The organism is Agrobacterium sp. 22117 (assembly GCF_052045735.1).
Taxonomy (GTDB): Bacteria; Pseudomonadota; Alphaproteobacteria; order Rhizobiales; family Rhizobiaceae; genus Agrobacterium; species Agrobacterium cavarae.
In genome coordinates, this window is the sequence record NZ_JBQEPP010000002.1 from 333866 (window position 1) to 390695 (window position 56830).

Genomic DNA, 56830 nt, shown 5'->3' on the forward strand with positions numbered 1-56830 from the left:
TTCCATGGCCGGGTCTAGCGGCTTGTCGTCCTGTTCGTCTTGCTCGATCTGCGTCATCGGGGTCCTTGGAAGTCTCGGATTGATCGGAAAAATAAGAATGAACGACCCCTTTAAACAAGGCGAAGACGCAAGGAAAGTCCTGATTGCTGGCGATGATGCCGAAGGGCGCCTCGATTCCTGGCTGGCAGCCGAAGTTGGGGGCGATCTTTCTCGCAGCCGCCTCAAGGCGCTGATCGAGCAGGGGGCCGTCTTCGTCAATGGTGTGGCCGTCACCGAGCCGAAGAAGAAGATCCGCGTCGGCGACCGCATCGAGATCACCATGCCGGAGCCGGAAGATCCCGAACCCAAGGGTGAGGATATTCCACTCGAGGTGGAATATGAGGATGATGACCTGATCGTGCTGATCAAGCCCGCCGGTCTCGTGGTGCATCCGGGTGCCGGCAACTGGACGGGAACGCTGGTCAACGCGCTGATCCATCATTGCGGCGACAGTCTCTCCGGCATCGGCGGCGTCAAGCGCCCCGGCATCGTTCACCGGCTGGACAAGGAAACCAGCGGTGTGATGGTGGTCGCCAAGAACGACAATGCCCACCGGCATCTGGCCGCACAATTTGCCGACCACGGCCGCACCGGCCCGCTGGAGCGTGCCTATAAGGCGATTGTCTGGGGCCGCCCGAAGAGCCTGCGCGGTACGATCGATGCCGCCTTGGGACGCAGCACCGACCGAACGAAACGCGCCGTCAAGCGCGAGGATGCCGATGATGCGCGGGAAGCCATAACCCATTATGAGGTGGTGGAGCGCTATCACGAAAAGCCGGATGCAACCTCGCTCGCCTCCATGGTGGAATGCCAGCTGGAGACCGGGCGCACCCACCAGATCCGCGTTCACATGGCCCATATCGGCCATCCACTGATCGGCGATCCCGAATATGGCGCGGCCTTCCGCACCAAGGCGAACCTTCTGCCGGAACCGGCGAAGATCGTCGTCAACCGCTTCCCGCGCCAGGCGCTGCATGCCTATCTGCTGGTCTTCGAACATCCGCGTACCGGCGAGGTGATGGAGTTCGAAACGGATATGCCGGACGACATGGCAGAACTGGCCGAAGCGTTGCGGGCTTAAGCGGCAAGCAACGCCTGACGGTGCGCGCCACCCTGCCGTTTTTCAATGATGATTTTTTTGGGAACGATTTCCGCTGAGATCGGTTTTTTCAACGTCCCGTGATGAGGTATTATTGGTCGCTATGGGAGTGTCGCGTTTCCTTGAAACGTGACATCCGCATACATATTTAAGACATGGCTTGAAGCGGGGTCGGAAATGAACCGCGATAAGGTTCGCCTTAGGTTTGGGAACCGTGCCTGAAAAAACATAAAGGGGGTGCTTTATGGCCCGCAATAGTTTGCCATCGATTACGGCTGGTGAAGCCGGTCTGAACCGATATCTAGACGAAATTCGCAAGTTCCCGATGTTGGAACCGCAGGAAGAATATATGCTCGGCAAGCGTTATGCCGAGCACGGCGACAGAGATGCCGCCCATAAGCTCGTGACCAGTCACCTTCGCCTCGTTGCCAAGATCGCCATGGGTTACCGTGGTTACGGTCTGCCGATCGGCGAAGTCGTGTCCGAGGGCAATGTCGGCCTGATGCAGGCGGTGAAGAAGTTCGATCCCGATCGCGGCTTTCGCCTTGCGACCTATGCCATGTGGTGGATCAAGGCGTCGATCCAGGAATATATCCTGCGCTCGTGGTCTCTGGTCAAAATGGGCACGACCGCCAACCAGAAGCGCCTCTTCTTCAACCTGCGTCGTCTCAAAGGGCGTCTGCAGGCGATCGACGACGGCGATCTGAAGGCCGAGCATGTCAAGGAAATCGCGACGAAGCTGCAGGTGTCCGAGGAAGAAGTCATCTCGATGAACCGCCGCCTGTCCGGCGACGCCTCGCTGAATGCGCCGATCAAGGCGTCCGAGGGCGAATCCGGCCAGTGGCAGGATTGGCTGGTGGACGACCAGGAAAGCCAGGAAGCGGTGCTGATCGAGCAGGACGAGCTCGAAACCCGCCGCCGCATGCTTTCCAAGGCACTCGGCGTTCTGAACGATCGCGAACGCCGCATCTTCGAGGCACGCCGTCTGGCGGAAGATCCGGTAACGCTCGAAGAGCTGTCCACCGAATTCGACATCAGCCGCGAACGCGTTCGCCAGATCGAAGTCCGCGCCTTTGAAAAGGTGCAGGACGCGGTGCAGAAGCAAGCCGAAGAGGCTGCCAAGGCACTCCGGCTCGTGGACGCCTGATACGTTTAAAGCGTGTCGCGATCTTTCAGATTCGCTCCCTACGCTTTAAGTCCTTGTTTTGTCGCATGTCGTTATCGCAAAACCGCTGCACACTTTTGCGCGACATGCGTTAGAGCGCCGTGCGTCCTATTGGACGCACAAAGGACGCTCTATCTTCTTTGATCTACGCATCGTGCTTTCCGAAAATCGATTCCGATTTTCGGGCCGATGCTGTAGGCATTCGGCGAATACACTATCCAAGCAAAAGCCCCGGTGAAATCTTCACCGGGGCTTTTCGTTTTGGTTGAGTTATCCGACCTGCTTACTGCGCGGGCGTCGGCGATGCCGCCATCCACTCGCGAAGCGCGGTCTCAAATGCAGACTTGCCGTCAGCGCCCTTCTGAAGCGTCAGAAGCGCCCGGCGACCGTTGCGGTAGGACACCGGGATGTCGATCCAGTCGCGGGTTCTGAGCAATTCCAGATTGGTCTTGCGTGCGTCGGGGAAGTCGTTCAGCGCGATCATGTGGAAATCGTCGGTGATCTTTGCAGGAACGGCGATGAGTGCGTTGCCGCGGTCCTGTTCAGTGGACTTCATGGCGATGCGCTGGACGCTGTCGATGGCGCCGCCTTCGAAGCCGGGCGAGACCGAGAAGACGATCTCGACCAGATGGCTTGCGGGAAGCGACGGGTCGGTGTTGCGCTTGAAGGTGATGAGTGCGCTGAGGCCACGGCCGGGAATGGTGATCTGGCCCTGAACCTCAGGCGATGGCTTTCCAGCCTCGTCCTTCTCGTTCTGCAACGTCCAGGAGACCGTTCCTTCGATCGCTGTCGGAACCGTCTGGCCAAGCACTTCCTCGTAAAGGAACATGCGGTCGCCGGTTGCTGCGGCAGCCGGGGCTGCGGTCTGCTGTGCGGCGGGCTGGTTGCCAGAGGCTGCAGGTGCCGCGGCAGCTGTGTTCTGGGCCGAAGGCGCTTCGTTCTGCTGATAGACCGATTGGCCTTCTGCGGTCACAGGCTGGCCATTGGCGCCTGGGCCTGGGCCTTCGTCCTTCTCCGTACCATCGGCGAGAAGCCGCTGGGTGAACTTCGTGCCGGTGACGGAGCCGTCATCGGCAGGACGCGTCGCTGCCGGCGTCGCTGTCGACGCCTGGCCCTGGGCCGGTGCCTGGCCGTTGGCCGCTGGCTGATTGCCAGCCGGTGTTTGGCCATTGGCCGGTGCCGATGCCGTCTGCGAGGTTCCGTTGGATGGTGTCTCGGTCGATGTGCCCGTCTTGGCCGAATTGACCAGACCGCCGACCATGTCGTTCAGGGCCTCGCGGTTCATCCAAGCGGCGTAACCACCGCCTGCAAGCAGCACCAGGAGGCCAACGCCAAGAACCATGCCGGCATAATTGCGCTTCGGCTTTTTCTTCGTCGCATAGGCGGCGGCCGGAATGCCAGCGCCGGTAAAGCCGTTGTCGAAATTATTGCCGGCCGTCTTGTCGGAGCGCTCGTTTGCGCCGCCATCATAGCCGATCAGTTCTTCGAGATCGTCCCAGGGCGTGCGTTCCTTGTCGTCCTTCTTGGCGCTTGCCGCAAAAGGATCTTCATCTGCACGGGGCAGGGATGGCGAAGACTTCGGCGGCAGATCGAGTGCCGTGTCCTGAAAATACGAAGAGAAATCGTCGACCGGAGCCGCAGCCATGCCAGCGGCAGTTGCTTGCGTGGTTTCCGGCTGATCGCGATGAGCGTCATGCTCGTCGAAGGCGGCATAATGCGTCTCGTCGGAAGCGGGACGGTTCTCCGGCTCTACGCTGACATTGCCATAGTAATTGGAATGGCCGTCGAAGCCTGCCGTGTAGGGAAGCGGTGCGTTCTCATGCAGCACGGTTTCGGTGCTGAAGGGTTCTGCCTGACGCGGTTCTTCGCGCGCGTCGTCATCCTGACGGATCTCCTCATGACGGTAATCGTCATGGGCAACCTCGTCGTGGCGATAAGCGGCATGAAGCTGATCGTCAGCTACATGGTCGCCGACCGTCGTCTCTTCGCGCTCCCACGGGGCGGGCTCGAGATGGCTGTCCTGGCCGACCCAGTCGCGGTGCGCGTGGTCTTCCTCGGCGACGGGCTCATGACGCGCTTCGACACCGTGGTGCTCGTCCTCATGCTCATGAGCATAGGCCGGGGCCTCGTGGCGATAGGTCTCCGGCTCCTGGTGCGTCGCGGGCGTCTCGTCGAATGCCGGGCGCTCGTAACGCTCGGTGTCTTCTGCCGTCTCCCCGGCACGGTAGGCCGGCTCTTCGGCCGGCTCAGCCTGATAGGCGGGCTCGCGCTCTTCGTGCCGTTCCACATCTTGGTGGGCAGCATAGGTATCGTGCTGCTCAGGCTCCGCCTGCTGATCTGGATGGGCGGGTTCCGCCTCATCCCGATGGTCATCGGCGTAGCGCTGCTGCTGTGCGACGCTTTCTTCATAATAGGGCGACGACACGTCTTCGGTCGCAGGCGCCGCGTAAGCGGCGGCCGCGCCTTCGTCTTCGTCCTCCACTGCGGGAAGTGCTTCGGAATACTCGCCCTCGACCTCGGCAATCGCGGTGTCGAGCTTCATGATCTGCCGCTGGAGCATTTCTTCCGGCGGGCGTGGCTTCATGTTTTCAAGCTGGCGCACGACGGCGCTGCGTGCCTTGTCGTACACCTTGGCCCGGTTTTCGGGAGTATTGTTCGCCAAGCCATCCACGGCCTTGCGAATGACTGCTACAAAATCCGCCATCAGCACTTTCTCGTCGGGACCGGCAACACGCTGACCCGAAATGGTTTATGAAGTTTGATCGCCGAGGACATTAGTCCTCAAACGGGTCAGTCACAAGTATGGTGTCGTCACGCTCCGGGCTGGTGGACAGCAGTGCCACGGGCGCGCCGATCAGTTCCTCGACCTGACGCACATATTTGATCGCCTGGGCCGGCAGGTCCGCCCACTTGCGGGCACCGACGGTCGATTCCTTCCAGCCCTCAAGCGTGATGTAGATCGGCTCGACGCGGGCCTGTGCGCCCTGGCTTGCCGGAAGGTGATCGATTTCCTGGCCGTCGAGCTTGTAGCCGACGCAGATTTTCAGTTCGTCCAGGCCATCGAGAACATCGAGCTTGGTGAGCGCAATGCCGGTGATGCCGTTGGTGGCGACCGACTGGCGCACCAAGGCCGCATCGAACCAGCCGCAGCGGCGCTTGCGGCCCGTAACGGTGCCGAATTCATGACCCTTCTCGCCGAGGAACTGGCCGATTTCGTCGTGCAGTTCGGTCGGGAAGGGGCCTTCGCCGACGCGCGTCGTATAGGCCTTGGTGATGCCCAGAATATAGCCGAGCGAGCCGGGGCCCATGCCCGAACCGGCAGCCGCCTGACCCGCCACCGTGTTGGACGACGTCACATAGGGATAGGTGCCGTGGTCGATATCGAGAAGCGAGCCTTGCGCGCCTTCGAACAGGATGCGCGCACCAGCGCGGCGCTTCTTGTCGAGCAGCAGCCAGACGGTTTCGCTGAAGGGAAGAATGCGATCGGCAATCGATGTCAGCTCTTCCATGATGGTTTCATGCGCAACTTCGGCAGCGCCGAAACCGCGACGAAGGGCATTGTGATGGGTCAGAATGCGGTCGACTTTGGCCGACAGCGCCTCACGGTCTTCGAGATCCATGACGCGGATGGCGCGACGGCCGACCTTGTCTTCATAGGCAGGACCAATGCCGCGGCGGGTGGTGCCGATCTTGGTGCCACTGTTGGAAGCCGCGTCTTCGCGCATGCCGTCCAGTTCGCGGTGCAGAGACAGGATGAGCGTGGCATTGTCGGCGATGCGCAGGTTCTCAGCCGTCACCTTGACGCCCTGGGCTTCCAGACGGCCCATTTCCGCAATCAGTGCGTGAGGATCGACCACCACGCCATTGCCGATGACGGCAAGCTTGCCAGGACGAACGACGCCGGAAGGAAGCAGGGACAGCTTGTAGCTGACGCCATCAATGACAAGCGTATGACCGGCATTGTGCCCACCCTGATAGCGCACGACCACGTCGGCGCGCTCGGAGAGCCAGTCAACAATCTTACCCTTGCCTTCGTCGCCCCACTGCGAGCCGACCACGACTACATTCGTCATTTCTTGCTTCCCTGCTCATGGCGCCGGGGCGCCCCTACCTCAAACCCGCAAATCTATACTGCGTTGTTTTGCGGAAAGCGACCCTGTTTATGCAGCGGAATTTTGCTTTTGTAGGATAATTGTGCCCATCCTATGGCTGAAAAGCGTGCAACTGCTCTTGCGAAGCCGTGAGGGCGAGTGCAGAAATCGGGCACGTCTTTGAATGAAAGTTCTGTGCCCGTGCCCTCCAGAGCCTATCTCGTCCTCACCATTGCCGCATTGTGCTGGGGCGGCAATGCCGTCGCGGGCAAACTTGCGGTGGGCCATATCAGCCCGATGGTGCTGACCTTTCTGCGCTGGGTGGTTGCGGTGGTGATCATTGTCGCGATCTCCTTGCCGCAACTGGCCCGCGACTGGCCGGTGGTCAAAAAGCGGCTGCCCTATTTCTTCATCCTCGGTACGGTGGGATACACCTGTTTCAACGCGGCTCTCTACTCGGCGCTGAAATACACAACCGCGATCAATGCCGCGGTCATCCAGGCTGTCATTCCGGCGGTGATCTTCATCTTCAATTTCGCGCTCTTCCGCACCAAGGTGCTGGCCGTCCAGATCATTGGCTTCATGCTGACCATCTTTGGGGTTGCGCTTCTCGCCTCCCGCGGCGATCTGATGTCGCTCGTGCGGCTTGAGTTCAATCCGGGCGATGCGATCATGCTGCTCGCCGTGCTCGCCTATGCGATCTACACCGTGATCCTGCGCTGGAAGCCGGCGGTGGACTGGCGCACGCTGATGGCCATTCCAGCGACGGCCGCTCTTCTGACCTCGATACCGCTCATGGGATGGGAAGTCTTGAGCGATCAGGCGATCTGGCCCGAAGCGAAGGGTTGGGCGATCGTTCTTTATACCGCACTCTTCCCGTCGCTCGTCGCGCAAATCTCTTTCATCAAGGGCGTGGAAGAGATCGGTCCGAACCGCGCCGGGCTCTTCATCAACCTCATTCCGGTTTTCGGCACCTTTCTATCGGTGATGATCATCGGCGAGACGCTGCATCTCTATCAGATCATCGCCCTTCTGCTCGCACTTGGCGGCATTGCGGTGGCGGAACGAAAAAAGCCGCCTGTCGTGTAGGCCACAAGGGCGCAACGACGGGCGGCAGTCGGTCATGAATCTCTTTGATATTCGGTTCAGCGCAGCTTTTCGAACTGGTCGAAGCGCTGGAAGTAGAAGTCGAGCGAGGCGATCGCGGCCTTGCGCTCGATGTCCACTTGCTCGCCCTGTGTGATCGATGGGGCGGATGCAATGAGGTTGCGCTCGATCTTGGCAAAGCTTCTGGCGAGACCGCCGGGGCCTGCCGCGTCTGCGTGGCTTGCGATGGATGCGATAACGATGCCGCACAGTGCGGCTGCGAAAAGCTTCTTCAACATGTCTAACCCCGTTTCGTGGCCGGCTTGCCCGCCGGTTTCTTTTGCGCTTCGGTTACCGGGCCGGTTTTTCTTTTGTTGTCCGGCCTCTGTTGAAGACGACATTACGAGGCAAAATTTTCGGGGCGTTTAAATCGATCGGTACAATTTTATCGGTCTTTATTTTTAATGCCGCTCATCGCATTTTTTTCGGCGATCCTCACCAGGGAACCTCACGTCCTTCCCGGTCAAGATAGCGAAGACCTGGCTTTCCCTGCTGCGCGAGAAGCGTGGTAACGATCTGCGGTATGGTTTCTTCCATGCCGAAGGGCGCGTTGGGGCCGCCAAGTCCGGTGCGGATCCAGCCTGGCGCCATCAGCGCCAGGGCGCGAGAATCGTGGGCATGGCGAGCCGCATAGCTGCGCATATATTGGTTCAGCGCAGCCTTGGAGCCGCGATAGACCTCATGACCGCCATTCGTGTTGTTGGAAATGCTGCCTTGCCCGGACGACATGACGCCGATCAGACCAGCCGGCGTCACGCAATCCTGCAAGCCTTCAACCACCCGCATGGGGCTAAGCGCATTCGTGACCATCACGCGGATGAACTCATCGGTGGATACCTCCGCAATCGTCTCATCCTGATTGGTGTTCGCCGTACCAGCGTTCACGAACAGGATGTCGATCTGTTTCTCCGCCAGCCGATCACGCAACGCGGCGATCTGCTCCGGCTCTGTGACGTCGAGCTGTTCGATTTTGACACGGCCTCGATGTGCGTCGGCAAGGTCGTGCAGCTGGCTTCGATCAAGTCCGCGCACCGTTCCGATCACATTCCAGCCGCGTCCCAAAAATTCTGCCGCCATGGCATGGCCAAGTCCGCGCGATGCGCCGACGATGAGACTGGTTCTGTTGGTTTTGTTTGCATGGTTCGAGGTCAAGATCTCGCCTTTCCTTTTGATGTCGGACGCCATCATCCTCCTCGCAGGTGAAGTGCGCCAGACGCACAGGATGCAAACTATTATTGCATGAGACGCTATGCATCTGTCGGGTATCGGATAGAGTGTTTCGATGGACACCATCGACCTCAATCTTTTGACGGCACTGGATGCGCTTCTGACTGAAGGCGGTGTAACGGCGGCCGCGCGGCGGCTGGGCCTCAGTTCATCCGCCATGAGCCGGACGCTTGCCCGATTGCGTGCCGCGACCGGCGATCCTCTGCTCGTGAGGGCAGGTCGTGGGCTGGTGCCAACGCCACGCGCCATCGCGCTGCGTGAGCGCGTTCATGTGCTGGCGCGCGATGTGCGCGCCGTTCTCAGCCCGCAGGACGGTACCCTCGATCTGGCCGCTCTGGAGCGGACCTTCACGATCCGGGCCAATGAAGGTTTCATCGCCCTGTTTTCCGCTCCCCTGGTCGCCGCGGTGGTTGCGACCGCTCCCCATGCGCGCCTGCGCTTTGCGCCGAAGCCGGTTAAAGAGGCGGGACCGCTCCGGGACGGAACGATCGACCTGGAAATCGGAGTGCTGGGTGACTTTGCGCCCGAGGTTCGAACGCATCTTCTCTTTCGCGACCGCTTTGTCGGCGTTGTCCGACAGGGGCATCCGCTGCTCTCAGCACCGGTGACGCCTGAGCGGTATGCCGCCGCCCGGCATGTCGTCGTGTCCCGGCGCGGGCAATTCACCGGGCCGGTCGATGACGCTCTTGAGACGCTCGGCCTTAGCCGCGAGATCGTGGCCGTGGTGCCGGGCTTCCCCGATGCCTTGCGGATTGCGCGCCAGTCCGATCTCGTCGCGCTGGTCACGCAATCCTGCCTGTCCGACGCACGGTTCGAAGATCAGTTGGTGAGCTTTCCGCTACCGGTGGAAACGCCTGAGATCGCCGTCGTGGCGCTTTGGCATCCCCGCATGGAAGCCGATCCTGCGCATCGCTGGCTGCGCGAGACGGTCATTGCCGTATGCCGGTCCTCCGCGCCGTCGTCGAAACCGGAGGACAATGGCGGCTAGAGTGCCGTGCCTCCTATTGGACGCATAAGGGATGCTCTATCGTCTTTAATCCAGGCATCGCGCATTCCGAAAATCGATTCCGATTTTTGGGCCGATGCTGTCGGCAAAATCTGGGAAGCCACGTCCGCCACAACAAAAGCGACAGGAAGCTCACATGATTGTCCAAGCCTGCATCAACGGAGCCCGTCCCGCCGGTTATCATCCGAATTTGCCCCCTGACGATCGATGGCATGGTCCGCGATGGTGTTGCCTCGATCGAGGCGGGTGCGGCCGAACTGCACATCCACCCTCGCGATGATGCAGGCCGGGAAAGCCTTGCGGCCGTCGATGACACGATCTGCGCCATGCGCCGCGCCTGCCCAGGCACGCTGATCGGCGTTTCCACGGGCGCATGGATCGAAGCAGATGCAGCAACCATGCGGGCGCGCATCGCGGCCTGGCGTGAGCGGCCCGATTATGCGTCGGTCAATCTCTCCGAACCGGATGCTCCCGCGGTGATGGCGCTTCTCGACAGGATCGGGGTCGGCATCGAAGCGGGTCTGGCGACGATCGCCGACGCGAAGCGGCTCATCGCATTGCCGGATTGTCCGCCCCTGTTCCGGGTGCTGATCGAAATTGAAGAACAGGATGTCAACAAAGCCGACGAGATCGCCGATGGCATCGCGCAGGTGCTGGCCGAGGCCGGGCTGTCCCGGCCGATCCTGCTGCACGGCTTCGATGCGACCGTCTGGCATTTCGTGCGACGCGCGCGAGAGCGGCGCTGGTCGACCCGGGTCGGATTGGAAGACGGCCTGTCAAAGCCAGATGGGACTCTGGCCAGCGGGAATGCCGAGCTGGTCGCCGCGGCTGTGGCAATATTCGCGCCGAACGGATGCGTCCGCTGATCCTTCGCCACGTGTATCGTTGCGCGTGGCCGAGGCTACATCACTTCCGAGAGCGCCGATGATGGCGCTCACCCTTGCTACGGCGTGAGCATCCTTCTTAGGATGACCCGGCGCGGCGCGCCATCAGCTCGCGGGCGCGGTTTGCCAGGCTTTGGCGGTTACCTGCGCTTTCGGCATTGGCGATGAGAGCGGGGATGGGAGAAGTCTCACCTTCTTGCGCGGCAGTGAGCGCGATCATGCGTGCAGCAATCTGGCTGATCTCGTTGCGGATCGCGTCATCATGGGTGTCGCCCTTGATGTTCAACAGCCGCTCCGTCAGCGCCGTGCCCTGATTGCGGATATCCTCGATTTCACGCGAAAGTCGTTCTGGCGTTTCCACAGAGGTTTCAGACTGGATGAGCGGACGAGGGGCGGTGCTCAGCGCATCCTTGCTGCCCTCGTTGCCGCTCATGCGCTCTTTCAGGCGGGCGATTTCCTGGGCGCGACGCTCCAGCAGCATTTCGCTATCGGCATTGCGTGCCATTTCCTTGGCAAGCTGATCTTCAAGCCGCGCAATCTTGCGACTTTCGCGGTTCATATGCTGGGCGGTCTCGCGCGCTTTTGCGGCAGCGTCTTCCAGCTGGCGGGTGATGTCCTCACGCTCCTTGCGCCAGGAGGTTGCCTTGCTCTTGCCCTGCTCAACTTCCAGATCGCGGGCCGACAGCGCGATCTTGAGATCGTCCAGCTCACGGGAAATGGCGCTGACGCGCTTGGTGAGATTGGAGATTTCCTGGGTGCGGGCGATCGCCGTTTCTTCGGCGTCGTTGAGCTTGGTCGTGAGCCGAGCGACGGCGTCCTCGTGACGGCGGGCCTTGGCGCGCAGGTCGCCCGCCTCCAGCGTCATCTGCTCGAGCTGCAGTTTCAGCTCGCGGGTTTCGGCGAGAAGCCGTCCGGCATCGCCCTGGGCCGCTTCATTTTTGAACTTCAATGCCAGAGCCTTTTCCCGCTCGGAATCCAGTTCCTGACGGGTACGGGCATTTTCCGCGGCATACAGCGCACGCGCCATGTCCTTTTGCGCACGCACCTCCTGCGGGCTCATCGGCATCGTCGCACGCAGTCGCTTTTCGGTATAGGAAACGATGCGCCGGTGGATCGCAGGGGCAATCAATGAAACCAGCAAAATTGCGCAGAGGAAACCAAGGCCGAAAATAAGGGCGTACTCAATCACGCGTGGTCGTCTCCACAGGAAGCGCCATGGGTCGATGACCCAGAATGGCAGCTCATTTCATCGTCGCGGCGAAGACTGTCATGGCAATCTTGCGCCAGGCGGTCATCGCCTTACACGCTAAAGCGCCGTGTGTCCTATTGGACGCACAAAGGACGCTCTACCTTTTTGAAGCTACGCATCGTGCTTTCCGAAAATCGATTCCGATTTTCGGGCCGATGCTGTAGTCGCGTTAGAGGACTTTACTGCAAAAGTGAGCGGCTGACGAATCAGAAAGGATTCCAGGTCGGCTGCGGGGTGAGCTTCAGATAGCCGACATTGATGCCAAGACGCGCGCCGATGCCGGTACGGATCGGGGCGATGGTGACGTCGCTGTTCTTCAAAACCGTCATGCCAACGCCGGCGACGATGAAGGCCGAGCCGCTGACGCCGCCATAACGACGATAGAGCGCGTTGACGGAAGGAAGGTTGTAGACGAGCATCATGGCGCGTGTGCCCTGGCCGCCGTAATCGAGACCGAGCGATGGGCCCTGCCAGAAGACAGGATGCTGACCGGCATTCTTCGTATAGAGCGTACCTTCGCCATAGGTGAGGCCTGCAACAAAGGCGCCGGAGCCTTCCTGGCCCAGAATGTAGCCATTCGGCAGACCATATTGCTGGAATGCGCGTTCCACGACCTTCGCAAGGCCGCCCGTCGTCTCGCCGAAGAAGCCGTGACCGGCATCGACAATTTCCTGGATTGTGTATTGATCGCTGCTTTGTGCCGATGCCTGCGCAGCCGACAAAGACAGGCTCGCGAGCATCACGAAAATCTTTACCAGTCCGAGGCGTGCGATGGTGCGGAGTTGGTTAAGTCGCATCGTCAGTTCCGTCCGTCTGTTTGTTACCATTGCCGTGTTAAGACATTTGGCATTTTGAGACCATGATATTAACAATCGGTTTACCAAATATGGTGTCATTATGGCTTAGAGCGTTTCCTTGCTAAATGGAATCGGTCCGGCGAAGCACGTTTTCGACAGGACATATTGTATTTAACAAGGAAAAGCTCATGAGAGCGCCTCGCGTCCTTTCGGACGCCCGTGGGGCGCTCCAACAGTTTGAAGTGACGCGTCGTGCTTTTGCGAAAATCGGTTCCGATTTCCGGGCCAATGCTGAAGCAATTTTTATAGGGTCCGCGCTCCATCCGCGCAGGAGAAAATCTATGACATCAAAATTCAATATCTCGCTCTCCGGCCCGGATCTGGCGGCACTTCTGTGCAGCCGCGTCTGCCACGACGTCATTTCGCCGGTCGGAGCCATCAATAATGGTCTTGAACTCCTCGACGAAGGCGGCACCGATGCCGATGCGCTGGACCTGATCCGCACCTCGGCGCTGAATGCCTCCGTAAGGCTGAAGTTTGCACGTCTTGCCTTCGGTGCTTCCGGCTCGGCCGGCGCGTCGATCGACACGGGCGAAGCGGAAAAGGCCGCCAAGGATTTTGCCGCTGCGGAAAAGAAGGTGGAAGTCACCTGGTCCGGTCCGCGCGCCATCGTCGCCAAGAACCGCGTCAAGCTGCTGCTGAACCTCTTCCTCGTTGCCTATGGCGCGATCCCGCGCGGCGGCAATGCGGATATCGTCCTGGAAAACCCCGAAGGCGATGCCCGCTTCGAAATCACCGTCAAGGGCCGCATGATGCGCGTGCCCGCCAAGTTTGCAGCGCTTGCCGAAGGCACGGAAGAAGAGGCGATCGACGCCCATTCCGTTCAGCCTTACTACACGCTGCTGCTGGCGGAAGAAGCCGGCATGAAGATCGAGTACAAGATTCATGAGGACCGTGTGGTCTTCACAGCCTCCATGGCCGAGGCTGCCGAAGCGGCCTGATTCAGATGTGGGCTGCCGTGAGGTGGCCCGTTTTTGTGCCGAGTGAAATGTGGGGGTAGCTTCAAAGCTGTTGCCCCCATCACTGACATTGCGAGCCGCTTTTTCGGGTCGTTAAAGACGCTTCACCATCACCTCGTTGGCATAAAATTGCTCGCCGATCCGGAACGTAGTCTGGCCGTCGCGCGTAAAACCGAGACGTTCATAGAAGGCGATGGCGTCTTGATTCTCGCTATTGACCGCGAGCCACACGCCGTCACATTTCCGTTCGACGCAGAGCCTGAAAACTTCATCGAGAAGCCGTCTGCCGATGCCTTTTCCCTTGTGTCGCGGCTGAACATAGAGCGTTGCGACTTCTGTTTCTGGGCCGTTCTCGATAGGGGCGGGGCTTTCGAGCGTGACGCGCACGAAGCCGTCTATGCCGTCGCTATTGTCGGAGACGAGAACGATCTCGTTTTCATCATCGATGAAGGCTTCGAATATCTGCGTGGTGAAGGTCGAAAGGGCGTAATCGGCAAAGAATTTCGACACGCCGTTCCTGAGATAGGTGCCGATCCAGACTTCGATGGAGAGTGCCGCAAGGCTGGAAGCGTCGTCTATTGAGGCTTTGCGAATCGCCATGGTACGCTCTTTCCCATTGTCTCGCGGTGTCGCAAAAAACAAAACCCGCCGTTTGCGCGGCGGGTTTGTCATGACAATCATGCTTGGGAGGCATGTTCAGGAGATAATCAGGCGGTCTCGAGATATTCGGTGTTGCTGTCCGGCTCGCGTAGCACGTAGCCGCGGCCCCAGACGGTTTCGATGTAGTTCGCGCCGCCTGCTGCGTTTGCGAGCTTCTTGCGCAGCTTGCAGATGAACACGTCGATGATCTTCAGTTCAGGCTCGTCCATGCCGCCGTAAAGGTGGTTGAGGAACATTTCCTTGGTGAGCGTGGTACCCTTGCGGAGCGACAGAAGCTCCAGCATCTGGTATTCCTTGCCCGTCAGGTGAACGCGCTGGCCGCCGACTTCAACAGTCTTGGCATCCAGGTTAACGATCAGTTCGCCGGTGGCGATGACCGACTGGGCGTGACCCTTGGAGCGGCGCACGATGGCGTGAATGCGGGCAACCAGCTCGTCCTTGTGGAATGGCTTGGTCATGTAATCGTCGGCGCCGAAGCCGAGACCGCGCACCTTGTCTTCGATACCAGCCATGCCCGACAGAATGAGAATCGGGGTCTTGACCTTCGAGAGACGGAGCGTTCTCAAGACCTCGTAACCGGACATATCCGGGAGGTTGAGATCGAGAAGGATAATATCGTAATCGTAGAGCTTTCCAAGGTCCACGCCTTCCTCACCGAGGTCGGTCGTATAGACGTTGAAACTTTCTGACTTCAACATCAGCTCAATGCTCTGAGCCGTTGCGCTGTCGTCTTCAATAAGTAGAACCCGCATAATTATCCCCTTTGCCGCCCGCGGTTGGTAAATCAATGCCTTTGCGCGATGCGGATCCAGACGTTGCCTGATTTGCAGGCTGCCACCAAATGGTTAACAAATTCTTCTCTCCTTTGGCAAGGTATGCAGAATTTATTAAATAATTCGGGCACTCTGCTGTTTTTCAACGTGAATCCCTCATCGCCAAACATGAACCAATAGATGAGGAAAACCCCCTAAGTGATTCAATCGACTCTTGCATTGTCGTGCCCAGTGGTTTTTTGGGCTTGGCATTTACCGACCTTTAAATGATCTCCCTTATCATTAACGATGCCCGTAAATGAAAAGTTAACAGCGCAGTTTTTTTATTAATGGCGGGTAACTTTTGAGAATCATTCCGGCACAGCCGGAGTGGCGGGTTGGTTCCTGTTTGAACCGGGGTCTCGCTATCCACGGAGTATTGAGTATGAAGTCGCGTGACAGCCTAGTTCGCCTGAAGGAATTTCAGGTCAACGAAAAACGTCGTCAGTTGCAGCAGCTGCAGTCGATGATGTCCGAATTCGAACGGATGGCCAAGGAGTTGGTCCATCAGATCTCGCTGGAAGAAAGCAAGTCCGGGATCACCGATCCCAGCCACTTCGCCTATCCGACGTTTGCCAAAGCTGCGCGCCAACGTGCCGACAACCTTCAGGTCTCCATTCGCGAGTTGAAGATGCAGCAGGAAGCCGCGGAAGCCTCTCTGGAAGAAGTGCAGGCCGAGTATGACAAGGCCGCAGCACTGGAAAACCGCGATACGGCGGTGCGCGCCCGCGCTTGACGCTTTTGCGTTAACGCAGGTGCTTTGATCCTGACGTCATTGACGGCGGCCAGCTGATCAGGAGGCTGCTTTCAATGACGCTGTGTCATTTTTGTAGATGACAGTCCGCCTGGCGAAAGCCGGGCGGATTTTTTATGGGTTACTGACCGATCAGATCGAGGGGCAGGGGAGAAATCCCAACCACTTGCCATTAAGACAGTGTGAAGTCCGAAAACAAAAAAGCGCCACGCCGTCCCGGATGAGCGGGATGGGGTGACGCCGTATCTGGCAAGGCTGGACGCAACCCATGCGCCCAAGCCTAAACTCTTAGTGGCGGTATTGCTGAATGCGCGTGGTGCGCAGGCCGGCGAGGCCATGATCTGCAATCGACGACTGCCAGGACAGGAATTCTTCCACTGTCAGCGTATAGCGCTCACAGGCTTCCTCCAGGCTGAGAAGACCCCCGCGCACGGCGGCGACGACTTCGGCCTTTCGGCGGATAACCCAGCGACGGGTGTCGGCTGGTGGCAGATCGGCAATCGTCAAGGGGCTGCCATCGGGACCGATGACATATTTAACTCGCGGGCGTATCATTTCGGTCATTGGACACTCTACACAAACTCAAGACCATATGCTGGGCACTTTAGGGGCGTACCTTTAAAAAATACCTAAGCGTGCAGAGATAATTTATTAACAATTTGAATGATTTCGCTGCGTTTGTTCGTGCTTCGCGGCACATAAGCGCAAAATGAGCGCTTTACCGCTCACGGAATTGTCAAAAATTTTTTCGTCAGAAACGGAATCTGGGAGAGGTTGCAAGGGTCGCGCGGATGGGCGGCTGCGGCTTCTACGGGTTACGTTGCAGGCCAGCACCCAGCTCTTCGCATGGCATTGGATTGCATCTTTGGAGCGCCGGGTCGCTCGGTCAGGAGAGATTCCTGCGGCAATAGGGAAGCCGTTATCGCGGGGGAGCGCCCCAGGCGATGAAGTCGGGGTTGGCCAGCATGTCGTCATTGCTCTGGTCGATTTCGTAGCGCAGCGGCAGGCCCGCCATATCGAGCGTGATGCCACCGGCAGCCCTGAGAACCGCGTCGCCTGCGGCGGTGTCCCACATCATGGTGCGGCTGAAGCGCGGGTAGACGTCGGCCGCTCCTTCCGCCAGCATGCAGAATTTCAGCGACGAGCCAATAGAGATACTGTCGATCAGGCCGTTTTCGGCAACGAAGGCTTCGGTCTTGGGCGTGCAATGGGAGCGACTGATCACGGCAACCGGCATGGGCGGTTTGGCACGGCAGCGAATGGAGTGGTTCGACACCCGCTCGAATTCACCTGAGATGAAGAGCTTGCGCGCCGTTTCCTTTTCGCCGGTCCATGCCACGCCAAGGGCTGGCGCATAGACGACGCCGAGCACAGGCGTGCCGTCGCGGATCAGCGCAATGTTGACGGTAAAATCCTGCTTGTCGGAAATGAATTCCTTGGTTCCGTCCAGGGGATCGACGAGGAAAAAGTCGCTTTTGATCTCTGGTATATGGCCGCTGGCGGCGGCTTCTTCGGCGACGACGGGGATGTCGGGATAGTGGCGCGCAAGAGAGGAGAGGATGATGTCTTCGGCGCGTTGATCTGCCTCTGTCACGGGAGAACAGTCATTCTTGTAGGTGACCTGCGGACCTGCGGCATGAACCGCCATGATTTCCCTACCAGCGCTCAAAGCCGCGGCGATCAGACTTTCCAGCATTTCCATTCCTTCAGAACCCGCAAGCCCACAGCCCTTCTGCTGCAAGGCTTTCTGTCATCACGAGAAGCGATCCGGTGAAGGTTGGTTACGCCTGAAGAGAGCGATGGTCAAATATATCTATTTATGAACAAAGTGGTTGTCTTCGGCGCTTAAAATTTCGGGCATTGTTGCCGCTTTCATCATCTTTTTGATGCCGATTGCAGCAATCGGTGGGTCAACATTAAATTTTGTGCATATTTCCACCTTTTTAGCTTCACATTTTTAACGAACGCGATATGGGTTTGGGTCAAGAGGGACCAAAACAGCAATGAGAGCCCTCAGGAAGCAACATAAACGAGGTGCGTTCCAACTTGAGGACGTGCCCGGGGGAAAAATATGGAGTATTTTATCCAGCAGCTCATCAACGGGCTGACTCTTGGATCGATCTACGGCCTCATCGCTATTGGCTACACGATGGTCTACGGTATCATCGGCATGATCAACTTCGCGCACGGCGATATTTTCATGCTTGGCGGCTTTGCCGCGCTGATCGTCTTTCTCATTCTCACATCCTTCATCGCAGGCATTCCGGTCGCCATTCTTCTGTTGGTGATGATGGTCGTTGCCATGCTGGTGACGGGCCTGTGGAACTGGGCAATCGAGCGCGTCGCCTATCGTCCGCTGCGCGGCTCGTTCCGCCTTGCGCCGCTGATCACGGCAATCGGCATGTCGATCGTGCTGTCGAACTTCATTCAGGTGACGCAGGGTCCGCGCAACAAGCCGATCCCGCCCATGGTCACCGAGACGTATCATTTCGGCGCAATCACCATTTCGCTGAAGCAGCTTCTCATCGTGGCCATCACCTCGGTGCTGCTGTTTGCCTTCTGGTACATCGTCAACAAGACGCCGCTTGGCCGTGCGCAGCGCGCCACCGAGCAGGATCGCAAGATGGCGGCGCTGCTTGGCGTCGATGTCGACCGGACGATTTCGGTGACCTTCGTCATGGGTGCAGCGCTCGCCGCCGTCGCCGGTACGATGTATCTGATGTATTACGGCGTGGCCTCGTTCAATGACGGCTTCATCCCAGGCGTCAAGGCTTTCACGGCTGCGGTTCTGGGCGGTATCGGCTCGCTTCCGGGTGCTGTTCTCGGCGGTCTTCTGATCGGGCTTATCGAGTCGCTCTGGTCGGCCTATTTCTCCATCGCCTACAAGGACGTGGCCGCCTTCGGTATCCTGGCTTTCGTGCTGATATTCAAACCGACTGGCATTCTGGGCCGTCCGGAAGTCGAGAAGGTTTAAGCACATGGCAAACATTCCTTCTGACAACACCGCCGAGCAGGACGTCATGGCAAGAGCGGTGAAGGAAGCCATTATTGCTGGCTTCGTTTCGCTCGGCATGTTCCTGCTTTATGTGGGCATCGTCACCTATCAGGATATCAACAACCAGCTGGTCTGGGGCACGCGCTGGGGTCTCCTGGCGATCTTTGTCGCCATTGCCGCCATCGGTCGCTTCGTCGTGGTCGGTGTCATCGAGCCGCATCTCGACCGCCGCAAGCTTGCCAAATCCAAGGCTGGCATTCTGGAAATTTCTGAGGAAAAGAACTTTTTCCACAAGCATTTCCTGAAAATCGCGCTGGTGTTCCTGCTGCTCTATCCGATGGTTGCCGTCTATTTCCGAGGCGCTCAGGGCTCGCTGATCTTCGTCGACAATTTTGGTATCCAGATCCTCATCTATGTGATGCTCGCCTGGGGTCTGAACATCGTCGTCGGTCTGGCGGGTCTGCTCGATCTCGGTTATGTCGCCTTCTATGCCGTCGGCGCCTATTCCTACGCGCTGTTGTCCAGCTATTTCGGCCTGTCCTTCTGGGTGCTTCTGCCGCTTGCCGGGATTCTAGCCGCCTTCTGGGGAATCATTCTCGGCTTCCCGGTGCTGCGTCTGCGCGGCGACTATCTCGCCATCGTGACACTTGCCTTTGGTGAGATCATCCGGCTTGTGCTGTTGAACTGGACGGATGTGACCCGAGGCACATTCGGTATTTCCGGAATTGCCAAGGCTTCGGTCTTTGGTATCTGGTCTTTCGATGTTGGTGCGCCGAACAACTTCGCCAAGGCTTTCGGCCTGCCGATGTCGTCGGGTTACTACAAGATCTTCCTCTTCTACGTGATCCTGCTTCTGTGCATGCTGACGGCCTATGTCACCATCAAGCTGCGCCGCATGCCGATCGGTCGTGCCTGGGAAGCGCTGCGTGAAGATGAGATCGCCTGCCGTTCGCTCGGCATCGATACGGTCAAGACCAAGCTCACCGCCTTTGCAACAGGTGCGATGTTTGGTGGCTTTGCGGGGTCCTTCTTTGCCGCACGTCAGGGCTTCGTCTCTCCGGAAAGCTTTGTCTTCCTTGAATCGGCCGTCATCCTCGCCATCGTCGTTCTCGGTGGCATGGGCTCGCTGACCGGTATTGCGATTGCTGCCGTCGTCATGGTTGGCGGTACGGAACTGCTGCGTGAGATGGAATTCCTCAAGCACGTCTTCGGTCCGGACTTCACGCCAGAGCTTTACCGCATGCTGCTCTTCGGCCTTGCCATGGTTATCGTCATGCTGTTCAAGCCCCGCGGCTTCGTCGGCTCGCGTGAACCCACGGCCTTCCTGAAGAAACGCAAGTCTGTCTCCGGCAGCTTCACCAAGGAAGGTCACGGCTGATGGCTTCCGGAAACACTGCGATGAACAAGAATACCATCCTGAAGGTCGAACATCTGTCGATGCGCTTTGGCGGGTTGATGGCGATCAACGACCTTTCCTTCGATGTGAAGCGCGGCGATATCACCGCGCTGATCGGTCCGAACGGGGCCGGCAAGACCACCGTGTTCAACTGCATCACCGGCTTCTACAAGCCGACGATGGGCATGATCACCATGGTGCGTAGCAATGGCGAGGAGCATCTGCTCGAGCGTCTGCCGGACTTCGAAGTGACCAAGAAGGCCAAGGTTGCCCGTACCTTCCAGAATATCCGCCTGTTTTCAGGCCTCACGGTTCTGGAAAACCTGCTGGTTGCGCAACACAACAGGCTGATGAAGGCCTCCGGCTACACCATCCTCGGCCTGCTCGGGCTTCCGGCCTATACGCATGCGGCCGAAGCATCGGTCGAAAAGGCCAAATACTGGCTGGAGAAGGCCGATCTCATTGATCGTGCCGACGATCCGGCGGGCGATCTGTCCTACGGCGCGCAGCGCCGTCTGGAAATTGCGCGCGCCATGTGCACCGAGCCTGAGCTTCTGTGCCTAGACGAACCGGCCGCCGGTCTCAACCCGAAGGAGTCGCTTGCGCTCAACGCCCTCCTGCGCGGCATTCGCGACGAGGGAACCTCGCTGCTTCTGATCGAACATGACATGTCGGTCGTCATGGAAATCTCCGACCACGTCGTGGTCCTCGAATATGGGCAGAAGATTTCTGACGGTACGCCCGATCATGTGAAGAACGATCCCAAGGTCATTGCCGCCTATCTTGGTGTCGAGGACGATGAAGTGGAAGAAGTGATTGCAGAAGAACTTGACGGGAGAGCAGTCTGATGTCTGACACTCTCCTGAAAATTCAAGGCGTTGAAACCTATTACGGCAATATTCGCGCTCTTGCTGGCGTGGATGTGGAAGTGAAAAAGGGTGAGATCGTCTCCTTGATCGGCGCCAACGGTGCCGGCAAGTCGACCCTGATGATGACGATCTGCGGCGCGCCGCAGGCACGCAGTGGCGAAGTCATTTTCGACGGCGAGGATATCACCCGCCTGCCGACGCATATGATTGCCCGCAAGCGCATCGCCCAGTCGCCTGAAGGCCGCCGAATTTTCCCGCGCATGTCGGTGCTGGAAAATCTGCAGATGGGCGCCAATCTCGACAACCTCAAATACTTCAAGGAAGATGTCGAGAAGGTCTTCACCATGTTCCCGCGCTTGAAGGAGCGCCAGAGCCAGCGTGGCGGCACGCTTTCGGGCGGCGAGCAGCAGATGCTCTCCATCGGTCGCGCGCTGATGTCGCGTCCGAAGCTTCTGCTCCTCGACGAGCCGTCTCTCGGCCTGGCTCCTTTGATCGTCAAAGGCATTTTCGAGGCGATCAAGAAGCTCAACCAGGAAGAGGGGCTGACTGTCTTCCTCGTGGAGCAGAACGCTTTCGCGGCCCTGAAGCTTTCCGACCGCGCCTATGTGATGGTCAATGGCAAGGTGACGATGAGCGGTTCTGGCAAGGAGCTTCTCGCCAATCCGGAAGTGCGTGCAGCCTATCTCGAAGGCGGACGCCACTGACGATGAGAGGGTGCGGGGGTCGTCGATCCCCGTCCTTTGACAAGGCGCAAAAGTTTTTATGATTTTGTGCCGCTGCCCATGAAAAAATGCTTGCTTTCGAAGGCGTTGGGCGCAAATCTGCTGAGAGCCTGTCAGACTGCATAGCCGGTTTGGCGGATCAAAAACAAACAATAAAGCTTGCCGGAAAACGGTCAAGCGAAACAGAAAACAGGATCGTTTGCTTCTCGTGGCGGCGGTGCTGATTGGGGAAAAGATGCAGGGCCTTTTTTTCGAAACCGATAGTGGCGTTCGCTATATCTTGCGTGGCCTCGTCGTTCTTCTCGGCTTCTGGACTGCCTGGCGTACAGGCAAGTCCGTTGCCGATGGCTGGGGTCAATATCCGCAGGTGGTGATTTACGCTCTGCTTCTGGGCTGCGTCATGCGCTTTTTGCATTACGCGCTCTTTGCCGGTCCGTTGTTGAACGGCTTCTACTACCTGATCGATGTCGCGGTTCTCCTGGCCTTCGCAACGGCCGGCTTCCGCATCCGTCGGACCAGCCAGATGGTCGATAACTACTACTGGCTCTACGACCGGACATCGGCATTTTCCTATAAGAAGAAACATTGACAGACGGGTTTTTCTGAAATCAGAATTCCCTCCTGAGAGGAACAGCCTGGACAGTTAATTTGGGTGCTGGACAGGTCGAGAAAACCAACCCAATCAAAGGAACTGGGAGTAATATAATGAAGAAGTCTCTTCTTTCCGCAGTTGCGCTGACCGCAATGGTCGCGTTCAGCGGTTCGGCATGGGCCGATGTCCTGATCGGCGTCGGTGGTCCGTTGACTGGCCCTAACGCTGCTTTCGGCGCTCAGCTCCAGAAGGGTGCAGAGCAGGCCGCAGCGGACATCAATGCTGCTGGCGGTATCAACGGCGAGAAGATCAAGATCGTTCTCGGCGACGACGTGTCCGACCCCAAACAGGGCATCTCGGTTGCCAACAAGTTCGCAGCCGATGGCGTGAAGTTCGTCGTCGGCCACTTCAACTCCGGCGTTTCCATTCCGGCATCTGAGGTTTATGCTGAAAACGGCATTCTCGAGGTCACGCCTGCTGCGACCAACCCGGTCTTCACCGAGCGCGGCCTGTGGAACACCTTCCGTACCTGCGGCCGTGACGACCAGCAGGGCGGCATCGCGGGCAAGTACCTCGCGGACCACTTCAAGGATGCCAAGGTCGCCATCATTCATGACAAGACCCCTTATGGTCAGGGCCTTGCCGATGAGACCAAGAAGGCTGCCAACGCCGCTGGCGTGAAGGAAGTCATCTATGAAGGCGTCAATGTCGGCGACAAGGACTTCTCCGCCCTCATCGCCAAGATGAAGGAAGCTGGCGTTTCCGTTGTTTACTGGGGCGGCCTCCACACCGAAGCCGGCCTGATCATCCGTCAGGCAAAGGACCAGGGCCTCAAGGCCACGCTCGTTTCCGGTGACGGTATCGTTTCGAACGAACTGGCTTCGATTGCTGGCGACGCCGTTGAAGGCACGCTGAACACCTTCGGTCCTGATCCGACCCTGCGTCCGGACAACAAGGACCTGGTTGCGAAGTTCAAGGCTGCAGGCTTCAATCCTGAAGCTTACACGCTCTACTCCTACGCCGCCGTTCAGGTGATTGCCGAAGGTGCAAAGGCTGCCGGTTCTCTCGACGCTGAAGCCGTTGCTGCAGCGCTGAAAAAGGGCACCTTCAAGACCGTTCTCGGCGATATCTCCTTCGACGAAAAGGGCGACCCGAAGCTTCCTGGCTACGTCATGTACGAGTGGAAGAAGGGCCCGGACGGCAAGTACAGCTACTTCCAGCAGGGCATGTAATCTGCTTTCTGGATTTGAGATTGATGGAGCCCGGCAGCGATGCCGGGCTTTTTCCGTTCTTTGGCTCCCGGTAGTATCGGCATCCGGCGGCAAGCTCAGTCTTCTATCAAGCATCCTGCTGTCGTTCCCGGCGAAGAGAGGACTGAGTGAGACTCCCCTTCGAGCATGTTCGATCACAATAAATTAGATAAATGTGATGACGGGCGGAACCGGCTGCGACGCGCCACGTTTCCCGCAGCCTCAATTCAGGAGTTCATGAATGAAAAAGCTTGTTGTTTCCGCAGTGCTCGCCGCCGCGTCGTTCTTCTCGGTCACCGCACCATCCTTCGCTGAAACCGTCACCGTAACGACGTCGCAGCGCGTCATGCGGGAGCCGGTCCGTGAAGAATACCGCCCGCGCCACTACCGCCATGCCCCGCGCGATTGCTTCGTCAAGAAGGAACGCATCCGCCGCCACGGTGAGATCATCGTCCGCAAGACGCGCGTTTGCCGCTAATCTCAGCGCTTGGTCTCCCTTCCGATGGTGTCGGAGGGGAGGACAGGTGCGATGCTGTTCTTTGTTGGGTGGCTGTATGTGGCGGACGGAGTTCCGCCTTTTTTGCATTGTGGGGGATCTGAGTGGTGGCTACCCCCCGTGTCCTGCAGCACATCTCCCCCTCAAGGGGGGGATCGGTAAGGGGCGCCGACGCGGTTTAGCCTCGACGTTTGCGATTTTTGCTTCGTATCGGTTTAAGCGGGCCTGTCTTTTTCATTTGTCTTGAAGCAGGTTCAGCACAAATTCCACGCGGTCATCAACGCCTATCCTCGGCAGGATGACGACGTCATATCCCAGATCATCGTAATCGCGGCAGAGCCGCTGATACTCATCTACGGCGTCCTCGAAGCCGTGGCGGCGCTCGTTGTCCGTTGCGTAGATTTCGGGCCACGGGGGCGTGAGGAAGACCCGATTGTCATAACGAAATTCTCTACGCAGCCCTTCATACCAGCGGTCGTGTCCCAGATGGCGAAGCGCGGAGGCGGCGTCGATCAGGCTGCGGTCAAAGATCGAGATGCCTGATGCGTTGCGGGCGGCTGCGTAGTCCTGTTCCGCCATCGCAAGTGCTTGCTCAAGGAAGGCTTTGAGATCGAGCCAGGGGAGGGCCGTGCCTCCCGTTTTCAGCTGTTGTGCGACGACGCGTCGGCCCGGTTCTTCGACCGTGGCGAACCCGTGTTTTGAAAGGTTTGAGAGGAGCGTGGATTTGCCGCCGCCGGAGCAGCCGGAGAGGATGACGAGTTTGGCCATGGGTTTATCCTTACAGCATCAGCCCGAAAATCGACCTCGATTTTCGGAAATCAGGATGCATCAATTCAAAAAAGTAGAGCGTACTTTGCGCGCCCTATAGGACGCACGGCGCCTTAATGGATGAGATGGTGCAGCCCCGTCGTGATCAAGCGACAATGGCGCAATGGAGCGTGACACTGTGGAGCGCGCGAGGGCTCGCAGATCGGGTGTTACTTATCGGGCAGGCGGCGGAGACAGACGGCTCCTGGGATCTCAGCTATCGTGCAGCACATTTGCCGCTTTCACTGCGGCAGAGGCGCGGTTTTCGACGCCGAGTTTGACGTAGATCTGTTCCAGATGCTTGTTCACCGTGCGGGCCGAGAGGCCGAGAATCTCGCCGATGTCGCGGTTGGATTTGCCCTTGGCGATCCAGACCAGCACTTCCGATTCCCGCGTCGTCAGCGAGAAGCGGTCACGCAGTAAAGCGTCGCCGGATTTGTCGTTGGTGGTGGTAAGGCGGAAGAGATATTCGTCGGCGCCGACGGCACCCAGAAACGTAAATTGCAGCGAAGGCCGGTCCGACTGTGTGATCACCAGCGGCGTGTCACGGGAGGCCTGCTTCTCCATCCATTCGCCAATGGTGCGCGACACGATATCGAGGCCATCATTGCTGCCGGTTGCGGCGTTGATGAGGCGCGTTGCCTGTGGCGTGGACCAGAGGATCGTGCCATCGGCGCGCACCGCCAGAAGGTGACGGCCAGCGGCATCCAGCGCGACGCGCGCGCTTTGGGCGGAGCGCGCATTGGAGAGGTGAACCCGAAGCCTGGCGCGCAGCTCGTCGATATTGATCGGCTTGCTCAGATAATCCACGCCGCCGCATTCCAGCGCGCGCACCACATGTTCGGTTTCGGTCAGCCCGGTCATGAAGATCACTGGCACCTGCGCCACGGCGGCGTTTGCCTTCAGCCGCAGGCAGGTTTCGAAGCCATCCAGGCCCGGCATGACGGCATCAAGCAGCACGAGATCGGGCGTCACGCGCTCGACGATGTTGAGGGCTGCCTGTCCCGAGGTTGCGATCAGCACAGAGAAGCCGGACTGTTCCAGCGCCTCGGTCAAAAAGCCGAGCGCTTCCGGGCTGTCATCGACCAGAAGAACGATATCGCGGGGCTGCAACGATCGGTTCATCCGTGTCCGTCCTTTCTGTCGAAAGCCTGGAGATAATCGGCATAGCCGGCGAGGTCAAAAGCGCGCACAAAGCGGCGGGCTTCTTCGGTAAAGGCGAGGTTCTCAGGTTCAGCCGCAAGGCTATCAAGCTTTGCTTCGATGCCACGAATATAGCCTATTTCGCCAAGTGCAATCAGATCCTGTAAATGAGCCGGTGCCGGTGCCTGTATTGCGCCGGGCTTTGCTTGACTTTGGGCTAATGAGACCGGGGGCAGGTCGGTATCATAAACCCATTGCAGGCCGAGATGAACGGCCAGCCGGTCGCAGAGCTTGCGGATATCCACGGGCTTTGCCAGCGTGTCATTATGGCCATCCTTACCAGCGCCGATGATCGCCGTATCGCCGATATTGGCCGAGAGCATGAGGATGGGCGCCGTTTGGCCTGCGTCGCGCAGCCTGTCCACCAATTGCCAGCCGCTCATGCCAGGCATGGAGATGTCGATCAGGAAGGCGTCCGGCTGCATCGCCTCGATCAGCGCCAGGCAGTCTGGCCCGCTTTGCGCCGTCAGCACGACGAAATCGAGCGGCGACAGCACCTCCATCATCAGGTCGCGGTGATCCTCATTGTCATCGACGACGACGATGGTGCGGCGTGGGCCGGCATAGGAAACGATCTTCTTTTCCGGTGCAAGTGCGGTGCTGGGCCGATCGACGGAGGAGAGCATCAGCCGTACCCGGAAGGTCGAGCCGACATCCTTCTCGCTTTCGACGGAAATCTCGCCGCCGAGCGTATTGGTCAGCAGTTGAGTGATGGTGAGGCCGAGGCCGAGCCCCGGCATGGGCTTGATGATTTCGGCTTCGCCACGCTGGAAAGGCTCGTAGATACGGGCAAGATCCTTTTGCGCAATACCGCGCCCGGTGTCGGTGACGGTGAAGGTGGCGACCTGGCTTCGATAGGTGACGTCGAAGCTGACAGTGCCTTCGTCGGTGAACTTGATGGCGTTGGAGAGCAGGTTGACGAGGATCTGGCGCAGGCGTTTCTCGTCGCTGCGCACATATTGCGGCAGACCTCGTGCCCGTTCATGACGGAAGGTTAGCCCCTTGGCCTGCGCCTGCGGGCGGAACATGTCGATGATCTGGTCGAGGAAATCCTGAATGTTGATTTCGTTGGATTGCACCTGCAGGCGTCCCGCCTCGATCTTGGAGATATCCAAGAGACCGTCGATCAGGCCGGAGAGGTGATCGGCGGAGCGGCGGATGACCTTGATGGCGGACTGGCGAGGCGCGGGGATGGTCTCGTCGCGCTCAAGGATCTGGGCGTAGCCAAGCACGGCGTTGAGCGGCGTGCGCAATTCGTGGCTGAGCCCCACCACATAGCGGCTCTTGGCGCGGTTGGCGGCTTCGGCGGTTTCCTTGGCGTTTTGCAAGGCGGCGTCGGTCTTCTGGTGGGCGGCGATTTCCTTCAAAAGCAGCGTGTTCTGACGCGAAGATTCCTCCTCCGCCACGACGCGGCTGTCATGGGCGAGCACCAGGAACCAGCAGACGATGCCGGCAATGACGGCAAAGACGAAGAAGACGATCAGGATGGTGCGGTTGACGACATCCGCCGTCGCCGGCGTGCCCGTGCCGACCTGATGAGCGATCAACCCCAGAATGCCGCCAATGGCGGCAACGGCGAGTATCGAGAAGATGGCATAGCGGCCTAGCCGGGTCGATAGCTTGGCAACGAGCTGTTCCGGCAGGAAGGTCTTTGCCACCTGGGCCGTCTGATAATTCAACCGTGCCTTCGGCTTGCACATATCGTGGCAGCGGCTGTCCAGCGAGCAGCAGAGCGAACAGATCGGACCGGCATAGGCGGGGCACCAGGCCATGTCTTCCGGCTCGAAAGGATGCTCGCAGATGGAGCAGGTGATGCTGGAAAGCTCCTTCCACTTCTGGCGCGGCTTGCGCGCTAGATAGAATTTTCCCTTCGTGCCCCAGGCGATCAGCGGTGAGGCGATGAAGGCGACGATGAGGGTGATATAGGGCGCCAGCGATGCGGCAAGTGTGCCGAACAGACCGAAATGGGCGCTGAGTGCGATCGTTGCGGAGAGCGCCATGGCACCGACGCCGACGGGATTGATATCGTAAAGATGGGCGCGCTTGAACTCGATGCCGGGTGGGGCAAGGCCGAGCGGCTTGTTGATGAAGAGATCGGCGGAGATGGTGCAAAGCCACGCCATGGCGACGATGGAGAAGATGCCCAGCGTTTCTTCCAGCAGCCGATAGATACCAAGCTCCATCAGAAGGAGTGCAATCGCAACGTTGAAGACCAGCCAGACGACGCGGCCCGGGTGGCTGTGGGTGAGCCGCGAGAAGAAGTTCGACCAGGCGAGCGAGCCCGCATAGGCATTCATCACGTTGATCTTCAACTGCGACACGACGACGAAGGCCACCATCAGGATCAGCGCGGCATTGTGGTTCGGGATCATGTAGCCGAAGGCGGTCAGATACATTTGCGACGGGTCGGCGGCACGATCCACCGGCACGCCGGAGGATAGCGTCAGCACCACCAGGAAGGAGCCCGCCAGAAGCTTGGGAACGCCCACCAGAACCCAACCGGCACCGGCGAGGAAAACGCCGAACTTGTGGCGCCACTTGCTCTGACCTTCGGCCGGCAGGAAGCGCAGAAAGTCCACCTGTTCGCCGATCTGCGACATCAGCGCCAGGATGACGGCGGAGGCCGCACCGAATTCGATGAGGTTGAAGGAGGCGATTTCACCGGGGGAGGCAGAGGCATGGTGAATGCCAGAAAAGGCGAGCCAGAGATCGAACTTCTGCCAATCCATCAGGGCGATGAAGATGAAGGGCAGGACGTTGAGAACGATCCAGAAGGGCTGCGTCAGGATCTGGAACTTGCTGATGAGCCGCACGCCATGGGTGACGAGCGGAATGACCATGACCGCCGAGATGATATAGCCGATCCACAGCGGAATGCCGAGCGCCAGTTCCAGCGCGCCGGACATGATCGACGCCTCGATGGCAAAGAGCATGAAGGTGAAGGCGGCGTAGATCAGCGATGTGATGGTGGAGCCGATATAGCCGAAGCTTGCACCGCGCGTCAGAAGGTCGATATCGACGCCGTGGCGGATGGCGTAGCGGCTGATCGGCAAGCCGACGAGCAGCATGGCGATCGCGGCAGCAATGATGGCGAAAAAGGCGTTGGTCGTGCCGTAGGAGAGGGTGATGGCGCCGCCGATGGCTTCCAGCGCCAGAAAGGAGATCGCGCCGATGGCGGTGTGAGAAATGCGGCTTGAGGAGAATTGTCGGGCGCTCTTGGCGGTAAATCGCAGCGCGTAATCTTCCAGCGTCTGGTTCGCGACCCAGCGGTTATATTCGCGTCTGACGGGGATGATGCGTTGCCGTGCGGCCATGCCAGTGTTTCACAGCCTCCACTAAAGCTTGGTGTCCGTATCTCTCTCCGGCGTCATGGTCGGGCTTGACCCGACCATCCACCAGCGGATGGAAACCTGGATCCTCGGCTCAAGCCCGAGGATGACGAGCGCGCCGCGGTCGTTGAGTCCACGTTGCCCGCTACCGGCGGACAGAAAAATGGCGTCGCCCGGATCGAGCGACGCCATTCATTTTACCTTAGGCAGCAGCCGACTTTGCGGTCGGGACTTCTGCGATCGTCTTCAGCACGACGGAAGCGATCTGGTAAGGGCAGCCCTGGGAGTTCGGACGACGGTCTTCGAGGTAACCACGATAGCCGTTGTTGACGAAGGAGTGCGGAACGCGGATCGATGCGCCACGGTCTGCAACGCCGTAGGAGAACTTGTTCCACGGAGCGGTTTCGTGCTTGCCGGTCAGGCGCAGGTGGTTGTCCGGACCGTAAACGTCGATGTGCTCTTTCCAGTTCTTTTCGAAGGCAGCCATGAGGGCTTCGAAATACTCCTTGCCGCCAACTTCACGCATGAACTTGGTGGAGAAGTTGCAGTGCATGCCAGAGCCGTTCCAGTCGGTGTCGCCGAGCGGCTTGCAATGGAATTCGACGTCGATGCCGTACTTTTCGCAAAGGCGAAGAAGCAGGTAGCGAGCGATCCAGATCTGGTCGGCGGCACTCTTGGAGCCCTTGCCGAAAACCTGGAATTCCCACTGACCCTTGGCCACTTCGGCGTTGATGCCTTCGTGGTTGATGCCAGCTTCGAGGCAGAGGTCGAGATGCTCTTCGACGATTTCGCGAGCGATCGAACCGACGTTCTTGTAGCCGACGCCGGTGTAATATGGGCCCTGCGGAGCTGGGTAGCCCTGCTCTGGGAAGCCGAGCGGACGACCGTCTTCGTAGAAGAAGTATTCCTGCTCGAAGCCGAACCAGGCGCCTTCATCGTCAAGGATGGTTGCGCGGCTGTTGGACGGATGCGGCGTTACGCCATCCGGCATCATGACTTCGCACATGACCAGCGCGCCGTTGGTGCGGGCAGGGTCAGGGTAGATTGCGACTGGTTTCAGAACGCAGTCAGAGCTGTGGCCTTCGGCCTGCATGGTGGAGGAGCCGTCAAAGCCCCAAAGCGGAAGCTGCTCGAGTGTCGGGAATTCGTCGAATTCCTTGATCTGCGTCTTGCCGCGCAGGTTTGCTACCGGCTTGTAACCATCCAGCCAGATGTACTCGAGTTTGAACTTAGTCATTACGAACCTCTCATGGGTTAAGATGCGAAGCCTTGATTGTTTTCGTCCGGTTACCGGTGGAAAACGCTCTCGCTTTCAAGGGCTGCCGATAGATATGCATGCCGCGTGCCAATTCGCGTGTGTCTCGAATCGGCGCCTCATTTTTTTCTGCCAACCTTGCTGCCGAACCGGTTGGTACGGCAAAATTCCGTCCTGACATGCGATGAGGGTTTTTCTCAAATTTTTAGAATTATGAAGGCTTTATGAAGCGAAATCGGCCGATTTTCTGCTGAAACTGTAAGCGAAGGGGTCGTTCTGAATGTTTTTTGACCTGAAAGTGCGAAATTTGAGTGATTAGCTGCATAAAGACTATTCGATTAACCGACGCGCAATCGATGTGATTAAAAATTAGGCTTTGTGATATTTTTTTAAGCGAATGGGGTGAATTTCGGCTTTCAATCAGCTATAGTCCGGAACGAAGCATGGTGCTGAGGTGTTTGACTGGAAGAAAAGAGGCCGTCATGAGAACCGAACCCAATTTTGAAAGTGCCAAGATCTATCAGTTCCCCGTCGGAGGCCGTGCAGGCTACCGAGGCTTTCGCAAGGATGCGTCGGTTCAGTCCATCCAGGCAGAGGCTCCGCGCGTGGACTTCGACAGCTGGTACCATCAGGACGCCATTGCCGAGGACGAGAAGCCCCATAACTGAGGTATCTCGCATCCTCGCTTACTCCGTCGGCTGACCTTGCGTCGGCCCTCACACTTCCATGTGCTGATTTCGCCACCCCACCTACGTCAAACGACGTATACGGTTTCGCGGCACCGAGCCCGATAGTCCCCTCCAGCAGCGGTTCAACATGCCGCTGAGGCCTTCACGGCCCAACACGAAGAGGGGTTCTTCCGATGACTTTCAGCAAGATGCTCACTGGCGCGCTGCTCGGCGCCATCATGTCCACCACTGCATTCCACGGCGCATTTGCCGCTGACGACACGATCAAGATCGGTGTGCTGCACTCGCTCTCCGGCACGATGGCGATTTCGGAAACGACGCTGAAGGACGCCATGCTGATGCTCATCGATGAGCAGAACAAGAAGGGCGGCGTTCTTGGCAAGAAGCTGGAAGCCGTCGTCGTTGATCCGGCCTCCGATTGGCCGCTCTTTGCCGAAAAGGCGCGTCAGCTGATCAGCCAGGACAAGGTTGCCGCCGTCTTCGGTTGCTGGACCTCGTCTTCGCGCAAATCCGTTCTGCCGGTTTTCGAAGAGTTGAACTCTATCCTCTTCTACCCCGTGCAGTATGAGGGAGAAGAGTCCTCGCGCAACATCTTCTACACTGGTGCTGCGCCGAACCAGCAGGCGATCCCCGCCGTCGATTACCTTGCCAACACTGAAGGCGTCGAGCGCTGGGTTCTGGCCGGTACGGACTATGTCTACCCGCAGACCACCAACAAGATCCTGAAGGCCTACCTGATGTCGAAGGGCGTCAAGGAAGAGGACATCATGATCAACTACACGCCATTCGGTCACTCCGACTGGCAGACGATCGTCTCCGACATCAAGAAGTTCGGCTCTGCCGGCAAGAAGACTGCGGTTGTCTCCACCATCAATGGTGACGCGAACGTTCCCTTCTACAAGGAACTGGCGAACCAGGGCGTGAAGGCTGAAGACATTCCGGTCGTTGCCTTCTCCGTCGGTGAAGAAGAGCTTGCCGGTCTCGATACCACGCCTCTCGTCGGCCATCTTGCCGCCTGGAACTACTTCCAGTCCGTCGATACGCCGGTCAATGCCGAGTTCATCAAGGAATGGCACGCCTTCACCAAGAACGACAAGCGCGTGACCAACGACCCCATGGAAGCCGCCTATATCGGCTTCAACGCCTGGGTGAAGGCCGTCGAGGCTGCCGGCACCACGGACACCGACAAGGTTCTGGACAGCATCATCGGCGTTTCGGTGCCGAACCTGTCCGGCGGTTACGCCACCGTCATGCCGAACCACCACATCACCAAGCCGGTGCTGATTGGCGAAATCCAGTCGGACGGCCAGTTCCAGATCGTCCAGCAGACCGCGCAGGTCGTGGGCGACGAGTGGTCCGATTACCTGCCGGACTCCAAGGACCTGATCTCCGACTGGCGCAAGCCAATGTCCTGCGGCAACTTCAACGTTGCGTCGGGCAAGTGCGGCGGCAAGGGCATGTGATTGGGTGATCCCTCTCGAGGCGCTGATGCGCCTCGACTGGACTCCGGCTCAACTCCGGGGTGAGGGAGACCGGGCAATCGCCCCACGCCGCCGTCATCCTCGGGCTTGACCCGAGGATCCACTGTTTACACTCACTCTCTCTAGCGTCGCTGGTTTCTGGCAGACGTGATGGATCCTCGGGTCAAGTCCGAGGATGACGTCGAGAGGGAGAGAGGCTCCAAGGGGGACTTGGGACCATGTTTTTCCGACTGTTGGCCGTGATCGGCCTGTTGTTCAGCCTGACGGCTTCGGCCTTTGCCCAGCAGGGCGATGCCAAGCCGTTGATCGATGCGCTGGGCAAGGCCGATTTCAAGCAGGCTGAAGCGCTGATAGGGCAGATTGCTGCGACCGGCGATGCACGCGTCGTGCCTGCACTCGAAGTGCTTGCTGCCGGCGAACTCTATGTTCGCAAGGCCGACAGCCTGGTGTTTCTCACCAAGCCCGCCGGCGATAATCTGACCCTGATCGATCCGATGACGGGTGAGGCGATCGGGGAAGCGCCGAAGGCAGCGGTGACGAAGATCAAGGTCAACAATACGCTGCGTCGTGTCACGCGCGCAGCACTCGGCGGTCTGACGCTGCTGAGCCCCGATCGTGGTGTGCGGCTTGCCGCGGCGGATGCCGTGTTGAAGGCGCCGAGTGCTGAAAATCTCGGGCTGTTGGAAGCGGCTCTTGCCAAGGAAACCGACGCCCAGGTTCGCGCGCGCATGGAAGAGGCGCGGGCCGTTTCCCTGCTTAGCTCCGATCGTTCCGTCGAAGACAAGCGCGGCGCCATCGACACGATCAAGACGATCGGCGGGCGTGATGCGATCAGCATCCTGATGGCTGCATCATCCTCCGTCGATGCCAGCCTGAAGCCGGACATTGACGCGGCGATCTCGCATATCCAATCCTCGCTGGCGCTATGGGATGCGGCCCAGAACATCTGGTACGGCCTGTCTCTCGGTTCCGTGCTGCTGCTTGCGGCCATCGGCCTTGCCATCACCTTCGGCGTGATGGGCATTATCAACATGGCCCATGGCGAGATGGTGATGATCGGCGCCTATTCCACCTTCATCGTTCAGGATATCATTCGCAGTCACTTCCCAGGACTGTTCGACTGGTCGCTCACCATCGCGCTGCCGGTCGCCTTTATCGTCACCGGATTTGTCGGTCTCGTCATCGAGCGCGGCGTGATCCGCTTTCTCTATGGCCGGCCGCTGGAAACACTGCTGGCCACCTGGGGTATTTCGCTGATCCTCCAGCAGGGCGTGCGCTCCATCTTCGGGCCGACCAACCGCGAGGTCGGCAGCCCAAGCTGGATGTCCGGCTCCTTCAGCGTCGGCTATCTGAACTTTACCTGGAACCGCGTCTGGATCGTCTGTTTCTCGCTGTCGGTGTTCGTTGCCCTGCTTCTGCTTCTGAAGCGCTCCTCCTTCGGCCTGCAGATGCGCGCCGTGACCCAGAACCGGCGCATGGCCTCTTCCATGGGTATCCGCACACCCTGGGTCGATGCTTTTACCTTTGCGCTCGGTTCGGGCGTTGCGGGTCTTGCGGGCGTCGCGCTCAGCCAGATCGACAATGTGTCGCCCAATCTTGGCCAGAGCTACATTATCGACAGCTTCATGGTCGTGGTCTTCGGCGGTGTCGGCAATCTCTGGGGAACGCTGGTCGGCGCGCTGTCGCTTGGTGTTCTCAACAAGTTCCTGGAGCCCACCGTCGGTGCCGTTCTCGGCAAGATCCTCGTCCTCGTCCTCATCATCCTGTTCATCCAGAAGCGGCCACGCGGTCTCTTCGCACTCAAGGGAAGGGCGATCGAAGCATGATTACCGGCTTTCTCCTTCGCGCTCTCGACCGCCGCATCTCGATTGCCATCGGCATCATTCTGGCCGTGGCGCTCATCATTCCGGCACTGAACCTTCTCTTGCCGCCCAGCAACCCGCTGCATGTGCCGACCTATATGATGTCGATGCTCGGCAAGTATCTGGCTTACGCGCTATTGGCGCTGGCACTCGATCTCGTCTGGGGCTATTGCGGCATTCTCTCGCTCGGCCACGGGGCGTTTTTTGCGCTCGGCGGCTATGCCATGGGCATGTATCTGATGCGCCAGATCGGCTCTCGCGGCGTCTATGGCGATCCGGTGCTGCCGGATTTCATGGTCTTCCTCAACTGGAAGGAACTGCCCTGGTTCTGGCACGGCTTCGATATGTTCTGGTTCGCCATGCTGATGGTGCTCGTCGTGCCCGGTCTGCTTGCCTTCATCTTCGGCTGGTTCGCTTTCCGCTCGCGCGTCAATGGCGTCTACCTGTCGATCATCACCCAGGCCATGACCTACGCACTGCTGCTTGCCTTCTTCCGCAACGACATGGGTTTTGGTGGCAATAACGGCCTGACAGACTTCAAGGATATTCTCGGCTTTTCCGTTCAGGCAGACGGAACACGTGCCGTGCTGTTTGCCATGACCGCACTGATGCTGGCGCTGTCCCTGATGATTGCCTCCGGTATCGTCAACTCCAAGTTCGGCAAGGTGCTGGTGGGTGTGCGCGATGCCGAAAGCCGCGTTCGCTTCCTTGGCTTTCGCGTCGAAAACATCAAGCTCTTCACCTTCGTCGTCTCGGCGATGATGGCGGGCATTGCCGGTGCGCTTTTCGTGCCGCAGGTGGGCATCATCAATCCGGGCGAGTTCGCGCCGGCCAACTCGATCGAAGTGGTTGTGTGGACGGCCGTTGGCGGCCGCGGCACGCTGATCGGGCCAATCATCGGCGCGCTGCTGGTCAATGGCGGCAAGAGCTACTTTACCGGCGCCTTTCCCGAGTTCTGGCTCTTTGCGCTGGGCGGCCTCTTCATCGCCGTCACGCTGTTCTTCCCCAAGGGCATTGTCGGCACCATCCAGCACACTATGGCGGGTCGTCGCGGCAAGGGTGCAAAGCCCAAAGACAACCCGGCAAAGCCCGGCAATGACGATGCGGTGGCGCATCAGGCAGCGGAGTGAGGCGGATATGAACACAGTTTCTGATACGAGAGCAAAAAGCCTGCTCTATCTAGACGGCGTTTCCGTTTCCTTCGATGGCTTCCGGGCGCTGAACTCTCTCTCCTTTGTGGTCGAGCCCGGCGAGTTGCGCGCCATTATCGGCCCGAATGGAGCCGGCAAGACGACGATGATGGACATCATCACCGGCAAGACGCGGCCGGACAGCGGCACGGTGCTGTTCGAAGACCAGATCGATCTGACGAAGAAGGACGAGGCCGATATCGCCCAGCTCGGCATCGGCCGGAAATTCCAGAAGCCGACCGTGTTCGAAAGCCACACGGTCTGGGACAATCTGGAACTGGCGCTGAACCGCAAACGCGGCGTCTTCGCCACGCTGTTCTACCGTCTGACGGCGGAAGACAAAGCGCGCATCGAGGAAATCCTCGCAACTGTGCGCCTCGGCCACCGCCGAGATGATCTTGCGGCCAATCTCTCCCACGGCCAGAAACAGTGGCTGGAAATCGGCATGCTGCTCGCTCAAGAGCCGAAGCTTCTGCTGGTGGATGAACCGGTGGCGGGCATGACGGACGCCGAGACGGCGGAAACGGCCGTGCTGTTGAAGGAAATCGCCAAGACCCGTTCCGTGGTGGTGGTGGAACACGACATGGGCTTCATCCGCGAGCTTGGCGTCAAGGTGACATGCCTTGCCGAAGGCTCCGTGCTGGCCGAGGGATCGATCGATTTCGTTTCGAACGATCCGAAGGTCATTGAGAACTATCTGGGGCGGTGAACATGCTAAGCGTCGAAAACATCAATCTTCACTATGGCGCGGCGCAGGCTTTGCGTGGCATTTCGCTCAATGCCGAGATGGGCAAGATCACCTGTGTGCTAGGGCGAAACGGGGTGGGCAAGAGTTCGCTGTTGCGTGCGGTCACCGGTCAGCATGCCATCAGCGGCGGCTCGATTACCTTTGGTGGAGAGAGCCTGAATGGACTTGCACCCTATCAGCGGGCGAAGCGTGGGGTGGGCTACGTGCCCCAGGGGCGTGAAATCTTTCCATTGCTGACGGTGCAGGAAAATCTGGAGAGTGGTTATGCGCCGCTGCCGCGCAAGGAGCGGTTTATTCCCGACGACATCTTCAGCCTGTTTCCGGTGCTGCAAAGCATGTTGTCACGCCGCGGCGGCGATCTTTCCGGCGGGCAACAGCAGCAGCTGGCGATTGGCCGGGCGCTGGTAACGCGTCCGAAGATCCTGGTGCTGGACGAGCCGACCGAGGGCATTCAGCCGTCGATCATCAAGGATATCGGACGGGCCATCAAGTATCTGAGGGATTCAACCGGCATGGCGATCCTGCTGGTCGAGCAATATCTGGATTTCTGCCGCGAGCTTGCCGACTATGTCTACATCATGGATCGCGGCGAGGTGGTGCATCAAGGTGCGGCGGAAACGCTCGACACGCCGGAAGCGCGGCGGCATTTGACAGTATAGTTGCTGCGGATTTGCTCACGCCGTAATAAAAACCCCGTGATAAAGTGAACAGCCATGCGCTCAGGCATGGCTTTCATGCAGGTTTTTACGTTTCATTCACCAAAGTCCTGTGTTATTGGCAACATGAATGCTGCATGCAAGACACACCCGAGAGGTCATCTGCACGCCGCGACCGTCGATCCCTTACATTCCGCGAATTTTCCGGCATCTTGTCGGAGAACTGTGCCAATAAAGGCGTGCCGATGAATTTGACTGTTGCTGGCCGGACGTTCCGGCTTCAATTCCCTGCCAAGACATTGTTCGCAGGGTTTGCCATCCTCACAAGCATGAGCGCCGCAGCATCGGCGTCGATGTGCGGTCAGGCTGCAAAGCCCGGTCGGCATGAGTTTTCGCTCATGTCACAGGGGGCAGAACGCGAGGGAGTCTATTTCGTTCCATCCTCTTATGATGGATCGAAGCCGGTGCCGGTGGTTTTTGACTTTCATGGCAGCAACAGCAATCCGAACGGCCAGCTCGATCGCAGTGGCTGGGACAAGGTCGCCGAACGCACGGGCGTCATGGTCGTGGCACTGCAGGGCAGTCTCGACGGCGATCTGCCAGGTACCCATGCCTGGAACGTGCCGGGCGTGACCACCCGCAAGGGCGGGCTGGATGAGGTCTCTTTCATCCGCGATGCGGTTTCCATGGTGAAGTCGAAGTTCTGCGTCGATGAAGAGCGCTTTTATGGCTCCGGCTATTCCGGCGGCGGGCGCATGCTTTCCCAATATCTGTGCAGCGGCAGCAACGATTTTGCCGCAGCTGGCTTTGTCGCCTCGCTTCGCGCAGGCGTTCCGGTGGAAGCCGAAGGCCGCTGGCGGCCGGATATGGCAAGCTGCACGCCAGCCAAGCCGATGTCGATCATCGCTTTTGCCGGCACGAAGGATCCGGCCAATCCCTATCAGGGTGGCGGCAAGCCTTACTGGCAGTATGGCGGCGAGACGGCGCTGAAGCGTTGGGCGGAGCTCGATGGCTGCAAGGGTGCGGTGAAGAGCAAGTCTCTCGGCAACTTCACATTCAATTCCTATGATGTCTGCAAGAGCGGATCGCGCATTCATTCCTATGTGATCGACGCCTGGGATCATGCATGGCCGCGCGCCACGATGAAGTCCGACGTCATTGCCGCTTCTGCCGTTCTGACCCGCAAGCCCGGCAGCGATGTGACGCCGAAGGCTCAGCCTGCGGTGGACCGCAGGACATCGGGTGATGAGAGCGCAAGACAGGTTGATGCAGCCGAAAGAATGTGGGATTTCTTCCAGAATACGGAAGGGCAGATGGTTGTCGACGCAACGTCGAAGACGGATTGCTCTGTGAAAGCGGTTTCCGCATCCGCGAAGCCCTCGGAGACGACGTGCAGCCAGTCCTTGAAAGCATCAGCCAACCCCGTCCGCAACGCGCCCGTGGCCGAGGACGCATTGTAACCAAAGCGCTTGATGGGCGCAGTCGTCTGGATGAATTGTTCCAGGAAGGCTGCGCCAAGATCAGGCTGCCCGATACATTTTCCAATGAAATGGAAGCCATTCTCATCAATTCCTCCGGCGGTTTGACCGGGGGAGACGAGGTGGAATGGCAGGCGCATGCCAAGGCAGGCACCCGCCTTGTCGTGACCACGCAGGCCTGCGAAAAGGTCTACAAGGCCGCTGCCGGGACTGCGAATGTCTCCGTTCGTGTCACAGCGGAAGAAAACACTCGGCTGCACTGGCTTCCCCAGGAAACCATCCTCTTTGATCGCGCCTCGCTGACACGCAGGCTGGAGGCTGATCTGCATGCCTCGTCCGAGTTTCTCGCTGTGGAAGCGGTGTTGCTTGGCCGTCAGGCCATGGGCGAAGCAATGGAAGAAGGGCTGTTTCGTGACCGCTGGCGCATTCGTCACGGCGGCAAGCTCGTTCACGCGGAAGAGCTTTTTCTCGACGGTCGCATTGCCGATCTGACGCAGCGGTCTTCCGTTCTCGCGGGCCGCGTCGCCTTCGCCACCATCCTTTATATCGGGCCGCTGGCTGAGGCACTCTTGCCTAAAATCAGAGCGTTTGCCGGAGAAAGCGGCGGCGCCAGCGAATGGCAGGGGAAGCTCGTCGTGCGACTGTCTGCACAGGACGGTTTCTCCTTGAGAAAAATGCTTTTTCCCATCATTTCGCTCTTGCGCAACGGCGCGCCAGTGCCGAAAGTCTGGAATCTGTGAAGCGGGTGCAGCGCCCCTAAAGCCGGATGACCGTCTGGCCTAAGTGACTGCATCGGCGGGATGATTTTGAGCGTACCTTCCAAGCCCTGAAGGACGCTCGGCTGGAATGGGACGACGATGAACCTTACTCCCCGGGAAAAAGACAAGCTCCTGATCTCCATGGCCGCCATGGTGGCGCGCCGGCGGCTCGAACGCGGCGTCAAGCTCAATTATCCAGAGGCGATCGCGCTGATCACCGACTATGTGGTGGAAGGTGCGCGTGACGGCCGCGCCGTGGCCGAACTGATGGAAGCGGGCGCCCATGTCATCTCGCGCGATCAGGTCATGGAAGGCATCGCCGAGATGATCCACGACGTGCAGGTGGAAGCCACCTTCCCGGACGGCACAAAACTCGTCACCGTGCATGAGCCGATCCGTTAAAGCGCCGCGCGTCCTATTGGACGCACGGCGCTTTACCTTTTTTGAATCGAGGCATCGTGCTTTCCGAAAATCGAGTCCGATTTTCGGAAAGCACGATGCGGTAAGACCGACAGAATTTGTTTTACGCATTGTCCAGGGCAGAATCGCCTACACGTTTGCTGGCTATGCTGAAGGGAGAACTGGGATGATACCAGGTGAGATCATTGCTGCCGAGGGCACGATAGAGCTCAATGCCGGCCAGCCGACCGTGACCATCGAAGTCGCCAATTCCGGTGACCGCCCGGTTCAGGTGGGCAGCCACTATCATTTCTTCGAAACCAATGCCGGGCTGATTTTCGAGCGCGACAAGGCCCGCGGCATGCGACTGGATATTCCGGCCGGCACGGCGGTGCGTTTCGAGCCGGGGCAAAAGCGTGAAGTGACGCTCGTGCCGCTATCCGGCAAGCGCGAGGTCTATGGCTTTCGCCAGCAGATCATGGGGAAGCTGTGATGGCCTCACAGTTGAATCTGAGCGCCTTGGTTTCTCTCGTCCTGCTTGTCGGCTCCGGCGCCGCCACCGCGGCGTTTGCCCAGGACAAAAAGGTCAATTGTGCCGACCCTCAGACGCAGATGGAGATGACCCAGTGCGCCGGGGAAGACTACGACAAGGCCGACAAGGACTTGAATGTCGAGTACCAGAAGCTCCGCAAGCTTTTGGGCGAGCGTGACAAGGCGGCTGACGAGAATGGCAAGGGCGCGGTCGACGCGCTGGTTGCTGCGCAGCGCGCCTGGGTCGCCTACCGCGATGCCAATTGCAACCTTGCGGGATTTCAGGCGCGTGGCGGGTCGATGGAGCCGCAGCTTGTCGCCTCTTGCCTTGCGCAGATGAGCCGCGATCGGACGCAGGAGTTAAAGACGCTTTCCGCACAGTTCTGGTAGCCCTGATCTGTCAAGACACGTCACGATGCCAAGGCGGATGCCGCCTTGGTCTTTATCAAAACAATAGCCTTCTCCGCCTCTGAGGGAGCCAGACCGCCCATGTCCTACAAGATTTCCCGCGCCGCCTATGCCAACATGTTCGGCCCGACCACCGGCGACAAGGTGCGCCTGGCCGATACGGAGCTGTTCATCGAAATCGAAAAGGATTTCACCACCTATGGCGAAGAGGTGAAGTTCGGTGGCGGCAAGGTCATTCGTGACGGCATGGGCCAGAGCCAGGCGACGCGTGCGGAGGGTGCGGTCGATACCGTCATCACCAATGCGGTGATCGTCGATCATTCGGGCATCTACAAGGCCGATGTCGGCTTGAAGGACGGGCGCATCCACGCAATCGGCAAGGCGGGCAATCCGGATACGCAGCCGGGCGTGACGATCATCGTTGGCCCTTCGACCGAAGCCATTGCGGGTGAGGGCAAGATTCTGACCGCTGGCGGCATGGACGCCCATATCCACTACATCTGCCCGCAGCAGATCGAAGAAGCGCTGATGAGCGGCGTGACCTGCATGCTGGGCGGCGGTTCTGGTCCTGCGCATGGAACGCTTGCCACCACCTGCACCGGCGCATGGCATATCGAACGGATGATCGAAAGCTTCGATGGCTTTCCGATGAATCTGGCGCTTGCCGGCAAGGGTAATGCCTCGCTGCCGAAGCCGCTGGAAGAAATGATCCTGGCAGGCGCCTCCTCGCTGAAATTGCATGAGGACTGGGGCACGACGCCGGCTGCCATCGACAACTGCCTGACGGTGGCCGACGCCTTCGACGTGCAGGTGATGATCCATACCGATACACTGAACGAAAGTGGCTTCGTGGAAGACACGGTGGCCGCCATCAAGGGCCGCACCATCCATGCCTTCCATACGGAAGGGGCAGGCGGCGGTCACGCGCCGGATATCATCAAGATCTGCGGCAATCCCAACGTCATTCCGTCCTCCACCAATCCGACGCGGCCCTACACGGTCAATACGCTGGCGGAGCATCTCGATATGCTGATGGTCTGCCACCATCTGTCGCCGTCCATTCCGGAAGACATTGCTTTTGCCGAAAGCCGTATCCGCAAGGAGACCATCGCGGCGGAAGATATTCTACACGATATCGGCGCCTTCTCGATCATTTCCTCCGACAGCCAGGCCATGGGCCGCGTCGGCGAGGTGGCGATCCGCACCTGGCAGACGGCCGACAAGATGAAGCGTCAGCGCGGCCGCCTGAAGGACGAAAAAGGCGAGAACGACAATTTCCGCGTTCGCCGCTACATCGCCAAATACACGATCAATCCGGCGATCGCCCATGGTGTGAGCCACGAGATCGGATCGGTCGAAGTCGGCAAACGTGCCGACCTCGTTCTGTGGTCCCCGGCCTTCTTTGGCGTAAAGCCGGAAATGGTGCTGCTCGGCGGTTCGATTGCGGCGGCACCCATGGGCGACCCGAACGCCTCCATTCCCACGCCGCAGCCAATGCATTACCGCCCGATGTTTGCGGCTTACGGCAAGCTGCGCACCAACTCCTCCGTCACCTTCGTATCGCAGGCCTCGCTCGATGGCGAGTTGGCACAGCGTCTCGGTGTTGCCAAGAAGCTGGTGGCGGTGAAGAATGTCCGCGGCGGTATCTCGAAGGCCTCGATGATCCACAACACGCTGACCCCGCATATCGAGGTGGACCCGGAGACCTATGAGGTGCGCGCAGATGGCGAGTTGCTGACCTGCGAACCGGCAACGGTTCTGCCCATGGCGCAGCGCTACTTCCTGTTCTGATATCGGGCTTTTTGAAATGGTCCGCATAACTGCGCGATCGTCGCCTTAGCGTCGTCTCCGCTCCGTTGGCGGATTGGCGAGGGGCGCACGCGTTTGAAATGATGCGTTGTGCTTTTGCGATACTGACGTCAGTTGCGAGAATTGGTCTACCTCCAAAAACGAAGCGGGCGCCGTCCAGAGACGGCGCCCGCTTCGTTTTGTTATCGGTCGCAGACCCCTGATGAGGGTCTTTAGTCTTCGATGATCTCGCTCTGCTTGCTGGTATCGCGCATGAACAGGTAGACGACAAGCGACACGCCGATCATGGCGGTGACGTACCAGTAGAAGCCCTGTTCCCAGCCAGCGCTCTTGAAGCGCAGTGCGACGAACTCCGCGGTACCGCCGAAGAGCGTGTTGGCGAGAGCGTAAGGGAGAGCAACGCCGAGTGCGCGGATATGGGCGGGGAAGAGTTCCGCTTTGACCACGGCGTTGATCGAGGTGTAGCCCGTCACGATCACCAGTGCGGCCATGACCAGCAGTCCGGCAATCAGCGGGTCCTTGGTGTGTTCCAGGGCCGAGAAGATCGGGTAGGTGAAAAGAACGCCCATCACGCCGAATGCGATCATAAGGGGTTTGCGGCCGATCTTGTCGGACAATCCGCCCGCGATTGGCTGCAGCAGCATGAAGATGAGGAGCGTGATCGCATTGATCTCGCTGGCGACTTCGCGCGAGAAGCCGGAGGTGTTGACGAGGAATTTCTGCATGTAGATCGAGTAGGCGTAGAAGGCCAAGGTGCCGCCTGCGGTCAGCAGCATGACGAGTGCGGTCTCTTTCGGATGCTTGGTCAGAAGCTGCCAGAAGCCGGACTTCGGCTTGCCTTCAGCCTTGGCGTTCTTGAAGCTTTCGGTTTCTGCAAGGCCACGACGCAGCCAGAAGACCACGACGGCAAGTGCCGCACCGACGAAGAACGGGATGCGCCAGCCCCAGGCATTCAAATCTTCCGTGGTCATGACGTTTTGCAGAATGATGAGGACGGCGATGGCCAGAAGCTGGCCCGAGATCAGGGTCACGTACTGGAAGGAGGAAAAGAAGCCGCGGCGTTCCTTGCCGGCCATCTCGGAAAGATAGGTGGCAGAGGCACCATATTCGCCGCCAACGGAAAGCCCCTGCAACAGACGGGCGATGACGAGAAGTGTGGGCGCGGCCACGCCGATCGTGTTGTAGTCAGGCGTCAGCGCAATGATCAGCGAGCCCAAGCACATCAGGGTTACCGAAAGCGCCAGACCGGACTTGCGGCCATGACGGTCGGCATAAAGGCCCATGATCCAAGCGCCGACAGGGCGCATCACGAAGCCGACGGCGAAGACGGCTGCGGAATTGAGAAGCTGCGCGGTCTGATCGCCTGCGGGAAAGAAGTGCGGGGCGAAGTAAAGCGCAAAGGCGGCATAGACATACCAGTCGAACCATTCGACGAGATTGCCCGTCGAGCCGCCGATGATCGATTTCAGGCGATGCTTGCGGTCCGCCGACTGCGCGGCTCTTCCCTGGGTGACAGTATTTCCGGTCTCGATCAACACACTCAGACCCTCCCTTGGTCAAGTTATACAAAGACGCCCAGTGCCTTCTTCCAGGCAGGGCCAAGATCGTGACGCGCGGCTTGGGGCTTGGGTCTTCCCTTAGAGTGACCAGCGATTGTCCCGCTTAAAGCGTGCTTGCTGATCAGCACATGGCCGTTAATTTTTAGCTGTTGGGCCATCCTCCCGACGGCGCGTCCTCGTCTTGCAATCTGCGGGAGGGGCGGTCGACGTGTGAAGGTTTTGTTGCGCTGTGGTCAAGCTGTTGAATTTTATTATCGTTTCAAAATCTATCCTCGTACTGCGAAAGAAATTTGTGCTGATTTATGCATGGCATTCTGATAGATTGTGCAATATCCTGCACAGATGTCAGTGAAACCTCGTCTACAAATCGTCGTGCTGGTGCTGCTCGTCCTGGCCGCTATCGCTCTCGTCTGGAGCGGAGCGTCACTCTGGTCGCGTCGGCAAGCATCGCAGCAACTGGCCGGAGAGGCCGAGTTGCTGGTACGCCAGCACAGCCTGTTGATTGACAGCGAACTTGCCCGTTTTCGGCTCATGCCGATCGTTCTGGGCGAATATGGCGATCTGGTCGATGTTCTCTCGACCAGGAATGCTCAGACGGCAGCGCGGCTCAGCGAGAAGTTTGGCTCTCTCGTGCGAGAGACCGGAGCCTCCTATATCTACCTGATCAATCGAAACGGCGTTGCCGTTGCCGCCTCCAATGCCAGCGATGACAGCAGCTTCGTCGGGCAGGATTTCGGCTTCCGGCCCTATTTCTCCGGCGCCATGCGCGACGGGAAGGCGGAATATTATGGTGCCGGCTTACTCACCCGTCAGGCGGGATTGTTTCTGGCGCGGCGCGTCGGCCAAAACGACGCGGCATCCGGTGTCGTCGTTGTCAAATACGAGTTCGGTGCGCTTTCCTCCATCTGGGCCGGTGATCCGGGGCGCACGCTGATCGTCGATGCCAACGGCATCATTCTGGCGGCACCTGACAAGGACCAGATTTTGACAACGCTGGCGCCGCTGCCAACCGCCGTTCGTCAGCGCATCGATGCGATCAGCCAATATGGCGATGCAAAGCTGCAGCCGGGCAATTATCGGTTTGCCGGTCCGGATCATATCGAGACGGCTGAGGGCGCGGACATGGTCTATGCCGCACTTCCCATTGCCGGAACGGATCTTCGCATCCTGCATCTTCTCAACACGCGGCAAGCGCGTATCGCCGCAGACCGGCGAGCGACGTTTGCCACGCTTGCCATCCTGCCGCTTCTGCTTCTCGCCGGTTTCGCCGTCTGGTGGCAGGCCAATCGCACCGCAAGGCGCGCTGCGGAGCGGCGTAGCCTGGAGGCGGCGGTCGCTGAAAGAACGGCGCAGCTGCGTGAAGAAATGGGCTATCGGGCAATTGCCGATCAGCGTTATCGGGAGGCGCGCGAGGAATTGGCGCAGGCCAATCGGCTTGCCTCCGTCGGCTCCATCACTGCTGGACTCATGCATGAAATCAATCAGCCGGTTGCCACCATTCGCACCCTTTCGGAAAATGCGCTGCACCATCTTGCCGCCAGTCGCAGCGAACGTGTTCGCGACAGCCTCGGTACGATGATTGCGATGACGGAGCGGATCGGCACGCTGACGCAGGAAATGCGTGGGTTTGCCCGCAAGGGGGAGGGGCAGATCGGCGAAGAGCCCCTGGATGAGATGATCGCCGGTGCCATGCTGTTGATGGAAGACCGGATCCGCAAGGCGGGCATTCGCCTGACCTTGCCGCCAGGCGGTCAGCCAACTGTGCTGGGCAAGCGTGTGCCGCTCGAACAGGTTGTCGTCAATCTGCTGCAGAACGCCATGGATGCGCTGGAGGGACATCCCGATCCAGAGATTGCGATCACGGTGAAGCGTGAAGAGAGCATGATTTGCCTGACGGTTGCCGATAACGGCCCCGGCATCGATTCACAGCTTGGCAAGCAAGTCTTCGAGCCCTTCGTTACCGGCAAGCCCAATGGACTTGGGCTTGGTCTCGGCATTGCCCAGGACATCATGAAGGATCTCGGCGGTTCTCTCACCATCACGGCGTCGGCGCTTGGCGGCGCGGCCTTTACTGTAACCATGAGGGCGGCATGACGCAGAACGCACCGGAGAAGATCCTGCTCGTTGAAGACAATCTCGCCTTTCGCGCAGCATTGGCGGACAGCTTCGCCATCGCCGGGTTGGAGGTGGAGGTGCATGACGATGGGAAATCGGCGCTCGCCAGCCTCTCCACGACGCTGCCCGGTGTCGTCGTCACCGATCTTCGCATGCCGCGGCTCGATGGCAACGACCTGTTCGATGCCATTCTGGCGCGCGACCGCGAATTGCCAGTCATCCTGATGACGGGGCATGGCGATATCGCCATGGCAGTGGCGGCTTTAAAGCGGGGCGCTTTCGACTTCGTGGCAAAGCCGTTCATGACGGACCATCTGATCGCCTCCGTCCGGCGGGCGCTCGAAACCCGTCGCCTCGTCGTCGACAATCGGCGGCTTCGCCAGGCGGCACTGGAGGCGGAACTGACATCGCCGCTGCTTGGCCAGACGCCGGCGATGGTGCAGTTGCGGGATCTGGTCGAGCGGGTTGCGCCAACGGACGTCAATGTTCTGATCGAAGGGGAGACTGGCACCGGCAAGGAGCTGATTGCCAGACTGTTGCACCAGGGAAGTGCGCGACGTGCGCGCCCCTTTATCCGCGTCGATTGCGCGTCGATCTCCGACGCGACAGTTGACGAAACGCTGTTCGGGACGCGCCTGCGTCGTGGGCTGATTGCCGAGGCCCAGCGCGGAACGCTGTTTCTGGATGGGGCGGAGACCATGTCTGCCCTGATGCAGGGGCGCATGCTGGGCGTGGCGGAAAGCCGCGAAATGCCCAATCCCAGTGGCGGGACGATGCCCGTGGATATCCGGATCATCACCACCCTGACACGCAAACACCTTGCCGGTGATGACGAAAGGGCGGGCTTTCGCAAGGACCTGTTGTATCACCTCGAGACCGTGCGCATTGGTGTGCCGCCACTGCGTCAGCGGCAGGGGGATATCGCCATCCTCTTCCACGTGTTTTTAGAGGACGCGGCGCGTCGGCATGGGCTTCCCAGCCCGCAGATCGATGGCGAGATCGAGGCGTTTCTCTTGAGCAACGAATGGCCGGGCAATGTCCGTGAATTGCGCAACTATGCAACGCAGATCGCGCTTGGCCTTGCGTCACCGCGCAACGGACTGTCGACGAGGTTGGGCCTTGTGGAGCAGATGGATGCTTTCGAAACAAGCGTTCTCACCCAGGCACTTCAAAACCATGGCGGTGACGCTACGGCTGTTGCGGAAGCGTTGAAACTTCCGCGACGAAGCCTCTATGCGCGTTTGCAGCGTCTGGGCATCTCCCCATCCTCTTTCCGCAAGCCTAGGGAGGAGAGCTAGGATCTGTCTCTCTTCGTCTCGCTGAGAGCATGCCGCGGAAAGCCCTCGGACGCTGTCATGCGGAAATCTGGGGATAACGACACCAAAGCAGAACTGGGGCCGCGTGCGGCAAAGCGGAGGCGCCCGACAGCATTTTGATGAGAATTCTGCGGATCATTCCTGCTGCTTCGCCGTTCATGCCCGTGGGGAATGACAAGCTTAAGGTCATCCTTGTTTAAGCACATATGCGATTAATTTCACCACGACCGCATATGCATAAAACTAGCTTAAACTTTTACTTGTTCTATTGAAGATGTCGCAACCTTTTCTGCTTATCGGTTGCCTTATGGAGGTAAGAGGCTGATGGCTGACGGGTTCGCAAAGTTTATCTCGCTCGATATGAGCCTCAGCGATCAAGGCCGGGGCCAGACGCTGCGAAGCTTTGCGATGAAAATGGTGTTCATCTCCATATCCTTGTCCATCGTGATCAGTCTGGCCGTCATTTTGATCGGTTCCGCGCTGGGGCTTCTTCCTGTTCCGCTTGCGGAGGCTGTCTCCTACAGTATCGCCATGGGCTGGATCGTTGGCGGCCTGGTCGCCGGAATTCTCTGCACGGTTCTTGCCAAGGCGATCCGCCAGTTGCGGGAATCGCAGGCGGAGTTTGAGCGGCTGAGCCGCACCGATACACTCTCGGGCCTGGCCAATCGCCGCGCCTTCAACCAGGCATTCGAAGACATTCAGAACAACGCCTCGCTTGCGATCTTCGATCTCGACCGCTTCAAGTCGATCAACGATAATTTCGGCCACAGCGCCGGCGATCTGGTGATCAAGCGCGTTGCCCGGGCCATCGAGGATGTGTTCGGCGATTTCCACTGTGTCGCGAGGCTCGGCGGCGAAGAATTCGGCGTGATCGTCTGTGGCGGAGAGCGCAAGGACCGCGTCGCGCTGATCGAAATGGCGCGAGTCCGTGTTGCCTGTCTTTCCGTCAATTTTGAAGGCAATCTGCTGCAGACGACGGTGTCCGTCGGCATTGCCGAAATCGAGCCGTCGCGATCGAAACACGATACTTTCGCCTTGGCAGACAAGGCGCTCTATATTGCCAAGGCCGCCGGGCGCAATCGCCTTTGCCATAGCGATGGATTTGCCCGTGTGGAGCGTAACGAGACAGTTGGCATGGCGCTCCAGGCGGCCTCCTGAGCCGAAGTGAACGCGGTGCCGCCGTCACTCCATGAGGCGCATTTGTGCTTGCTATACGCTTGAGATTTTGAATCCACGCATCGTGCGTCTGCGGAAATCGATCTCGATTTTCGGGCCGATGCTGTAGCGGCTTGCAATCCCCCATCCCATCCGGCAAGACTCTTCGCTTGAAGCATCACAGTCAGGCTGGACAACTCCATGTTACGTGTTCAATCCTATCTCCCCGCAGGCACACACGCCGATGAGCCGAGCGGCTATGTCACCCTTGCCCATGACCAGAGACATTTGAGACGCAAATTGTTGCATCTCCAGAATGACGAGATGGTCATGCTGGACTTGAAGGAGGCCGTGCTGTTTGCCCATGGCGATCTGCTGGTCGTCGAAAACGGCGATCTGGTGGAGGTGCGCGCAGCCAATGAGAAGCTGTTCGAGATCTCCGCAAAGAGCCCGCTGCATCTGATCGAGCTTGCCTGGCATCTCGGCAATCGCCATCTCTCGGCGCAGATCGAGGAGGATCGCATTCTCATCCTGCGCGATCACGTCATCCGCGCCATGCTGGAAGGCCTGGGTGCAACGGTGCGGGATGTGGAAGAACCGTTCCAACCCGCGCGCGGCGCCTATCATGCACATGGTGGGCATTTGCATGGCAGCCATTCCCATGGGGATCACGGGCATGGCGATCATGGACACGGCAGCCACGGCCACCACCATCACGATTGACGCATGATGCCGAAACGCAATGTGGATAGCCTGCTCAGACTGCTGGCCTGGATGTCGCCCGCCTTTCCGGTGGGCGCCTTTTCCTATTCAGGTGGTCTTGAAAGCGCTGTTGCGGACCGCCGCATTACCGATGCTGAAAGTCTCAGCGACTGGATTGGGCTTTCACTCCAGCGTGGGACCTTGTGGAACGATGCGGTGATGGTGTGCCAGGCCTGGAACGGCTTTGCCGACGACGCCATGCTCAACGAGATTGCCGATCTGTCGCGTGCTCTTGCGGGTTCGGCGGAGCGCTATCGCGAGACGGTTCTCCTGGGCGATGCCTTTGTGGAGGCTGCGCGCGCCTGGCCGTCCCCAGTCTTCGACAGGCTACCGGCCTCGCCGACCTATCCGGTTGCGGTGGGTGCAGTTGCCGCCGCGCATGACATTGCGTTGGAGGATATTCTCGCCGCCTATCTGCACTCCGGCCTGTCGCAACTGGTTTCCGCAGGCATCCGTCTTGGTGTCGCGGGGCAGAAGGATGGTGTTGCGATCCTGGCAAGGCTGGAGGAGGTGGTGGGAGAGGTTTCAAGCCGAGCCTCTACCGCCACGCTCGATGATCTCGGATCGGCCACCATCATTGCCGATACGGCGCCCATGCGCCATGAGGTGCAGGGAACGCGGCTCTTCCGCTCCTGACCGCCTTCCCTTTACTTTGGTGTTGATGAGGCAGGCGTGAGACCGCTATGGTCGGCAAAACACATCCAGAAGGGAAGCAGGCATGAAATCGGGAAATGGGCCGCTTAGAGTTGGTATCGGCGGACCTGTCGGTTCCGGCAAGACGGCATTGACGGAAAAGCTGTGCAAGGCGATGAGCTCTGAATTCTCCGTCGCCGTCGTCACTAATGACATCTACACCAAGGAAGATGCCGAAGCGCTGGTGCGCATGCAAGCGCTGCCATCGGAGCGCATCGTCGGCGTGGAAACCGGCGGCTGCCCGCACACGGCGATCCGGGAAGATGCTACGATCAATCTTCAGGCGATTGCCGGTTTGAACGAGCGCTTCCCCGATCTCGACGTGGTCTTCATCGAATCGGGCGGCGACAATCTCGCGGCCACCTTCTCTCCCGATCTGGCGGACATCACCATCTATGTCATCTCCGTCTGCCAGGGCGAGGAAATCCCGCGCAAGGGCGGGCCAGGCATCACCCGCTCCGACCTTCTGGTGATCAACAAGAAGGATCTGGCACCTTATGTCGGTGCCGATCTTGAGGTGATGGATAGCGATGCCACCCGCATGCGCAAGGACATGCCATTCTTCTTCACCGACATGAAGCGCGGCGAAGGCATCGACCGGATCGTCGGCTTTCTCAAGCAGCAGGGCGGTTTGTAAAAGGATTAGCCTGTGGGAGGCCCGGTCCGCTTTGACACGTCCACAGGCTCAATCCGGGTCACAGCCTGTTCAGGGCCGCCGGGTCTTTGATGTGGATAACGCGTCCGCGCACGCTGACGCCGCAGCTTTTCAGGGTGGAGAAGGCGCGCGAGAGCGCTTCGGGTGCAAGGCCGAGCTTGCCCGCCAGCACGCTTTTCTGAAACGGCAGGCGCAGCGAATATGAGCCATTATCCGTCGGCGCCTGGGTCGCCAGGTAATGCGCCACGCGTTGAGGCGCGGTCTGCAACCTATCATTGGCGACGCAATCCATGACTTTCAGATTGTTTTTCGACAGGGTTTCGATCATGGCACGCGCCACCGTTGGGTCCGCTTCGAGCATCGCCCTGATGCGCGACAGTTCCAGCCTCGCCAGCAGGCAGCATTCGGTGGTCTGGGCGCTGTAGCGGTGGTTGCCGGTCTCGAAGATCATGCAATCGTTGAAGGTTTCGCCTGGACTGCAGATGCGAATATCAGCCTCGCGCCCGTCGCGACTGGTGCGAAACAGGCGCACATGGCCGTTCAATACGTAATAGAGATATTCCGCCGCACTCGCCTCGGTGAAGAGCACATGACGGGAGGGTAGCGTCAAAAGTGACGCGGCATCGATGACCGACCGCGCCGATGTCTCGCTCATGGGAGACAGAAGGTCACTGCGAATGAGAAGGGCTTTGTCCCTGTTGGTCAGTTTCTCGATCTTGCTCACGCTCGTCCCCCGTAACCATATCATCCGCGCGCCCGTCTCGTCAGATCGATTGGAAGAGGCGCGAACCTTCGGCCATGGATGTTGTCATGGGGGAGAGGATAGCCGGTTCTGCAGAGCTCAAATTGATTTCGATCAAACTTTGATGAAATTTGAGACGTGTGGGCCTTCGCCCAATAGGCTTGACTAAGAGCGCGCCGCTTCCCTTATGCGTCGCAATCACGCCGCCGTTGCGACATCGATTTCAGGAATGGTCTCCAGTGCATCTTTCAAATGCGCCGCTTCGATCTTCAGGTCGTAACTGGCCTGCATGCTCATCCAGAACTGCGGAGAGGTCTTGAAGAACTTCGCCAGACGAAGTGCGGTATCGGGCGTCACCGAAGCCTGCTCGGTCGCGAGCCGCTCGATGCGCGTTCGGGGCACCTGCAGCTTTTTTGCCAGTGCGCCAGCACTCATCCCAAGCGGCAGGAGATACTCTTCTCGAAGGATTTCACCGGGGTGAACAGGGGGCAAGACACTTGTCATAACGGCTCCTCTCAGTGGTAGTCGACAATCTCAACGTCTTCGGCGCCGCCGTCTTTCCAGACAAAACAAATGCGCCATTGATCGTTAATCCTGATCGAATGCTGGCCTGCACGATTTCCCTTCAACGCCTCCAGTCTGTTGCCCGGCGGCGAACGAAGGTCTTCCCAATCATGAGCCACGTCGATCATCGTCAATTTGCGAACCGACGATCTGACGATGTCGGCCGGAAAACCTTTCGGGGCTTTTCCGCTCGCGACCATCTCAGTCATGGAGTCTTTGAACGAGCGGATCACGCCTAGCCTCTAACTACGACATGTATCATAGCGTGATACATTTCCAACATCAAGTGGTGTGTATCATGATATGATACAGATGTTCGTTATGACGTGGACCTGAGTGGGCAATCCGGTGAATGCGGTTTCACCGGATTGAAGGATGTTGTGAAGACGTGATCTACTCTGCCGCGAGAGGTGGAAGCCGAAGCACGTTGTCGGATTTGCCTTTGCGGCTATCCTTTGGCGCATTCTTCTCTACCGCTGCGATACGCTCTTCCATGGAGGCGATAGCCTCGCTGTTTTCCCGCGCGACGTTCGACAGTTCTTCCGATGACAGGATCGGGTGCTCCTCTTCCTTCTTGCCGATGAATCGGCCGAAGAGGTGAGAGAGCAGGCGCGACAGGTCGTCCATGATCAGGAAGAAGGCTGGAACGACGATCAGGGACAGAACCGTCGAGACGATGATACCGCCGATCACCGCGATTGCCATCGGCGCGCGGAATGAGCCGCCTTCGCCGACGCCGAGTGCGGATGGCAGCATGCCGGCGGACATGGCGATCGAGGTCATGATGATCGGACGGGCGCGCTTGCGGCCGGCCTCCACCATGGCTTGAACGCGCTCCATGCCGTGGCGTCGCATCTCGATGGCGAAATCGACGAGCAGGATGGCGTTCTTGGTGACGATGCCCATCAGCATCAGAATGCCGATCAGAACCGGCATGGAGAGCGCGTTCTGCGTGACGATCAGCGCCACTGCCACACCGCCGATCGCAAGCGGCAGCGAGAAGAGAATGGTGAAGGGCTGGATCACGTCCTTGAAGAGGAGGATAAGAACGACGAGAACCAGCAGCAGGCCGAGCAGCATGGCGTTGACGAAGCCTTGCTGCATTTCACCTTGCACCTTGGCATCACCGCTTTCCGCAAGGCGAACCGTTGGCGGAAGCTTTGTTTCTTCAACGATCCGTTTGAACTCATTCGTCGAGGTATCGAGTGCAGTGCCGAAGGGGACGTCAGAGCCGATGGCGACAACGCGGTTGCGGTCATTGCGCTTGATGGAGCTCGGGCCTTCCGAATAGTCGATATCGGCCACGCTATAGAGTGGCACGGTTGCGCCGGAAGCAGTCTTGATCTTCAGCGCGCGGATGGCGGCCAGATCGCGCCGCACATCGAGCGAGGTCTGGACGCGGATCGGGATCTGCCGGTCATCAAGTGAGATCTTCGTCAGCTGCGCATCGATATCGCCGATGGTGGCAACGCGCACGGTCTGTGAAATCTGCTGCGGCGTGATGCCGAGGCGGGCGATTTCATCCTTGCGCGGGCGGATCTGCAGTTCGGGACGCGGCAAGGCACCTTCCGAGCTGACATTGGCGAGGATCGGTGAGGCACGCAGGCGCGATTCCAGAATGCCGACGGCCTGGTTCAGGTCCTCTTCACTGGACGAGAGGAAGTTGAAGGCGAGTTCGCGTTCCGCGCGGTCGTTGAGCTTGATGATGCGCACATCCGGGATGTTGTGAACGCTGGCGAAGATGTCGCGCTCCACATCCCATTGGGGCCGGGTTCTGCCATTTTCTTCGATCTTTGGCAGATGAGGACCGATCAGCGGAATGGAGCCGAAACCACGATTGACGATGGTCTTCAGCAGCGAGTGGTCGATCTTCTTCAAGATGACACGCACTGTCGCACGGCGCAGTTCAAGATCGCCCTTGGGGGACGCGCCGCCGAGGATGAAGACGCTTTCCACGCCGTCGATGCCCTTGATGGCGTCATTGATCTTGGCAGTCGTGGCGTCGGTCTCGTCGAGCGTCGCATTGGGCGGAAGCTCGATCGACAGCACGACGCGCGAGGAGTCGTCCGGCGGCAGGAAGCTGCCGGGCACCTGGGCGAGCAGCATCAGCGAGGCGACGAGGAAGCCGATCGCGCCGAGCAGGGTCAGGTAGCGTGCCCACCATCTGCGGGTCGTGCCCGTCACCATGCGCGTATAGGCCTTCATCAGGCGACCGTCATTATCGTGATGATCGTCGACGGCATCGTCGGCGCGCATCAGATAGGCGGCCATCAGCGGCGTGATCAGACGCGCAACCATCAGCGAGAAGAAGACGGAGAAGGCGACGGTCAGGCCGAACTGGATGAAGTACTGGCCGGGAATGCCGGGCATGAAGGAGACGGGGACGAAAACCGCGATGATGGTGAAGCTGGTGGCGATCACCGCAAGGCCGATTTCATCGGCAGCTTCAAGCGCTGCGCGATAGGGCGTCTTGCCCATCTTGATGTGTCGCGAGATGTTTTCCACCTCCACGATCGCATCATCGACGAGAATACCGGTTGCCAGCGTCAGCGCCAGGAAGCTGACGAGGTTCAGCGAGAAACCGAGCAGGTCCATGACCCAGAAGGTGGGGATGGCCGAGAGCGGCAGCGCGACGGCCGCAATCAGCGTTGCGCGCCAGTTGCGCAGGAAGAGCAGCACGACGATGACGGCCAGGATCGAGCCTTCCATCAGCGTGTGAAGGGCGGCCTCGTAGTTTCCATAGGTGAAGTAGACCGAGTCATCCACCATCTGGATGGCGACATCCGGATGGTCTGTGCGCACCTTGTCGAGGTTCTGCGCCACGGTTTCGGACACCGTCACTTCGCTGGCGCCCTTGGCGCGGAAGACGGCGAAGGTGACGGCGGGATTGCCGTTGAAGCGCGAGAAGGACTTCGGCTCCTCATACGTATCGGTCACTCTTCCGAGTTCCGACAGCTTGACGAAGTTGCCGTTCGGTAGTGCGATCGTCGTATTGGAAAGTTCCGCCACGTTGCGGGCGTCGCCGAGCGTGCGGATCGTCTGTTCGTTGCCGCCGACCTGTCCACGGCCGGAGCCCAGATCGATATTGGTGCCGCGCAGCTGGTTGTTCACCTCGGCTGCGGTGATGCCATAGGCATCGAGCTTCGATGGGTTGAGCGACACACGCACTTCACGGTCAGCACCACCGTAGCGGTCGATCTTGCCGACGCCCGGCTGGCCCTGGAGTGCGCGCTTGATGGTGTCATCCACGAACCAGGAAAGCTCTTCCAGTGTCATGTTCGGCGAGGAGACCGCAAAGGTCTGGATCGCCTGGCCCTCGACGTCGATCTTGCTGACGACGGGCTCTTCGATGCCGGCGGGAAGGTTGGAGCGGATCTTGTCGATCGCGTCCTTGGTGTCCTGCACGGCCTCTTCGGTCGGCTTTTCGATACGGAAGAGAACGGTCGTCAGCGACTGACCGTCGGTCACGGTGGACTGGATTTCATCGATGCCGCTGATCGAGGCGACGGCATCTTCCACTTCCTTCGTCACCTGCGCCTCCAGTTCGGAAGGCGAGGCGCCGCTCTGCGTGACCGTGATGGCAACGACGGGAACGTCGATATTGGGGAAGCGGGTGATCGGAAGGTCGTAGAATGCCTTGATGCCAAGGAAGAGCAGCAGCGCGAAGGCAAGCAGCGGCGCAATCGGATTGCGGATGGACCATGCAGAGAAGTTCATGGTTGTGCCTTCGCTTTAGTTCGAGGCCGCGGCGGCAGCCGGAACCGGGTTGATCTTGTCACCGTCGCGGACGAAAGCGCCAGCCTTCTCCACGACCTTGTCGCCCTGCGACAGGCCTTGTTTGATTTCCACAAAGCCGGAATCCTGAATGCCGGTTTCGATCTTCACCTGCCTGATGACACCGTTTTCGACCTTGCGCGAGGTGGAGCCGTCACGCCCCGAGGTAACAGCCGACAGGGGGAGGGCCAGCGCATTGGCGGAAGCAACGACGATCTCGGCATTGGCATACATGCCGGCGCGCGCCGGGCTATTGGCTGGAAGCACGATATGGACTGCGCCGAGGCGCGTGGTCGGATCGACCGTGGGAGAGACGATGCGCACGGTGCCCTCGATCTTCTGACTGCCGCCGGCGACGGTGAGGCGCGCCTTCTGGCCGACCTCGACCTTTTGAATATCGGTCTCCGACAGGTCGGCGACAAGCTCGATCGCGCCATCCCGGATGATGGTGAAGAGGGGGTTGCCCGACCCGCTGGCAATGGCGCCGATGCGGGCATTCTTGGCGGAAATGACGCCGGCGACGGGCGTCTTGACGCCGGTGCGGGCGAGCTTCAGATCGATATCCTCGATCTGCGCATCCACCACCTTGATATCGGCTTCACCGACCGTCACGGTCTGCCTGGC

53 protein-coding genes and 1 pseudogene (2 of these 54 cut by a window edge) are annotated in these 56830 nt (G+C 59.3%); 32 read left to right on the forward strand and 22 right to left on the reverse strand.

Annotation, left to right across the window (positions count from 1 at the left end):
• Nucleotides 1–57: the 5' portion of a hypothetical protein gene (locus tag ACTJKV_RS06020; protein WP_274101877.1), read on the reverse strand. It extends 330 nt beyond the left edge of the window; only the first 57 of its 387 coding nucleotides appear in the window; it begins with the start codon at nucleotides 55–57; the stop codon falls past the left edge of the window.
• Between the two features lie 40 nt (nucleotides 58–97).
• On the opposite strand from ACTJKV_RS06020, the gene ACTJKV_RS06025 reads away from it, so the two are divergent.
• Nucleotides 98–1120 carry an RluA family pseudouridine synthase gene (locus ACTJKV_RS06025; RefSeq protein WP_111850335.1) on the forward strand — a complete coding sequence of 341 codons (1023 nt, stop codon included), beginning with the start codon at nucleotides 98–100 and terminating at the stop codon, nucleotides 1118–1120.
• Between the two features lie 262 nt (nucleotides 1121–1382).
• On the forward strand, nucleotides 1383–2285 hold the full coding sequence (rpoH, locus tag ACTJKV_RS06030; protein ID WP_062425133.1) for an RNA polymerase sigma factor RpoH: 903 nt from the start codon (nucleotides 1383–1385) through the stop codon (nucleotides 2283–2285).
• Between the two features lie 301 nt (nucleotides 2286–2586).
• On the opposite strand, the gene ACTJKV_RS06035 is transcribed toward rpoH, so the two are convergent.
• A complete protein-coding gene (locus ACTJKV_RS06035) occupies nucleotides 2587–5007 on the reverse strand; it encodes a hypothetical protein (RefSeq protein ID WP_274101878.1) in 2421 nt (806 codons plus the stop codon).
• A 70-nt stretch (nucleotides 5008–5077) separates the two neighbouring features.
• Nucleotides 5078–6376: an adenylosuccinate synthase gene (locus ACTJKV_RS06040; protein WP_062425131.1), complete on the reverse strand. Its 1299-nt coding sequence runs from the start codon at nucleotides 6374–6376 to the stop codon at nucleotides 5078–5080.
• 219 nt (nucleotides 6377–6595) lie between these two features.
• Here ACTJKV_RS06040 and ACTJKV_RS06045 point away from each other — a divergent pair, with 219 nt between their 5' ends.
• Entirely contained in the window at nucleotides 6596–7483 is an 888-nt protein-coding gene (locus ACTJKV_RS06045; RefSeq protein ID WP_274102261.1) for a DMT family transporter, read from the forward strand.
• 56 nt (nucleotides 7484–7539) lie between these two features.
• Here the strand turns inward: ACTJKV_RS06045 and ACTJKV_RS06050 are convergent, their stop codons facing one another.
• Both ACTJKV_RS06050 and ACTJKV_RS06055 read right to left on the reverse strand, forming a co-directional pair.
• Complete coding sequence (locus ACTJKV_RS06050; protein ID WP_062439919.1) at nucleotides 7540–7779, reverse strand: hypothetical protein; 240 nt, start codon at nucleotides 7777–7779, stop codon at nucleotides 7540–7542.
• Between the two features lie 196 nt (nucleotides 7780–7975).
• Entirely contained in the window at nucleotides 7976–8692 is a 717-nt protein-coding gene (locus tag ACTJKV_RS06055; RefSeq protein ID WP_274101879.1) for an SDR family oxidoreductase, read from the reverse strand.
• 130 nt (nucleotides 8693–8822) lie between these two features.
• Between ACTJKV_RS06055 and ACTJKV_RS06060 the strand changes: the two genes are divergently transcribed.
• A complete protein-coding gene (locus tag ACTJKV_RS06060) occupies nucleotides 8823–9755 on the forward strand; it encodes a LysR family transcriptional regulator (protein ID WP_274101880.1) in 933 nt (310 codons plus the stop codon).
• A 154-nt stretch (nucleotides 9756–9909) separates the two neighbouring features.
• A pseudogene (locus ACTJKV_RS06065) lies at nucleotides 9910–10639 on the forward strand (3-keto-5-aminohexanoate cleavage protein).
• 97 nt (nucleotides 10640–10736) lie between these two features.
• On the opposite strand, the gene ACTJKV_RS06070 reads toward ACTJKV_RS06065, so the two are convergent.
• Nucleotides 10737–11846, reverse strand: a complete 1110-nt coding sequence (locus tag ACTJKV_RS06070) for a hypothetical protein (protein WP_274101881.1) — start codon at nucleotides 11844–11846, stop codon at nucleotides 10737–10739.
• A gap of 266 nt (nucleotides 11847–12112) precedes the next feature.
• The gene (locus tag ACTJKV_RS06075; RefSeq protein WP_062425158.1) at nucleotides 12113–12709 is read right to left on the reverse strand and encodes a DUF1134 domain-containing protein; all 597 of its coding nucleotides are present in this window, start codon (nucleotides 12707–12709) and stop codon (nucleotides 12113–12115) included.
• A 335-nt stretch (nucleotides 12710–13044) separates the two neighbouring features.
• Between ACTJKV_RS06075 and chpT the strand changes: the two genes are divergently transcribed.
• The gene (gene chpT, locus ACTJKV_RS06080) at nucleotides 13045–13704 is read left to right on the forward strand and encodes a histidine phosphotransferase ChpT (protein WP_062599040.1); all 660 of its coding nucleotides are present in this window, start codon (nucleotides 13045–13047) and stop codon (nucleotides 13702–13704) included.
• 111 nt (nucleotides 13705–13815) lie between these two features.
• Here the strand turns inward: chpT and ACTJKV_RS06085 are convergent, their stop codons facing one another.
• Nucleotides 13816–14322 carry a GNAT family N-acetyltransferase gene (locus ACTJKV_RS06085; protein WP_274101883.1) on the reverse strand — a complete coding sequence of 169 codons (507 nt, stop codon included), beginning with the start codon at nucleotides 14320–14322 and terminating at the stop codon, nucleotides 13816–13818.
• Nucleotides 14323–14429: 107 nt separating this feature from the next.
• Complete coding sequence (gene ctrA, locus ACTJKV_RS06090) at nucleotides 14430–15134, reverse strand: response regulator transcription factor CtrA (RefSeq protein WP_062425123.1); 705 nt, start codon at nucleotides 15132–15134, stop codon at nucleotides 14430–14432.
• 445 nt (nucleotides 15135–15579) lie between these two features.
• On the opposite strand from ctrA, the gene ACTJKV_RS06095 reads away from it, so the two are divergent.
• Entirely contained in the window at nucleotides 15580–15930 is a 351-nt protein-coding gene (locus ACTJKV_RS06095; RefSeq protein ID WP_113225560.1) for a flagellar export protein FliJ, read from the forward strand.
• A gap of 306 nt (nucleotides 15931–16236) precedes the next feature.
• On the opposite strand, the gene sciP is transcribed toward ACTJKV_RS06095, so the two are convergent.
• Both sciP and cysQ read right to left on the reverse strand, forming a co-directional pair.
• The gene (gene sciP, locus ACTJKV_RS06100) at nucleotides 16237–16512 is read right to left on the reverse strand and encodes a CtrA inhibitor SciP (protein WP_062426213.1); all 276 of its coding nucleotides are present in this window, start codon (nucleotides 16510–16512) and stop codon (nucleotides 16237–16239) included.
• Between the two features lie 355 nt (nucleotides 16513–16867).
• A complete protein-coding gene (gene cysQ, locus ACTJKV_RS06105) occupies nucleotides 16868–17644 on the reverse strand; it encodes a 3'(2'),5'-bisphosphate nucleotidase CysQ (protein ID WP_113225569.1) in 777 nt (258 codons plus the stop codon).
• A 375-nt stretch (nucleotides 17645–18019) separates the two neighbouring features.
• On the opposite strand from cysQ, the gene ACTJKV_RS06110 reads away from it, so the two are divergent.
• From ACTJKV_RS06110 to ACTJKV_RS06140, 7 genes are all read left to right on the forward strand, one after another.
• Nucleotides 18020–18922: a branched-chain amino acid ABC transporter permease gene (locus ACTJKV_RS06110; RefSeq protein WP_062426214.1), complete on the forward strand. Its 903-nt coding sequence runs from the start codon at nucleotides 18020–18022 to the stop codon at nucleotides 18920–18922.
• Between the two features lie 4 nt (nucleotides 18923–18926).
• Nucleotides 18927–20321 (forward strand): high-affinity branched-chain amino acid ABC transporter permease LivM, encoded by a 1395-nt coding sequence (gene livM, locus ACTJKV_RS06115; RefSeq protein WP_062439931.1) that lies wholly within the window; start codon nucleotides 18927–18929, stop codon nucleotides 20319–20321.
• Nucleotides 20321–21187: an ABC transporter ATP-binding protein gene (locus ACTJKV_RS06120; RefSeq protein ID WP_062439932.1), complete on the forward strand. Its 867-nt coding sequence runs from the start codon at nucleotides 20321–20323 to the stop codon at nucleotides 21185–21187. The genes livM and ACTJKV_RS06120 overlap by 1 nt, the downstream gene beginning before the upstream one ends.
• On the forward strand, nucleotides 21187–21912 hold the full coding sequence (locus ACTJKV_RS06125) for an ABC transporter ATP-binding protein (protein ID WP_274101886.1): 726 nt from the start codon (nucleotides 21187–21189) through the stop codon (nucleotides 21910–21912). Before ACTJKV_RS06120 ends, ACTJKV_RS06125 begins: the two co-directional genes overlap by 1 nt.
• Nucleotides 21913–22165: 253 nt before the next feature.
• The gene (locus tag ACTJKV_RS06130) at nucleotides 22166–22519 is read left to right on the forward strand and encodes a DUF6867 family protein (protein WP_062426612.1); all 354 of its coding nucleotides are present in this window, start codon (nucleotides 22166–22168) and stop codon (nucleotides 22517–22519) included.
• Nucleotides 22520–22635: 116 nt separating this feature from the next.
• Nucleotides 22636–23754, forward strand: a complete 1119-nt coding sequence (locus tag ACTJKV_RS06135; RefSeq protein ID WP_062426218.1) for a branched-chain amino acid ABC transporter substrate-binding protein — start codon at nucleotides 22636–22638, stop codon at nucleotides 23752–23754.
• Nucleotides 23755–24013: 259 nt separating this feature from the next.
• Nucleotides 24014–24250: a hypothetical protein gene (locus ACTJKV_RS06140; protein ID WP_062426219.1), complete on the forward strand. Its 237-nt coding sequence runs from the start codon at nucleotides 24014–24016 to the stop codon at nucleotides 24248–24250.
• Between the two features lie 252 nt (nucleotides 24251–24502).
• Here the strand turns inward: ACTJKV_RS06140 and ACTJKV_RS06145 are convergent, their stop codons facing one another.
• From ACTJKV_RS06145 to ACTJKV_RS06165, 5 genes are all read right to left on the reverse strand, one after another.
• Nucleotides 24503–25036 (reverse strand): AAA family ATPase, encoded by a 534-nt coding sequence (locus ACTJKV_RS06145; RefSeq protein WP_062426220.1) that lies wholly within the window; start codon nucleotides 25034–25036, stop codon nucleotides 24503–24505.
• A gap of 252 nt (nucleotides 25037–25288) precedes the next feature.
• On the reverse strand, nucleotides 25289–26200 hold the full coding sequence (locus ACTJKV_RS06150) for a response regulator transcription factor (RefSeq protein ID WP_062426221.1): 912 nt from the start codon (nucleotides 26198–26200) through the stop codon (nucleotides 25289–25291).
• Nucleotides 26197–29592 (reverse strand): hybrid sensor histidine kinase/response regulator, encoded by a 3396-nt coding sequence (locus tag ACTJKV_RS06155; RefSeq protein WP_274101887.1) that lies wholly within the window; start codon nucleotides 29590–29592, stop codon nucleotides 26197–26199. The genes ACTJKV_RS06150 and ACTJKV_RS06155 overlap by 4 nt, the downstream gene beginning before the upstream one ends.
• 21 nt (nucleotides 29593–29613) lie before the next feature.
• A complete protein-coding gene (locus ACTJKV_RS06160; protein WP_062426223.1) occupies nucleotides 29614–29799 on the reverse strand; it encodes a hypothetical protein in 186 nt (61 codons plus the stop codon).
• Between the two features lie 10 nt (nucleotides 29800–29809).
• Nucleotides 29810–30844, reverse strand: coding sequence for a glutamine synthetase beta-grasp domain-containing protein (locus ACTJKV_RS06165; RefSeq protein WP_062426224.1), 1035 nt, complete (start codon nucleotides 30842–30844; stop codon nucleotides 29810–29812).
• 500 nt (nucleotides 30845–31344) lie between these two features.
• Here ACTJKV_RS06165 and ACTJKV_RS06170 point away from each other — a divergent pair, with 500 nt between their 5' ends.
• The 12 genes from ACTJKV_RS06170 (at nucleotide 31345) to ureC (ending at nucleotide 42853) form a co-directional block, all read left to right on the forward strand.
• Nucleotides 31345–31530, forward strand: coding sequence for a DUF2735 domain-containing protein (locus tag ACTJKV_RS06170; RefSeq protein ID WP_062426225.1), 186 nt, complete (start codon nucleotides 31345–31347; stop codon nucleotides 31528–31530).
• Nucleotides 31531–31724: 194 nt separating this feature from the next.
• Entirely contained in the window at nucleotides 31725–33014 is a 1290-nt protein-coding gene (gene urtA / locus ACTJKV_RS06175) for an urea ABC transporter substrate-binding protein (protein ID WP_062426226.1), read from the forward strand.
• Nucleotides 33015–33250: 236 nt separating this feature from the next.
• Complete coding sequence (gene urtB / locus ACTJKV_RS06180; RefSeq protein WP_274101889.1) at nucleotides 33251–34858, forward strand: urea ABC transporter permease subunit UrtB; 1608 nt, start codon at nucleotides 33251–33253, stop codon at nucleotides 34856–34858.
• Nucleotides 34855–36024, forward strand: coding sequence for an urea ABC transporter permease subunit UrtC (gene urtC, locus ACTJKV_RS06185; RefSeq protein ID WP_113274123.1), 1170 nt, complete (start codon nucleotides 34855–34857; stop codon nucleotides 36022–36024). Before urtB ends, urtC begins: the two co-directional genes overlap by 4 nt.
• A gap of 7 nt (nucleotides 36025–36031) precedes the next feature.
• Nucleotides 36032–36793, forward strand: coding sequence for an urea ABC transporter ATP-binding protein UrtD (gene urtD, locus ACTJKV_RS06190; protein ID WP_062426613.1), 762 nt, complete (start codon nucleotides 36032–36034; stop codon nucleotides 36791–36793).
• A 2-nt stretch (nucleotides 36794–36795) separates the two neighbouring features.
• The gene (gene urtE / locus ACTJKV_RS06195; protein WP_062598804.1) at nucleotides 36796–37491 is read left to right on the forward strand and encodes an urea ABC transporter ATP-binding subunit UrtE; all 696 of its coding nucleotides are present in this window, start codon (nucleotides 36796–36798) and stop codon (nucleotides 37489–37491) included.
• Between the two features lie 242 nt (nucleotides 37492–37733).
• Nucleotides 37734–38948 (forward strand): alpha/beta hydrolase family esterase, encoded by a 1215-nt coding sequence (locus tag ACTJKV_RS06200; RefSeq protein WP_112359984.1) that lies wholly within the window; start codon nucleotides 37734–37736, stop codon nucleotides 38946–38948.
• A gap of 35 nt (nucleotides 38949–38983) precedes the next feature.
• A complete protein-coding gene (locus tag ACTJKV_RS06205; RefSeq protein ID WP_440598601.1) occupies nucleotides 38984–39706 on the forward strand; it encodes an urease accessory protein UreD in 723 nt (240 codons plus the stop codon).
• 117 nt (nucleotides 39707–39823) lie between these two features.
• Nucleotides 39824–40126, forward strand: coding sequence for an urease subunit gamma (locus tag ACTJKV_RS06210; protein ID WP_062426232.1), 303 nt, complete (start codon nucleotides 39824–39826; stop codon nucleotides 40124–40126).
• Between the two features lie 184 nt (nucleotides 40127–40310).
• Nucleotides 40311–40616, forward strand: a complete 306-nt coding sequence (locus ACTJKV_RS06215; protein ID WP_111850354.1) for an urease subunit beta — start codon at nucleotides 40311–40313, stop codon at nucleotides 40614–40616.
• Nucleotides 40616–41044 carry a lysozyme inhibitor LprI family protein gene (locus tag ACTJKV_RS06220; protein ID WP_112359983.1) on the forward strand — a complete coding sequence of 143 codons (429 nt, stop codon included), beginning with the start codon at nucleotides 40616–40618 and terminating at the stop codon, nucleotides 41042–41044. The genes ACTJKV_RS06215 and ACTJKV_RS06220 overlap by 1 nt, the downstream gene beginning before the upstream one ends.
• Before the next feature lie 99 nt (nucleotides 41045–41143).
• Nucleotides 41144–42853 (forward strand): urease subunit alpha, encoded by a 1710-nt coding sequence (gene ureC / locus ACTJKV_RS06225; protein WP_274101895.1) that lies wholly within the window; start codon nucleotides 41144–41146, stop codon nucleotides 42851–42853.
• A gap of 230 nt (nucleotides 42854–43083) precedes the next feature.
• Here the strand turns inward: ureC and ACTJKV_RS06230 are convergent, their stop codons facing one another.
• The gene (locus ACTJKV_RS06230) at nucleotides 43084–44403 is read right to left on the reverse strand and encodes an MFS transporter (RefSeq protein WP_111850444.1); all 1320 of its coding nucleotides are present in this window, start codon (nucleotides 44401–44403) and stop codon (nucleotides 43084–43086) included.
• A gap of 369 nt (nucleotides 44404–44772) precedes the next feature.
• Here ACTJKV_RS06230 and ACTJKV_RS06235 point away from each other — a divergent pair, with 369 nt between their 5' ends.
• The 6 genes from ACTJKV_RS06235 to ureG all read left to right on the forward strand — a co-directional run bounded on the left by ACTJKV_RS06235 (nucleotide 44773) and on the right by ureG (nucleotide 51108).
• A complete protein-coding gene (locus ACTJKV_RS06235) occupies nucleotides 44773–46524 on the forward strand; it encodes a sensor histidine kinase (RefSeq protein ID WP_274101896.1) in 1752 nt (583 codons plus the stop codon).
• Nucleotides 46521–47843, forward strand: coding sequence for a sigma-54-dependent transcriptional regulator (locus ACTJKV_RS06240; protein ID WP_274101898.1), 1323 nt, complete (start codon nucleotides 46521–46523; stop codon nucleotides 47841–47843). Before ACTJKV_RS06235 ends, ACTJKV_RS06240 begins: the two co-directional genes overlap by 4 nt.
• 342 nt (nucleotides 47844–48185) lie before the next feature.
• Nucleotides 48186–49019, forward strand: coding sequence for a GGDEF domain-containing protein (locus ACTJKV_RS06245; RefSeq protein ID WP_062426238.1), 834 nt, complete (start codon nucleotides 48186–48188; stop codon nucleotides 49017–49019).
• A 198-nt stretch (nucleotides 49020–49217) separates the two neighbouring features.
• Nucleotides 49218–49739 (forward strand): urease accessory protein UreE, encoded by a 522-nt coding sequence (gene ureE / locus ACTJKV_RS06250; RefSeq protein ID WP_274101900.1) that lies wholly within the window; start codon nucleotides 49218–49220, stop codon nucleotides 49737–49739.
• A 3-nt stretch (nucleotides 49740–49742) separates the two neighbouring features.
• Nucleotides 49743–50414, forward strand: a complete 672-nt coding sequence (locus ACTJKV_RS06255) for an urease accessory protein UreF (RefSeq protein WP_274101902.1) — start codon at nucleotides 49743–49745, stop codon at nucleotides 50412–50414.
• 82 nt (nucleotides 50415–50496) lie between these two features.
• Nucleotides 50497–51108, forward strand: a complete 612-nt coding sequence (gene ureG / locus ACTJKV_RS06260) for an urease accessory protein UreG (RefSeq protein WP_062439974.1) — start codon at nucleotides 50497–50499, stop codon at nucleotides 51106–51108.
• Nucleotides 51109–51166: 58 nt separating this feature from the next.
• On the opposite strand, the gene ACTJKV_RS06265 is transcribed toward ureG, so the two are convergent.
• From ACTJKV_RS06265 to ACTJKV_RS06285, 5 genes are all read right to left on the reverse strand, one after another.
• A complete protein-coding gene (locus ACTJKV_RS06265; protein ID WP_062598795.1) occupies nucleotides 51167–51850 on the reverse strand; it encodes a Crp/Fnr family transcriptional regulator in 684 nt (227 codons plus the stop codon).
• 216 nt (nucleotides 51851–52066) lie between these two features.
• Nucleotides 52067–52372, reverse strand: coding sequence for a HigA family addiction module antitoxin (locus ACTJKV_RS06270; protein WP_113180683.1), 306 nt, complete (start codon nucleotides 52370–52372; stop codon nucleotides 52067–52069).
• 11 nt (nucleotides 52373–52383) lie between these two features.
• Nucleotides 52384–52665 (reverse strand): type II toxin-antitoxin system RelE/ParE family toxin, encoded by a 282-nt coding sequence (locus ACTJKV_RS06275; RefSeq protein WP_113180682.1) that lies wholly within the window; start codon nucleotides 52663–52665, stop codon nucleotides 52384–52386.
• 160 nt (nucleotides 52666–52825) lie between these two features.
• The gene (locus ACTJKV_RS06280; RefSeq protein ID WP_062439991.1) at nucleotides 52826–56149 is read right to left on the reverse strand and encodes an efflux RND transporter permease subunit; all 3324 of its coding nucleotides are present in this window, start codon (nucleotides 56147–56149) and stop codon (nucleotides 52826–52828) included.
• A gap of 15 nt (nucleotides 56150–56164) precedes the next feature.
• A protein-coding gene (locus ACTJKV_RS06285; RefSeq protein WP_113180681.1) for an efflux RND transporter periplasmic adaptor subunit crosses the window boundary here: on the reverse strand, nucleotides 56165–56830 show its 3' portion. The gene runs 525 nt beyond the window's last position; only the last 666 of its 1191 coding nucleotides appear in the window; its start codon lies beyond the right edge, outside the window; it ends in the stop codon at nucleotides 56165–56167.

Excerpts from the sequence above, each read along its gene's own strand:
- ACTJKV_RS06280 (WP_062439991.1), bottom strand. The coding sequence starts at position 56,149 with ATGAACTTCTCTGCATGGTCCATCCGCAATCCGATTGCGCCGCTGCTT.
- rpoH (WP_062425133.1), top strand. The coding sequence starts at position 1,383 with ATGGCCCGCAATAGTTTGCCATCGATTACGGCTGGTGAAGCCGGTCTG.
- ACTJKV_RS06125 (WP_274101886.1), top strand. The coding sequence starts at position 21,187 with ATGTCTGACACTCTCCTGAAAATTCAAGGCGTTGAAACCTATTACGGC.
- ACTJKV_RS06215 (WP_111850354.1), top strand. The coding sequence starts at position 40,311 with ATGATACCAGGTGAGATCATTGCTGCCGAGGGCACGATAGAGCTCAAT.
- livM (WP_062439931.1), top strand. The coding sequence starts at position 18,927 with ATGGCAAACATTCCTTCTGACAACACCGCCGAGCAGGACGTCATGGCA.
- ACTJKV_RS06170 (WP_062426225.1), top strand. The coding sequence starts at position 31,345 with ATGAGAACCGAACCCAATTTTGAAAGTGCCAAGATCTATCAGTTCCCC.
- ctrA (WP_062425123.1), bottom strand. The coding sequence starts at position 15,134 with ATGCGGGTTCTACTTATTGAAGACGACAGCGCAACGGCTCAGAGCATT.
- ureG (WP_062439974.1), top strand. The coding sequence starts at position 50,497 with ATGAAATCGGGAAATGGGCCGCTTAGAGTTGGTATCGGCGGACCTGTC.
- ACTJKV_RS06155 (WP_274101887.1), bottom strand. The coding sequence starts at position 29,592 with ATGGCCGCACGGCAACGCATCATCCCCGTCAGACGCGAATATAACCGC.
- urtE (WP_062598804.1), top strand. The coding sequence starts at position 36,796 with ATGCTAAGCGTCGAAAACATCAATCTTCACTATGGCGCGGCGCAGGCT.
- urtD (WP_062426613.1), top strand. The coding sequence starts at position 36,032 with ATGAACACAGTTTCTGATACGAGAGCAAAAAGCCTGCTCTATCTAGAC.
- ACTJKV_RS06145 (WP_062426220.1), bottom strand. The coding sequence starts at position 25,036 with ATGGCCAAACTCGTCATCCTCTCCGGCTGCTCCGGCGGCGGCAAATCC.
- urtA (WP_062426226.1), top strand. The coding sequence starts at position 31,725 with ATGACTTTCAGCAAGATGCTCACTGGCGCGCTGCTCGGCGCCATCATG.
- ACTJKV_RS06210 (WP_062426232.1), top strand. The coding sequence starts at position 39,824 with ATGAACCTTACTCCCCGGGAAAAAGACAAGCTCCTGATCTCCATGGCC.
- ACTJKV_RS06270 (WP_113180683.1), bottom strand. The coding sequence starts at position 52,372 with ATGACAAGTGTCTTGCCCCCTGTTCACCCCGGTGAAATCCTTCGAGAA.
- ACTJKV_RS06130 (WP_062426612.1), top strand. The coding sequence starts at position 22,166 with ATGCAGGGCCTTTTTTTCGAAACCGATAGTGGCGTTCGCTATATCTTG.
- ACTJKV_RS06160 (WP_062426223.1), bottom strand. The coding sequence starts at position 29,799 with ATGGCGTCGCTCGATCCGGGCGACGCCATTTTTCTGTCCGCCGGTAGC.
- ACTJKV_RS06255 (WP_274101902.1), top strand. The coding sequence starts at position 49,743 with ATGATGCCGAAACGCAATGTGGATAGCCTGCTCAGACTGCTGGCCTGG.
- ACTJKV_RS06060 (WP_274101880.1), top strand. The coding sequence starts at position 8,823 with ATGGACACCATCGACCTCAATCTTTTGACGGCACTGGATGCGCTTCTG.
- sciP (WP_062426213.1), bottom strand. The coding sequence starts at position 16,512 with ATGACCGAAATGATACGCCCGCGAGTTAAATATGTCATCGGTCCCGAT.
- cysQ (WP_113225569.1), bottom strand. The coding sequence starts at position 17,644 with ATGCTGGAAAGTCTGATCGCCGCGGCTTTGAGCGCTGGTAGGGAAATC.
- ACTJKV_RS06165 (WP_062426224.1), bottom strand. The coding sequence starts at position 30,844 with ATGACTAAGTTCAAACTCGAGTACATCTGGCTGGATGGTTACAAGCCG.
- ACTJKV_RS06025 (WP_111850335.1), top strand. The coding sequence starts at position 98 with ATGAACGACCCCTTTAAACAAGGCGAAGACGCAAGGAAAGTCCTGATT.
- ACTJKV_RS06040 (WP_062425131.1), bottom strand. The coding sequence starts at position 6,376 with ATGACGAATGTAGTCGTGGTCGGCTCGCAGTGGGGCGACGAAGGCAAG.
- ACTJKV_RS06095 (WP_113225560.1), top strand. The coding sequence starts at position 15,580 with ATGAAGTCGCGTGACAGCCTAGTTCGCCTGAAGGAATTTCAGGTCAAC.
- ACTJKV_RS06110 (WP_062426214.1), top strand. The coding sequence starts at position 18,020 with ATGGAGTATTTTATCCAGCAGCTCATCAACGGGCTGACTCTTGGATCG.
- ACTJKV_RS06135 (WP_062426218.1), top strand. The coding sequence starts at position 22,636 with ATGAAGAAGTCTCTTCTTTCCGCAGTTGCGCTGACCGCAATGGTCGCG.
- urtC (WP_113274123.1), top strand. The coding sequence starts at position 34,855 with ATGATTACCGGCTTTCTCCTTCGCGCTCTCGACCGCCGCATCTCGATT.
- ACTJKV_RS06245 (WP_062426238.1), top strand. The coding sequence starts at position 48,186 with ATGGCTGACGGGTTCGCAAAGTTTATCTCGCTCGATATGAGCCTCAGC.
- ACTJKV_RS06085 (WP_274101883.1), bottom strand. The coding sequence starts at position 14,322 with ATGGCGATTCGCAAAGCCTCAATAGACGACGCTTCCAGCCTTGCGGCA.
- ACTJKV_RS06150 (WP_062426221.1), bottom strand. The coding sequence starts at position 26,200 with ATGAACCGATCGTTGCAGCCCCGCGATATCGTTCTTCTGGTCGATGAC.
- ACTJKV_RS06120 (WP_062439932.1), top strand. The coding sequence starts at position 20,321 with ATGGCTTCCGGAAACACTGCGATGAACAAGAATACCATCCTGAAGGTC.
- ACTJKV_RS06240 (WP_274101898.1), top strand. The coding sequence starts at position 46,521 with ATGACGCAGAACGCACCGGAGAAGATCCTGCTCGTTGAAGACAATCTC.
- ureE (WP_274101900.1), top strand. The coding sequence starts at position 49,218 with ATGTTACGTGTTCAATCCTATCTCCCCGCAGGCACACACGCCGATGAG.
- ACTJKV_RS06050 (WP_062439919.1), bottom strand. The coding sequence starts at position 7,779 with ATGTTGAAGAAGCTTTTCGCAGCCGCACTGTGCGGCATCGTTATCGCA.
- urtB (WP_274101889.1), top strand. The coding sequence starts at position 33,251 with ATGTTTTTCCGACTGTTGGCCGTGATCGGCCTGTTGTTCAGCCTGACG.
- chpT (WP_062599040.1), top strand. The coding sequence starts at position 13,045 with ATGACATCAAAATTCAATATCTCGCTCTCCGGCCCGGATCTGGCGGCA.
- ACTJKV_RS06235 (WP_274101896.1), top strand. The coding sequence starts at position 44,773 with ATGTCAGTGAAACCTCGTCTACAAATCGTCGTGCTGGTGCTGCTCGTC.
- ACTJKV_RS06220 (WP_112359983.1), top strand. The coding sequence starts at position 40,616 with ATGGCCTCACAGTTGAATCTGAGCGCCTTGGTTTCTCTCGTCCTGCTT.
- ACTJKV_RS06035 (WP_274101878.1), bottom strand. The coding sequence starts at position 5,007 with ATGGCGGATTTTGTAGCAGTCATTCGCAAGGCCGTGGATGGCTTGGCG.
- ureC (WP_274101895.1), top strand. The coding sequence starts at position 41,144 with ATGTCCTACAAGATTTCCCGCGCCGCCTATGCCAACATGTTCGGCCCG.
- ACTJKV_RS06200 (WP_112359984.1), top strand. The coding sequence starts at position 37,734 with ATGAATTTGACTGTTGCTGGCCGGACGTTCCGGCTTCAATTCCCTGCC.
- ACTJKV_RS06140 (WP_062426219.1), top strand. The coding sequence starts at position 24,014 with ATGAAAAAGCTTGTTGTTTCCGCAGTGCTCGCCGCCGCGTCGTTCTTC.